This is a genomic window from Streptomyces sp. B15 (assembly GCF_018070605.1).
Taxonomy (GTDB): domain Bacteria; phylum Actinomycetota; class Actinomycetes; order Streptomycetales; family Streptomycetaceae; genus Streptomyces; species Streptomyces smyrnaeus.
Genome location: NZ_JAGPXJ010000021.1, coordinates 55,721 through 97,346, shown reverse-complemented (window position 1 = coordinate 97,346; position 41,626 = coordinate 55,721). Strand labels below are relative to the sequence as shown.

The window sequence follows — 41,626 nt, the reverse complement described above, 5'->3', positions numbered from 1 at the left end:
GGCCCAGGATGAGGCCCGCAGCCATTGGAGGCGGGCATCATCATTTGTAATCCTTCAAGAGCTTGCGGAACTCGGCGCCAGTCTTGGCGGCAGCCTCCTTCGGCGACTTGCCCCCGGCAAGGACCCCGTCGACGCCGACCCGAACAGGCTCGAAAAGGGAGTTGCCCTCGGCGATCCAGGGCCGCTGCACGGCCTTCTCCACGGCGGGCCGGAAGAACTTCACCATCTCGTTGCGCCGCACGGCATCCCTCTCGTACACGGACTTCCGCGTGGGCAGGAGCGACAGCTCCTTCGTCGTGCGGGCCTGCACCTCGGCGCTGCTCATGTACTTGGCGAACTCCTGCGCCGCGCGCATGTTCTTGCTGCCGGCGTACACGGACAGGTTCCAGCCGCCCTGCGGCGACCCCTGCGCCTTGCTGCCGGCCGGTACGGGGGCCACGCCCAGGTTGTCGGCGTCGGCGCCCTCGAACTCCTTGCCCTCGCGGGCGAGTGCGATGTCCCAGGGGCCGTCGATGATCATGGCGACCTTGCCTTCCTGGAACGCCTTGATGCCGTTCTCCTGGCCGTCGCTGGAGTCGGTGACGGCCGCCTTGGAGTCGACGAGGTCCTTCATGGCGGCCAGCGCCCGCACACCCGGTTTGTCGTCGACGGTGACCTTCTTGCGCTCGGCGTCGATCAGGTCGCCGCCCTCGCCGTAGAGGTAGGGCAGGAACCAGTAGGGGTCGTCGCCGCGCAGGTACAGCGCGGTGGCGCCGGTCTTGTCCTTGATCTTCTTGGCGTTCTTCTTCAGCTCTGCGAACGACGTGGGGACTTCCACTCCGGCCTTCTTCAGCAGCCGCTTGTTGTAGAAGAGGCCGAGGGTGTCGGTGACCTGTGGAACCGCGTAGGTCTTGCCCTTGAAGCGGGTGGAGCCGGCTGCTGTCTTGAGGTAGTCGGACTCGTTGTCGAGCGCCGGGGTGCCGTCCAGCGGGGCGAGGTAGCCGAGGTTGGCGAAGTCGGCGACCCAGGCGACCTCGGTGCGCATCACGTCGGGTGCTCCGGAGTTGCCGCCGGCCGCGTTCTTGAACTTCTGGTTGGCGTCTCCGAAGTTGACGTGCACGTACTTGACGTCCACCTTGGGGTGCTTCTTCTCGAAGTCCTCGGCGATCTTCTTGTAGGTGTCCTTCTCGCCGTCGTTCGAGGTGTCCCAGTAGGTGACAGTGCCTTCGATCTTGCCGTTGCCGTTGTCGGCACCGTCCGAACCGCCGCAAGCCGTTGCTGCAAGTGCCAGCCCCGCTACCAGCGCGGTGGCGCCTATGCCACGCCGCATGTCCGATCCCTCCGCAAGGTGAAAGGGCGCACGCATCGACATCTGCTGGCCTGTGGCGGCGCCCGGCTGCGGAGGAACGTAACAGCGGTGACATCCGGAGGAAAGACCTTGCCGCAAATTTCTGCAAGAATGCGAGGCGCACCGCTCGCGCACGTAACTCCTGGGCCGTGTCCGCGTTGTCACCCTTGACACTGGCTTGCCACCCTTCGCGACCCGTACCGGATCCCGCCCGATGGGGAAGACTTGTGACCCAGCACGCCACCACCCAGCACACCGTCGGCTCCGCCCCGGCGGTCAGCTCCGACCCGGCGGTCGACTGCGACCCCGCGCCCGCGTCCAGCCCACCGCAATCCTCCTTGGGCTGGTGGCGGGACGCCGTCATCTACCAGATCTACGTCCGCTCCTTCGCCGACAGCGACGGGGACGGCGTGGGTGATCTGCCGGGCGTGCGGCAGCGGTTGCCCTATCTGGCCGAGCTCGGCGTCGACGCCGTATGGCTGACGCCGTTCTACGCCTCCCCGCAGGCCGACGGCGGCTATGACGTGGCCGACTACCGGGCGGTCGACCCCCGCTTCGGCGAGCTGTCGGATGCCCGTGCGCTGGTGGACGAGGCGCATGCGCTCGGGCTCCGCGTCATCCTCGACATCGTTCCCAACCACACCTCCGACCAGCACCCCTGGTTCCGGCGCGCGCTGGCCGGCGACCCCGAGGCACGGGAGCGCTACTACTTCCGCGACGGCCGGGGCGAGCGCGGCCAACTGCCGCCCAACGACTGGGAGTCCGTCTTCGGCGGCCCGGCCTGGAGCCGGGTGCCCGGCTCCGAGGGGCAGTGGTATCTGCACCTGTTCGCGCCCCAGCAGCCTGATGTGAACTGGCAGCATCCGCGCGTCCACGAGGAGTTCGACTCGGTGCTGCGGTTCTGGCTGGACCTGCGGGTGGACGGCTTCCGCATCGATGTGGCGCACGGCATGGTCAAGGCCGAGGGGCTGCCCGACATCGGCTCGCGTGAACAGGCACGCATGGTCGGTGCGCAGCAGCTGCCGTTCTTCGACCAGGACGGTGTGCACGAGATCCACCGCTCCTGGCGCCGGCTGCTGGAGTCCTACGGTCCCGACCGGATCGGTGTCGCCGAGGCGTGGGCGCCGACCGCCGAGCGGCTGGCGCTGTATGTGCGCCCCGACGAGCTGCACCAGGCGTTCAACTTCCACTTCCTGCAGGCCGGATGGGACGTCGGTGAGCTGCGGAGGGTGATCGAGGAGTCGATGGCGGCCACCACCGGTGTCGGCGCACCGACCACCTGGGTGCTCTCCAACCACGACGTCGTACGCCACCGCACCCGGCTCGGCTCGCTGGCCCGGGCCCGCGCCGCCGCGCTGCTGATGCTCGCGCTGCCCGGCTCCGTCTACCTCTACCAGGGGGAGGAGCTGGGCCTGCCGGAGGTGACCGAACTGCCCGACGAGGCGCGCCAGGACCCGGCCTTCTGCCGTGTCGTGCCCGGCACGTCGGCCGAGGGCCAGGAGGGGCTGCGGGACGGCTGCCGGGTTCCGCTGCCCTGGGAGACGGAGGGGCCCTCCTACGGTTTCGGCCCGGCCGGAAGCTGGTTGCCGCAGCCGTCGGACTGGCGCGGGCTTTCCGTGCAGGCCCAGACCGGCGATCCGCTCTCCACCCTGGAGCTGTACCGCACCGCGCTGCGGCTGCGCCGGCTGCTGCCGGGGCTCGGCGACAGCGCGATGGAGTGGCTGGAGGCGCCCGACGGGGTGCTCGCGCTCTCCCGCCCCGGTCTGGTCTGCCTGCTCAACACCCGGGAGGAGGCGGTGTTCATGGATCCGCCCGGCGAGCTGCTGCTCTCCTCGGTGCCGGAGGAGTCCCGGGACTCGATGGAGGACGGGGCGCCCGCCGGGCAGCTTCGTATCCCGGCGAATTCCTGCACTTGGTGGGCAGCCTGATGCCGGGCCGGTAAGGTCCAGTCCTGTGACCGCGCGGCTGGCTGACATCGCAGCACAAGCGGGGGTCAGCGAAGCCACCGTCAGCCGGGTGCTCAACGGCAAGGCGGGAGTGGCGGCGACCACCCGCGAATCAGTGCTGGCCGCCCTCGATGTGCTCGGGTACGAGCGACCCGTCAAGCTGCGCCGCCGCAGCGAGGGCCTCGTAGGGCTGATCATCCCCGAGTTGGAGAATCCGATATTCCCGGCCTTCGCGCAGGTCATCGCGCAGGGCCTCACCCGGCAGGGCTACACCCCGGTCCTCGCCACCCAGACCCCCGGCGGCTCCACCGAGGACGAGCTGACGGAGATGCTGGTGGAGCGCGGCGTCGCCGGGATCATCTTCGTCTCGGGGCTGCACGCCGATACGACCGCCGACGTCGGGCGGTACGAACGCCTGCACGGCCAGGGGGTTCCCTTCGTCCTCGTCAACGGCTTCTCCGAGGGGGTGCGGGCGCCCTTCGTCTCCCCCGACGACCGTGCCGCCATGCGGCTGGCCGTCACCCATCTGGTCTCGCTCGGCCACGAGCGGATCGGGCTGGCCCTCGGGCCCGAGCGCTTCGTGCCGGTCCAGCGCAAGATCGAGGGCTTCACCGGGACCATGCGCGAGCACTTCCGCGGTGATCCGGCCGAGCTGATCCAGCACTCCCTCTACACCCTCGAAGGCGGCCAGGCGGCGGCGGCCGCGCTGCTGGCGAGGGGCTGCACCGCCGTGGTGTGCGCCAGCGACATGATGGCGCTCGGCGCGATCCGCGCGGCCCGGCAACGCGGGCTCGCCGTGCCGGACGACATCTCGGTCATCGGTTTCGACGACTCCCCCCTCATCGCCTTCACCGATCCGCCGCTGACCACCATCCGGCAGCCGGTCACCGCGATGGGGCAGGCGGCCGTACGGGCGCTGCTGGAGGAGATCGGCGGTACGCCGGCGCCGCACAGCGAGTTCGTCTTCCTCCCGGAGCTGGTGGTACGCGGATCCACCGCGTCCCGTAGGAGGAACCAGTAGGAGGAGCCCGTAGGAGAAGTAGTTCTCCGGGGTCCACCGAGGGTACGACGCCGGGTGTCCAAGACCCGACCGCAGGATGATCGGCCCGTGGCCCCCATCTGGCAGACTGTCGCTCTATGGGGGTACCGACGACGAGGACCGAAGACGACAGCCGGCAGGACACCGCCGAAGACCCTGCGGGCCACGCCACCGCCGACCCCGAAGAGGTCGCGGAGCGTGTCACCGCCGAGAGCGGCGAAGGCGCCGCGGGGCATACCGCCGCGGGCGGTGAGCCGCCAAAGGCGGCAGCCGACGCGCAGCGCGGCGTCCTGGCCCGGTGGCGCTCCCCCCGGCACCCCCGGCTGTGGTTCGAGATCGTCCTGATCGCGGTCAGTTACTGGACGTACTCCCTGATCCGCAACGCCGTTCCGGAGCAGCGCGCCGAGGCGCTGCGCAACGCCGACTGGATCTGGCGCGCCGAGCACACGCTCGGTATCGCCGTCGAGCACTCCATCAACCATGCCGTCGGCGGTGTGACGTGGTTGATCGTCTCGATGAACTACTACTACGCCACGCTGCACTTCGTCGTGACGATCGGGGTGCTGGTGTGGCTCTACCGCACCCATCCGGGGCGGTACGCCGCCACCCGGCTGGTGCTCTTCGCCACGACGGGTACGGCGCTGCTGGGCTACTACCTCTTCCCGCTCGCGCCGCCTCGGCTGATGGACGGCGGGAACTTCATCGACACCGTGCAGGTGCATCAGACCTGGGGGTCGATGGCGTCCGGGAACCTCGCCCAGATGTCCAACCAGTACGCGGCCATGCCCTCGATGCACATAGGGTGGTCCGTGTGGTGCGGGGTCACCATCGCGATGCTGGCCCGCCCGGTGTGGGTGAAGGTGCTGGGGGTGCTGTACCCGGTCACGACACTGACCGTCATCGTGAGCACCGCCAACCATTTCTGGCTGGACGCCGTGGGCGGGCTGCTCTGCCTCGGTCTGGGCTTCGCCCTGTCCTACGCCTGGTACGGCCGAGTCTCCTACCGTCTCCCCCGGTTGGCCACCGCCCCGGCGTGAGCGCCCAGGCGTGAGGGGCCGCCCCTGGAGCGGGCGGGCTCACTCGGCGTCGTAGAAGAGGCGGTCCACCACGGCGCGGGCCCGCCGGGTCACCCGACGGTAGTCGTCGAGCATTTCCCCGACGTGCCCCGGCTCGTACCCCAGGTACCGGCCCACCGCTGCGAGCTCCCTCGATTCGGAGGGGAAGGTGTCGCCGGGGCGCCCCCTCACGAGCATCGCGGCGTTGCGCACCCGGGAGGCCAGCACCCACGCCTCGTCGAGCACGTCCGCGTCGTCCTCGCCGATCAGGTCGGCCTGCCGCGCGGCGGCGAGCGCGGCCCGGGTCCGGGTGGTCCGCAGAGCGGGCAGTTCCGCGCCGTGCCGCAGCTGCATCAGCTGCACCGTCCACTCGACGTCGGTGAGCCCGCCGCGCCCCAGCTTGGCGTGGGTGGTCGGGTCCGCGCCGCGCGGGAGGCGTTCGCTCTCCATCCGGGCCTTGAGGCGGCGGATCTCGCGTTCGGCGTCGTCGGACAAGCCGCCGGTCGGGTACCGCAGCGGATCGATGAGTTCGATGTACCGCTCCCCCAGCCCCGCGTCCCCCGCGACGAACTCGGCGCGCAGCAGTGCCTGGCTCTCCCAGACCACCGACCAGCGGTCGTAGTAGGCGGCGTAGGAGGCCAGCGAGCGGGCGAGGGCGCCGGATTTGCCCTCGGGGCGCAGGTCGGCGTCGATGAGCAGCGGCGGGTCGGAGGTGGGGAGCTGGAGGAGTCGCCGCATCTCGGTGGCGACCGCGAACGCCGCCTTGCCGGCCTCGTGTTCGCTGACCCCCTCCCGCGGCTCGTGCACGAACAGCACGTCCGCGTCGGAGCCGTAGCCCATCTCGTGGCCGCCGAAGCGGCCGACGCCGATGACCGCGAACCGGGTGGGCAGTTCGTCGCCCCACTGCTGGCGGACGGCGGCGCGCAGGGCTCCGGCGAGGGTGGCGGCGTTGATGTCGGTGAGCGCGTCGCCGACCCGGTCGAGGGCTTCGCCGGGCTCTTGCTGGGCGATGTCCTCGGTGCCGTACGCGCCGATCAGGTCGCCGGCGGCGGTGCGGAACAGCTCCCGGCGGCGCACCCCGCGCGCTGCGGCGACGGCCGCCTCGGCGCCCTCGGCGCGGCCGACGGCGGCCAGGGTCTCCTGGGTGAGCGCGGTCCGTGAGCGGGGGCGCAGCCCGTGCTCGTCGCCGAGGAGGGCGACGGCTTCGGGGGCGCGCAACAGCAGATCGGGGGCGAACCGGCCGGCCGACAGGACGCGGGCGAGGTTCTCCGCCGCGGCGCCCTCGTCCCGTAGCAGTCGCAGATACCAGGGCGATTTGCCCAGCGCGTCGGAGACCTTGCGGAAGCCGAGGAGGCCCGCGTCCGGGTCGGCGGAGTCGGCGAACCAGCCCAGCAGTACCGGCAGCAGGGTGCGCTGGATGGCGGCCTTGCGGGTGACGCCGGAGGCCAGCGCCTCCAGGTGGCGCAGCGCGGAGGCGGGGTCGGCGTAGCCGAGCGCTTCCAGGCGCTGCCGGGCGGCCTGCGGCGAGAGGCGTTCGTGCCCGGCCTCCAGTTGGGCCACGGCGTCCAGCAGCGGCCGGTAGAACAGCTTCTCGTGCAGTCGCCGTACGGCCGAGGCGTGCCGCCGCCATGCCTTGTGCAGTTCGGTGACGGGCTCGCTGCGGTAGCCGAGCGAGCGGCCGAGGCGGCGCTGGTCGGCCTCGGCCTCCGGCATCAGATGAGTGCGGCGCAGCTGGTGCAGCTGGATGCGGTGCTCCATGGTGCGCAGGAAGCGGTAGGCGGCGTCCAGGGCCGCCGCGTCCTGCCGGCCCACGTAGCCGCCCGCGGCCAGCGCGTCGAGCGCTTCGAGCGTGGTGGGGCTGCGCAGCGAGGTGTCGCTGCGGCCGTGCACGAGCTGGAGCAGTTGTACGGCGAACTCGACGTCCCGCAGCCCGCCGGGGCCCAGTTTCAGCTCGCGGTCCAGCTGGGCCGCGGGGATGCTGGCGACCACGCGGCGGCGCATCTGCTGGACGTCGGTGACGAAGTTGTCCCGCTCGGCCGCCTGCCACACCAGCGGCGTCACGGCGTCCACGTACTCGTAGCCCAGCTGTGCGTCGCCCGCCATCGGGCGGGCCTTGAGCAGCGCCTGGAACTCCCATGTCTTGGCCCAGCGTTGGTAGTAGGCCAGATGGCTGCTGAGGGTGCGCACCAGCGGCCCGTTGCGGCCCTCGGGGCGCAGATTGGCGTCGACGGGCCAGATGGTGCCCTCGGCGGTGGTGTCGGAGCAGATCCGCATCATGCGGGCGGCGATCCGGGTGGCCGCCTTCAGTGCCTGTTCGGACTCGTTGCCGCTTTCGGTGCCGGGGCTGCCGGCGGCCGGTTCGGCGACGAAGATGACGTCCACGTCGGAGACGTAGTTGAGCTCGTGACCGCCCGCCTTGCCCATGGCGACGACGGCCAGCCGGCAGGCGGCGGCGTCCTCGGGCGCCTCGGTCTCGGCGATCGTCAGCGCCCGGCGCAGGGTGGCGGTCGCCAGGTCGGCGAGTTCGGCGGCGGTCTGCGCCACATCGCTGGTGCCGCACACGTCGCGGGCCGCGATGGACAGCAACGCCCTGCGGTAGGCGACCCGCAGCGCGTCGGGCCCGTCGACGTCCTGCAGCGCCGCCTCGAACTCGGCCACCCCGGGGTGGAGGTCGGCCGACTCGTAGGTGACCAGCGCCTCCCAGTCGTGCGGATGGCCGGCCAGGTGGTCGGCCAGCGCGTCGGAGGCGCCGAGCACGCCGAGCAGCCGGTCACGCAGCGGCTTGGCGCCCAGGAGGGTGTCGAGGAGGGGCTGGGCGTCCTTGTCGCGGGCCTCCTGCGCCTCGATGAGCCGGACGAGGCCGAAGAGGGCGAGGTCCGGGTCGGCGGTGGCGCCGAGCGCGTCGAGGAAGAGGGCGTCGTCGCGGACGGGCGCGAGTGAGGGGCTGTCGAGGAGCCGTGCGGCGGCTTCCGGGTCCGTGAAACCGTGCCGCAACAGTCGCCCGTACCGGGTGCCCCGCCGCCCTTCTGGTGCCACGCTCACTCCTCTTGTTCCATATCCCGGCCCCATCCGCCGGACTCCGTCCGAGGGCCCTCCTTGCCCGTTTTCCGCGGGGGACACCGCCACGCCCCGGAGGGGGTACAACGTAGCCCCTCCGGTGTCCGGGCAGCGGGTGCCGGCGGCCGGAGCCTTTCCGGGGAAACGGTGACAGGGTGGGACAGGGGCCTACAGCACCGGCAGGCTCTTACGCAACTCGAAGGCGGTGACCTCGCTGCGGTACTCCTCCCACTCCTGCTTCTTGTTGCGCAGGAAGAAGTCGAACACGTGCTCGCCCAGCGTCTGGGCGACCAGTTCGCTGCGTTCCATGAGACTGATCGCCTCCCCGAGGTTCTGCGGCAGCGGCTCGATCCCCATGGCGCGCCGCTCCGCGTCGGAGAGCGCCCACACGTCGTCGTCGGCCCCGGCCGGGAGTTCGTAGCCCTCCTCGATGCCCTTGAGGCCGGCGGCGAGCAGCACGGCGTAGGCGAGGTAGGGGTTGGCTCCGGAGTCGAGGGAGCGCATCTCGATGCGGGTGGAGCCGGTCTTGCCGGGCTTGTACATCGGCACGCGGACCAGCGCGGAGCGGTTGTTGTGGCCCCAGCAGATGTACGAGGGGGATTCGCCGCCCTCTCCGGCCGTGCGGTTGGCGCCGCCCCAGATGCGCTTGTAGGAGTTGACCCACTGGTTGGTGACGGCGGAGATCTCCCCGGCGTGGGTGAGCAGCCCGGCGATGAAGGAGCGGCCGACCTTGGAGAGCTGGTACTCGGCGCCGGACTCGTAGAAGGCGTTGCGGTCGCCCTCGAACAGGGAGAGGTGGGTGTGCATGCCGGAGCCGGGGTATTCGGAGAACGGCTTGGGCATGAAGGTGGCCTGGACGCCCTGTTCCAGTGCGACCTGCTTCATGACCAGGCGGAACGTCATGATGTTGTCGGCGGTGGACAGCGCGTCGGCGTAGCGCAGGTCGATCTCCTGCTGGCCGGGGGCCCCCTCGTGGTGGGAGAACTCCACGGAGATGCCCATGGACTCCAGCATGGTGATGGCCTGGCGGCGGAAGTCCATGCCGACGTTCTGCGGGGTGTGGTCGAAGTATCCGGAGGAGTCGGCCGGGACGGGGCGGGAGCCGTCCACCGGCTTGTCCTTGAGCAGGTAGAACTCGATCTCCGGGTGGGTGTAGAAGGTGAACCCGAGGTCGGAGGCCTTGGCCAGCGCGCGCTTGAGGACGTAGCGCGGGTCCGCGTAGGAGGGGGAGCCGTCCGGCATCAGGATGTCGCAGAACATGCGTGCGGTACCGGGGGCCTCGGCCCGCCACGGCAGTATCTGGAAGGTGCCGGGGTCGGGCTTGGCGATCATGTCGGACTCGTAGACGCGGGCGAAGCCCTCGATGGCCGAGCCGTCGAAGCCCATCCCTTCATCGAAGGCCTGTTCGAGCTCGGCGGGGGCGACCGCGACCGATTTCAGGAAGCCGAGGACATCGGTGAACCAGAGCCGGACGAACCGGATGTCGCGCTCCTCCAGCGTGCGGAGGACGAATTCCTGCTGCTTGTCCATGGGGCCTATCCTTGCAGGTCAGAGGGGTTCGCTCGGGTCCCCCGGCGCACGGGGCCATATCAGCATTCCACCACAGGGTTTCCGCTGGATTGCGCGGCCCGATCCGATCGTTTCACAGCGGGCGACAGCGAGCACCGCCTCACACCTGCGCGCACACCGTGTGACGCCAAGGTCACATATGGAGTCGTCCGCGGGCAAAGCCGCGGGGCCGGGTGCGGGCGGTGGAATTTCCGGGAACCCTCGCGCATTGAGAGGGGCGACAGGTAGTTCAATGGTCAACTACTTCGACCGAGCGCACCACCGAGGACGGCGAGCATCATGACGGCCACGGCCACCCCCATCCAGTTCGGGATCTTCACCGTCGGCGACGTGACACCCGACCCCACCACGGGACGTACGCCGACCGAGCACGAGCGGATCAAGGCGATGCTGACCATCGCCCTGAAGGCGGAGGAGGTGGGACTCGACGTCTTCGCCACCGGCGAGCACCACAACCCACCGTTCGTACCGTCCTCGCCGACGACCATGCTCGGCTACCTCGCGGCCCGGACCGAGCGGCTGATCCTCTCCACCTCCACCACCCTGATCACCACCAACGACCCGGTGAAGATCGCCGAGGACTTCGCGATGCTCCAGCACATCGCGGACGGCCGCGTCGATGTGATGATGGGCCGCGGCAACACCGGCCCGGTCTACCCCTGGTTCGGCCAGGACATCCGGCAGGGCATCCCGCTGGCGATCGAGAACTACGCGCTGCTGCGCAAGCTGTGGACCGAGGACGTCGTCGACTGGCAGGGCCGCTTCCGCACCCCCCTCCAGGGCTTCACCTCCACCCCCCGCCCGCTGGACGGCGTACCCCCGTTCGTCTGGCACGGGTCGATCCGCAGCCCGGAGATCGCCGAACAGGCCGCGTACTACGGCGACGGCTTCTTCGCCAACAACATCTTCTGGCCCAAGGACCACTTCAAGCAGCTGATCAATCTCTACCGCGACCGCTTCGAGCACTACGGTCACGGCACCCGCGAGCAGGCCCTCGTCGGCCTGGGCGGTCAGGTCTTCATGCGGCGCAGGTCCCAGGACGCGGTCGCGGAGTTCCGCCCCTACTTCGACAACGCCCCCGTCTACGGGCACGGACCCAGCCTGGAGGAGTTCACCGACCAGACCCCGCTGACCGTCGGCAGCCCCCAGGAAGTCATCGACAAGACGCTGACCTTCCGCGAGTCCTTCGGCGACTACCAGCGCCAGCTCTTCCTCATGGACCACGCCGGCCTGCCGCTCAAGACCGTGCTGGAGCAGCTGGACATGCTGGGCGAAGAGGTCGTACCGGTACTGCGCAAGGAAATGGCCGCCCGGCGCCCCGCCGGGACGGCCGACGCCCCCACCCACGCCGCACGGGTCGCACAACACGAGGGAGCCGCCGTATGACATCCGCCGACAGCACCCGTCCGGTGCGGCTGACCGTCGTCTCGGCCGGACTGAGCGAACCGTCGTCCACCCGGCTGCTGGCCGACCGGCTCGCCGAGGCGACACGGGTCGCGCTCCGCGAGGAGGGCGTCGAGGCCGAGGCCGGGGTCGTCGAACTCCGGGAAGTGGCCACCCAGATCGCCCACAACTTCGTCACCGGCTTCGCGGACGCGCGGCTGCGCGAGGCGATCGAGCAGGTGACGGGGGCGGACGGACTGATCGCCGTCACCCCGGTCTTCTCCGCCTCCTACAGCGGACTGTTCAAGTCGTTCTTCGACGTACTGGACAGGGACGCCCTGGCGGGCAAGCCCGTGCTGCTGGGCGCCACCGGTGGCACTCCGCGCCACTCGCTCGTCCTGGAGCACGCCATGCGGCCGCTGTTCGCCTACCTGCGCGCGGTGGCGGCACCGACCGCCGTCTACGCGGCCACCGACGACTGGGCCGCCCGGGATGACGACTTCTCCCGCCGGATCGCCCGCGCGGGCGGCGAGCTGGCCGGCCTGGTCGCCCCGCACGCCGCGGCGGGCACCTCCCCCACCGCGGAACCGGACGTGGTGCCCTTCGAGCAGCAACTCGCCGCGCTCCGCGTGGAGGAGTGACCGGGCGCCCTGTGCCCCGGCGCCACCAGCGCCGGGGCACCCGCGTCACCGCCCGGAGTGCGTCACCTCACCCCGCGTCACCTCCCCCGCTGACCTGGCGGATGCGCCCCGGCAGGTCGCGCTCCGCCGGACGCTACTCGGTGCGCAGCGCCGTGGCCGTACGCGCCCTGGCCGCCCAGCCGGCCGGGACCAGCGCGCCCAGCACCGCGATCACCAACCCGCCCAGCCCCAGCAGGAGCAGCTCAACGGGCGCGTACACATCGAGGACCGGCGACGGCAGACTGGTACCTACGGCGCGCCCCATCACCGGCATGACGAGGCTGTGCAGCGCGTACCCCGCCGGCACACCGATCAGCCCGCCGAGCACGCCGATGACGGTCACCGAGGCGAGCACAAGGCTCATGGTCTGCCGGGGCGAAAAGCCGATCGCCTTGCAGACGCCCAGGTCGTGGATGCGTTCCCGGGTGTCGAGGACGACGGAGTTGAGCACGCCGAGACCGGCCACGGACACCAGCATGGCGGTCAGCAGCACCGCCGTCGCGGACATGATGAGGACGACGCCTTCCTGCCCCGAGGGAGCGTCGGTCGTGGCGTCGCCGCCCAGCGGCTGGACGACCGCGGCGATCTTCTGGGCGTACTCGTCGGCGGAGAAGCCGGAGTCCACCGCGACGAGGAAGGTACTGGGCTCGGCCGACGCGAAGTCGGCCAGGTCCGCGTGGATCTCCAACTCGCTGCCCGAGGTGTCGAAGGACTCGCCCACGATGCGCAGGTTCGCGGTCTCCTTCTCGTAGGCCACCCGCACCGTGTCACCGATCTTGGTGCTGGTCCTTTCCAGGAAGCGCGTGGGCACCACGACCTGCCCTCTGCCGGTGAGCCAGTGCCCGGAGATCATCGCGTAGCTGCCGGAGCGCACATCGCCGTCGTAGAGGCCGGCCCGGACCGAGCCGGAGATCCCGGCCACGGCGACCTCGGCCCGAGTCTTGCCGTAGTACGACCTGGTGCCCGCCTGCGACTCGATGGCCGACCGCACCTTCGCCGGGTCGGCAGCCTCGAGTGCGGACGTGCTCGCCCCGCTGCCGCCTGCCGGGGACGGGCTTGCCACGCCGCCTCCCGCAGGAGGAGGCGGAGGGGGAGCGACGTTGTCCGGCTTGGTGGTCGTGACCGTGACCGCGGCCCGGCTCTCGGGGTCCTGCGAGGCGCCGATCTCGGTCAGGGACGAGGTCAGCCCCACCGCGAAGGTCGCAGCGGCCGTACCGGACGCCACCGCGAGCAGCATCGCGAGGGCACGGACCGGATGGGTGAACGGGGTGGCGAGACCGTAGGTCACCGGTCGCGGCAGTGGCAGCAGCCCGACCGCCCGGTGCGCCCACCGGCCGCGTCCCGTGCGCGGCGACCGGCCGACCGCGATGGCCTCGACGGTAGGCAGTCTTCCGGCCCGCAGTGCGGGGACCAGCGCGGCGAGCCCCACGATGACCAGCGCCGCGGCCGGCACCGCGACATCCACCCACCAGGCCACCGAAAGCGAGACGGTGCCGTACACCGCCTCGGTGTCCGAGAGCAGCGGCACCGCCAGGAGGTTGCCCAGGACGACCCCCAGGGCGATGCCGGCACCGGCCGGAATCAGCGCCTGGGCCACGTAGGCGCGTACGACCTCGCGTGGGGTGAAGCCGATGGCCTTGAGAATGCCGATTCTGCGCAGGCCGGTACCGACCGCCCCACTGACCACACTGCTGACGATGATCACCGACATCACGATGCCGAGTACGCCGAAAGCCGTCACGAACGGGACGGTCGCCGCCGCACCCTGCTCAGCGGCGCGCTTGGTGTCCAGCCAGGACTGGGTGCCCAGCAGCGCCCCGGACCCCACGGCGGCGGTGAGCTTCTTCCGGTCGGCGAGGATCTGCGCCTTCGTGCTCGCGGAGTCGAAGCGGTAGAGCATCTGGCTCGTGACCCGGCCGGCCTCCGACGCCAGCGCCTCGACCTGCGTGGGGGTCGTCCAGGCGTCTGCGGTCCTGCCGGCCGACACGGCGAAGCCGACGATCGTCAGGTCGGGGGCCTTCTTGGCGGCCGAAGCCTTCAAGGTGGCGCCGATTTCGACGGCGGGCCCCTCGAACGACGCGTCGAGCACGATCTCGCCCGGCTTCTGCGCCCACCGGCCGGACCTCAGATCCACCCGGTCCACGTCACCGTCCGGACCGGACCGCCCCACCAGGGTCAGCGTCGGCATTTCGAAGCCCGAGCGATCCACCGGGCGGAACGGCGTGGACGGGTACGGTCCCGCGCTCGCTGTGACGCCGGCCAGCTTCCCGGTCTCCGTCAGCCGAGCCGCACTCACCTTGGCCGGATCGAACTCGGCGGTGAGGTGCGCGCCCTGCTGCTTCTCGAAAGCGTGGTCGAAGGGCGCGGCCGCGGCGACCATCAGCGACCCGGCGACCACGGCCGAGGCCACGGCCATCATCGTGGCCACGGCGATCACCACGGTCTGCACCCGCCGCCGGCCCACCCCGGAACGTACGACCCTGCCCAGCGCGCCGGTACCGAACAGGCTCATCGGACGACCTGCGCACAGGAGTCGAGGGCGATGTGACCGTCGACCAGGTGGATCGTGCGGCTCGCGCATGCCTCCGCCAGCGACAGGTCGTGCGTCACCAGCACGATGGTCTGTCCGGCGCGGTGCAGATCCATCAGCAGATGACGGACGTCGTTCCCCGAGGCGGTGTCGAGCGCACCGGTGGGCTCGTCGGCGAGCAGCAGCGCGGGCCGGTTGACCAGGGCCCGGGCGACCGCGACCCGTTGGCGCTCCCCTCCCGAGAGCCGGCCCGGGTAGGCGCGGGCGTGCTTTTGAATGCCCAGCATCTCCATGAGCTCACCCGCGCGGGCTGCGGCCTTGCGCCGACCGGTCCCGGTCAGCTGGGCGGGCAGCTGGATGTTGTCGGCGACGGTGAGGTCGTCGAGAAGATTGAAGAACTGGAAGGCCATGCCGATGTGCTCGCGACGGAACATGGCAAGGGCGTGCTCGCTCAGCTGGTCGATCCTTCGCCCGGCCACGATCACGGCGCCGTCGGTCGGCTTGTCCAGGCCGGCGACGAGGTTCAGCAGCGTGGACTTGCCGCTGCCGGAAGGGCCCGTCACGGCAAGGGCCTCACCCTTGGCGACGCTGAGCGTCAGCGGTCCGAGCGCCGGTGCGCCGGCGCTGTCGAAGCGCTTCGCCGCACCCTCCAGTTCGATCACTTGTCGCATACGAGTTGTCCGTCCTTGCGGTCGCGAGAGGCATATGCCGATGCCGGTCCTGCGAACCTAGGAGTGCCGCGTGCGGGACGCGTCGGCCGCGGAACCGACATCAGGCCCTTCCCGCGGAGGATTCGGCCGCGGTGTCATCCCTGAGGAGTAGGCCCCTTGGGCAATGCCCCGGCCGGACAGGCGGACGCGGGCCGGGCCAGGAGCGCAGCACAATGCACGGGTGGAGACGGAAGTCCGGCGCAGCCGACAACAGCAGCTCATCGACGCGCTCCGCCCGGAGGCGAAGGCCACCCCGCTGTCCCGGCGAGCGGTGCGCGCCGATGTGGTGCTGGCGGTCGTACTGACCGTCATCGCCCTGGTCGTGGCGGTGCGCTACCCCGGCGACGGGCCGGTGCGCACCAACCCCCCTGCGGTGGACCTCGGGACCGGGGTCCCGGCCCCGCCCCCGCCGCCCGGCCCTGGCCAGGCGCCCGTGGCGGAAGAACCCTCCTCCGTGCCCTGGGCCCTGGTCGTCCTCTCGACGCTGCCGCTGGCAGCCCGGCGCCGGTACCCGCTGACCCTGTTCGTCGTGGTGCTGGGCGCGGCGCTGGCCATCGGCAGCTCCGCCTCCTGGATCACCGTCCTGGCCTGTGTCATCGGCGCCTACAGCGCCGTTGTGCACAGCCGTTACCGAATAGCGGCGATCGCGGTCCTGGTGGTCGCCGCCGCACTGTCCGGCTTCGCTTTCCGCAACGCGGAACCCGTGCTCCCCGGCTGGTCGAGTCCGGGATTCGTGCTCCTGGTGGCCGGGATGCTGGCCAGCCTCGTCCGCTTTCTGCAACTACGGCTGGCCTCCAGCCGGGACCGGGTGGCCCAACTGCAGGCCGCCCAGGAGGAGGCCACGCGCCGCGCCGTCGAGGAGGAGCGTGCCCGCATCGCCGCCGAACTGCACGACGTCGTGACCCACAATGTGAGCGTGATGGTGATCCAGGCGGGCGCGGCCCGCAAAGTGATCGACATGGCGCCCGAGCAGTCGAAGGAGGCGATGCTGGCCGTCGAGGCGGGCGGTCGGGCCGCCATGGCCGAACTCCGCCATGTGATGGGCCTGCTGGCCGCCCCGGACCACGAGGGGTCCGACGGCCTGGAGCCCCAACCCGGGCTCGCGCAGCTCGACGCGCTCGTCGCACGAGTACGCGCCGCAGGGACACCCGTGGGCGTCGTGGTGTCGCTGCCGGCGGACCCGCTGCCACCGGGGGTGGACCTCGCGGTGTATCGCGTCGTACAGGAGGCGCTGACCAACACGATCAAACATGCGCACGGCGCGCAGGCGTCCGTCGCCATCGGCTACACCGACGACTGTCTGGAGATCGAGGTCAGGGACACCGGCGGCGCCGGGGATTCCCCGCCGGTGCGCAGCAACGGCCGCGGCCATCTGGGGCTGCGCGAGCGGTTGGCCGTCTACGAGGGCGAACTGACGGCCGGACCGACGCCGACCGGCGGCTACCGGGTGACGGCCCGCATCCCACGGAGTGCGATATGACTGCGGACCGGCCGCCGCTGCGCGCCGTCATCGCCGACGATCAGGCCCTCGTACGCACCGGATTCACGATGATCCTGGCCGCGGACGGTATCGAAGTGACGGCCGAGGCCGCCGACGGGGCCGAGGCTGTCGCTGCGGTCCGCCGTACACGGCCCGACGTCGTCCTCATGGACATCCGGATGCCGGAGATGGACGGCATCGAGGCCACCAGGCGCATCATCGGCGACGCCGGCGCGGCCGGAACGCGGGTCGTCATCCTCACCACCTACGACCTCGACCACTACGTCTACGCCGCGCTCACCGCCGGTGCCAGCGGCTTCCTGCTCAAGGACGTCACCCCCGAACATCTGGTATCCGCCGTACGCCTGGTGCAGACCGGCGACGCTCTCCTCGCGCCCACGATCACTCGTCGGCTGATCGAGCGCTTCGCCCCTCACGACGAACCGCGGACCGTCGCCCCGCACCGCGATCTGTCCGGCCTGACCCCGCGCGAGCTCGAAGTGCTCCGCCTGCTCGCGACGGGCCTCAGCAACGCCGAACTCGCCTCCCGGCTGTTCCTCAGCCCGACCACGGTCAAGAGCCACGTCGGTCGCATCCTGTCGAAACTGGACCTGCGCGACCGCGTCCAGGCCGTCGTCTTCGCCTACGAAGCGGGGCTGGTGCGGCCGGGCCGCGCATGAGGGTTGCACGGCCCGGCGCCCACCGGCGGTGGGAATTGACCCACGGTCTGCCGAAGCAGGCCTCCTGGGCTCAGCGCTCCTGGCCCCGCGCGGGGAGCCAGACGCGCATGGCGGAGGGTGCGCGCTCCGCCCACTGGTGGTAGGGGACGAGTCCCAGCTGAACGGTCCGCGCCGCCTCCGGCGTCCTCGGGGCGGGTGCCGGTCCGTACGGCCGGCCAGGTGAAGCGCGGACGCGTGGGCAGGTGGAGCCCGGATCTCCTCGCCGGGCACGGGTTCACGGTCCACGACGACCCCTCCCGGCGCTGCGGGGTGGCGGTGGCCGCCCTCGTCGAGCACCGCGCCGTCGGCCCAGGCGGGGACGCGCAGGCGCAGTGCCATCGGGCCCTCGGGCGCCCGCAGTACGCGTACGGTCACCAGGCCGTCGTACGGGTAGGCGGTGTCGATCTCGACCTCGACGGTGCGCCCGTCCCCCAGTTCGGCGCTGATCCGTCCGCCGGCGTACTGCAGCACGGTCAGCTCCCGCTCCCCCGCGGTGGCGAGGTAGCTGTGCCAGGTGGCCAGGGCGCGGGCGACATTGGTGGGGCAGCACGACACGTCGAACCACGCGGTCGGAGCTCCCGTCGTGCGGCGGTGATGTGGACGTCATCCCTGCCGAACGCAACATGAGGTGGGACAGATGGGGCGTCATTGCTCCGCGCAACGCCTTTCACCGACGAGCCGGCCGCGGGTGGGGCGTGCCGCGCGCGACTCGTAGCACCGCACTCCGAAGAAATGAAGAGATTCTCCGTAAATAACCACTAAAGTGACATGCGGCCCTCGGAGCTGACGAGAATTGAGAAGGACTTATGGGGTTCGTGTTCAGCCGGATCGTCGGGCGCGGCGGCGCGGCCGCCGGGCTCGCGCTGGCACTGGTGACCGCCACAGGGTGGGAGGCCGGCGCCGCGCCCTCACGCGCCGATGTGCTGGCGCTCGTCAACGCCGAGCGGGCGCGGGCGGGCTGCCCCGTGGTGGCCGAGAACGCCGCGCTGCGGCGGGCCGCACAGCGGCACAGCACACGGATGGCACGGGCGCGCGTCCTCTCCCACACCCGGCCCGAGAACGCGGGCCCCGGACGACGCGTGACCCGGGAGGGTTACCGGTTCCGGCGCGTGGGAGAGAATCTCGCCCGGGGCCAGTGGCACGCCGCCGATGTGGTGCGGGCGTGGATGCGCAGCCCGAAGCACCGCGCCTCATTGACCAACTGCGCCTTCCGGGACGCCGGTGTGGGGGTGAGCCGCGCTCGCGGGGGCCCCTGGTGGACGCTGCTGCTCGCCACCAGGAGCAGATAGCACCGCCGGCGTAGGCGCACACGACCGCGGCCCGGTGTGTGGGGCACCGGGCCGCGGAAGGTGGGGGGTTGCTCGGGTGGTTCGTTCGTCACCCGGCGGCGTTCAGGCCGCTTCGACCAGGACCGTCACTCGACGACGTTCAGCAGCAGGTTGGGCGAGCCCTGGCCGGGGCTGCCGACGACATCCTTGGAGGCGCCGTCCGTCAGGGCCTTGGAGACGGCCTCCGGAGTGGCGTCCTTGTGGCCCGAGAGGTAGACCGCCGCGGCGCCCGCGACGTGCGGGGAGGCCATGGAGGTGCCGGAGATGGTGTCGGTGGCGTCGTCACCGGTGTTCCAGGCGCCGGTGATGTCGACGCCGGGCGCGTACAGGTCGAGCACGTCGCCGTAGTTGGAGAAGGTGGCCTGGGCGTCCTTGTTGTCGGTGGCGCCGACGGTGAGGGCTTCCTTCACCCGGGCCGGCGAGCTGTTCCCGGCGTCCGTCCCCTCGTTGCCCGCGGCCACCGCGAAGGTGACGCCCGCCTTGATGGAGTTCTGCACCGCCTTGTCCAGCGCCTCGTCGGCGCCGCCGCCCAGCGACATGTTGGCGACCGAGGGGGCCTTGGCGTTCTTGGTGACCCAGTCGATGCCCGCGACGACCTGCTCGGTGGTGCCCGAACCCTGGTCGTCCAGGACGCGGACGGCGACCACGTCGGCCTTCTTGGCGACGCCGTGCGCCTCACCCGCGACCGTGCTGGCGACGTGTGTGCCGTGGCCGTTGCCGTCCGAGGCGTCCTCGTCGCCGTCGACCGCGTCGAAGCCGCTCTTGGCGCGGTCGCCGAAGTCCTTGTGCGTGGTGCGGACACCGGTGTCGATGATGTACGCGGTGACGCCCTCACCCGCGCTGTCCGGGTAGGTGTACTTCTTGTCCAGCTTCAGCTCGGGGGTGTCGATGCGGTCCAGGCCCCAGGAGGGCGGGTCGGCCTGCTCACCGGTGATCGAGTGCTTCTGGTTCGCGTAGACCTTGTCGACCGCCGGGTCGGCGGCCAGTTCCTTGGCCTCGCTCGCGGACATCTTCGCCGAGTAGCCGTTGAGAGCCTTGGTGAAGGTCTTGCGCACCTTTCCGCCGTGGTCGGCGATGACCGACCGGCCCTTGGCGGAGGCCGACTTGGTGCTCACGGCCGACTTCTTCATCGTGACGATGTAGCTGCCCTTGACGGCCTTCGCGGAGCCCGCCCCGACGACGGTGCCCTGTGCGGGCGCCTCGGGAGTCGCGTTCGCGGGGAGCGCCGTGACGGTACCGATGGCCGCCGCGGCCACTGCCGCGGATATGCCGAGAGCAACTTTCTTACGCGTCACTGCCATGGCGAGGGTTCCTCCTCGTGTGGGGGGATGCGCATGTGGGGTGCGCGATCGGCACGCTAAGCGCACTGTCACGAGCAGGACAAGAGGGCGGCTGTGACGCGGGTAGACGGTCAATTGCCTTACGTGCTGCCATTCTTGGCAGTTCGGACGGGGACCTCCGGCGGTGCCTGCGGGAGCCAGCCGAGGCTCGCCGCGCGCATACCGAGCTGGAACCTCGTCGTCGCTCCGAGGCGCTCCATCAGCCCGTGCAGCCGCCGCTGGAAGGTGCGGTAGCTGATACCGAGCTGCCGGGCCATCACCTGGTCGGTCATACCGGTCATCAGCAGCGCCAGCAGCTTGGCCTCCTGCGGGCTCGGCCCGTCGGGCGCACCAGGGCGGCGGCCCGAGAGATAGTCCGAGATCGGCAGCGCTCTGCCCCACAGCACCTCGAAGAACTCGCACAGCACCTCCAGCAGCCCGGAGGGGTGTACGACGACACTGCTGGCCAGCTCGTTCGGTGCGGCGCGCAGCGGGATCAGCGCGATGCGGTCGTCCGCGATCAGCATCTTCGTCGGGGTGTCCGCCATCACCCGGGCGTCCTCGCCCAGTTCGGCCGCGGCGCCGATGTCCGTGTCGAACCGCTGGGAGGTGGTGAGCCCGTCCGTGTCGTAGATCACCCGGTACCGGATCCCCCGCCGCATCATCTGCGCCTGCACCGGCATCATGCCGGTCTTGGGGTCGAGGCGGTCCGGGTCGCTGTTGGCGTAGGGCGGCCGGTCGATGCCCCGTATCTCGGCGTGCGCGCTGCGCTGGAGTTGGTCGACCTGGCGGATGACCGCCGCCCGACCCGTGACGATCTCCACCAGTTCCAGGGGGTCGCGGCCCGCCGTGTGCGCCCGGAACCGGGCCGCCAGATGCTGGATGTGCCGGCGGGTGCGGTGGATCTCCTCCTCGCGGGCGAGCAGCAGCGACTCGAAGGCGATCTCCGGGGCCACCGGCAGATACCGCTCGGCGCCCCTGCCGCCCCGGTCCGCGGCGAAGCGGCCCACCAGATTGAGCTTCTCCAGGGAGGCGAGCGCGGCGCGGACGCGGGCGGCGCTCACCCCGGCGGCGGCCCGCAGCTCGCCCACGGTCACGGCACCGTCCACCAGCGCCTCGTAGACCTGCTGCTGGACGGGGTCGAGATCAAGAGCCTCCAACATGCTGCGCATCCTGTGCGCGGTGGCGAGTTCACGTCAATGACCGAACACCGCCAGCGGCCCGTCAAATACCCAAGAACCCTGCGGAATCCGGCCCCGGACACCGGTGCATACCCCCGGCGGGCATCCGGTTAGGCTGCAGCCATGCTGACCGGCGAGCGCGCACCCGACGCCCGCACCGTGTGGTGCGGGCGCGTACTGCTGCTCGCCGCGCTGCTGTTCGGGCTCGTCACCATGCACACGCTCGGACACGTCGCGCCCGAAGAGGGAATGCGGGAGACACCGGCCGTCGCCGAGCACCTCTCCGCCGCACCGGCACCGGATCCGGCACCAACTCCGGCACCGGACCCGGGTCCGGGTCCGGCCCATCATCAGGCGGTGCCGGAGCAGCAGCCGGCCCCGGAGCACGGCGACGGACATGGGACGGGAACCGACCCGCTCTCCCTCTGTCTGGCCGTCCTGGGCATCTGGACCGCCGCCGCGCTGCTGGGGGCGGTCGCGGCACTGGTGGCGCGCGGACGCGGCAGCGGTCCGCTGCGGCCGTACCGCTGCCGCGCAGTGCCCGCCCTGTGGCCACTGCCACCGCGAAGAACAGCGACGAGACTCGCCCAGTTGTCGATCCTGCGGATGTGAGGGGGCCTCACGCCCTCTTCAAGGGACGGCCCTTTGCACAAAGGGCGCGCCCTGATTCCCGGCTGCCGTCGGCAGTCCGTGATGTCCGTACTCGATCGACAACACGTGAGGCACCCATGCGTTCTCTTCCCACGCGCCGAGCCGTACTCGGTACCGGCGCGGCCCTCGTCGGCGGCGGCTACCTTGCCGCGTGCACCAGCGGCGGCAGCCGCGACGGCGGCGAGGGCAACCCCGACGGCTATGTCGAGCCGGACGGGCCCGAGGTACGCGCCGCCGAGGCCGAGCGCCCTCAGGGCCGTACCGAGGAGGTGCGGCTCACCGCGACCCGCACCCGGCTCGAACTGGGCCCCGGCACCACCGTGGCCACCTGGGCGTACGGCGACCGGGTGCCCGGCAGGACGGTCCGCGTCACCGCGGGTGGCACCCTGGCGCTCACCCTCGCCAACCACCTGTCCGCGGCGACCTCGCTGCACTGGCACGGACTCGCGCTCCGCAACGACATGGACGGGGTACCGGCGCTCACCCAGCGGGAGATCAAGCCGGGCGCGGACTTCACCTACCGTTTCGCGGTCCCCCACCCGGGCACGTACTGGTTCCATCCGCACTCCGGCGTCCAGCAGGACCGCGGGCTGTACGCCCCGCTGATCGTGGAGGACCCCCGGGAGCCGCTGCGGTACGACAAGGAGTGGGTGGTCGTCCTCGACGACTGGGTGGACGGGGTGGACGGCTCCACCCCGGACAGCGTGCTGGCCGAGCTGCGCCGCGGCATGGACCACGGCGGCTCGGACCACGGCGGCTCGGACAAGGACGGCGGAGACGAAGGCGGTGACGGAGGCAAGGACGGCGGCGGCCACGGCATGCACGGGATGGGCGGCCGGTCCGAGCCCACGCCCTCCGGTCCGTCCCGGATGATGATGGGCGCCACCAGCGAGGTGCTGGGCGGCGACGCGGGCGATGTGAAGTACCCGCACTACCTGGTCAACGGGCGCACCGCGGCCGACCCGGAGAGCTTCCGGGCCCGGCCGGGCGACCGCATCCGTATCCGGTTCATCAACGCGGGCGGCGACACCGCCTTCCGGGTCGCGCTCGGCGGCCACCGGATGACCGTCACCCACACCGACGGTTTCCCCGTGGAGCACACCACCACCGACGCGCTGCTGCTGGGCATGGGAGAGCGCTACGACGTGCTGGTCACCGCGGAGGACGGGGTCTTCCCGCTCACGGCGCTGGCCGAGGGCAAGAAGGCGACGGGCCGCGCGCTGCTGCGTACCGCCCCGGGCGACGCGCCCTCTCCCTCGGCCCGTCCGAAGGAGCTGGAGGGCACGCCGCTGACCGCCCGGAAGCTCAAGGCGGCGGACTCGGCCCGTCTCGCGGCGGGGAAACCGGACCGTACGGTCACGTTGCGGCTGACCGGCTCCATGGCGAAGTACGACTGGGGGCTCAACGGCAAGCAGTACGACCCGCGGCAGCGGCATCCCGTCACAGCGGGTGAGCGGGTACGGCTGCGGTTCGTGAACACGACGGACATGTGGCACCCGATGCATCTGCACGGCCACACCTTCGCCCTGCCGGACGGCGGCCCCCGCAAGGACACGGCGATCGTGCTGCCGGGGAAGACGTTGGAGGTGGACTTCGACGCCGACAACCCGGGGCTGTGGATGGTCCACTGCCACAACGTCTACCACGGTGAGGCGGGGATGATGACGGTACTCGGCTACCGTAAGTAGCCGACTGCGCGGGCGAGGCACCGGGGCAGGGAACTCCGACCGCCTCGCCCGCCCATAGCGTCAGCCCGACGATTACACTCGGCCCCGTGGCTCAACTACGTCTCGCGCTGAATCAGATCGACTCCACCGTCGGCGACCTGGAGGGCAACGCCGCCTCCGTCCTGCGGTGGACCCGGCACTCCGTCGAGCAGGGCGCCCATCTGGTCGCGTTCCCGGAGATGATGCTGACCGGCTACCCGGTCGAGGACCTGGCGCTGCGCCGGTCGTTCGTCGAGGCGAGCCGCACCGCCGTGCGGGACCTCGCGCGGCGGCTGGCCGACGAGGGGCTGGGCGAGGTGCCGGTCGTCGTCGGCTATCTCGACCGCTGCGCCCAGGCCCAGCCCCGCTACGGCCAGCCCGCCGGCGCCCCGCAGAACGCGGCGGCGGTGCTGCACCGCGGGGAGATCGTGCTGACCTTCGCCAAGCACCACCTGCCGAACTACGGCGTCTTCGACGAGTTCCGCTACTTCGTGCCGGGCGACACCATGCCCGTCGTCCGGGTACGCGGGGTCGATGTCGCGCTCGCCATCTGCGAGGACCTGTGGCAGGAGGGCGGCCGGGTCCCGGCGGCGCGCAGCGTGGGGGCCGGGCTGCTGCTGTCGATCAACGCCTCGCCCTACGAGCGGGACAAGGACGACACCCGGCTGGAGCTGGTGCGCAAGCGCGCGCAGGAGGCCGGGTGCACGACCGCCTATCTGGCTCAGATCGGCGGCCAGGACGAGCTGGTCTTCGACGGCGACTCGATCGTCGTCGACGCGGACGGGCGGGTACTGGCGCGCGCGCCCCAGTTCGAGGAGCGGTGCGTCGTCCTCGATCTGGAGCTGCCCGCGGCGGCGGCCACCCCGCCCTCGGGCACGGTGGACGACGGCCTGGGCGTGGAACACCGCGTCCTGAGCGCCGAGCCGCTGCCCGCCTACGCGCCGGCGGCCACCGGTGGCGAGGCGCCGCGCATGGCGGACGACGAGGAGATCTACACCGCGCTGGTCGTCGGGCTGCGCGCGTACGCGGTCAAGAACGGCTTCCGCTCGGTGCTGATCGGGCTGTCCGGCGGTATCGACTCGGCACTGACGGCCGCGATCGCCTGCGACGCGGTCGGCTCCGAGAACGTGTACGGCGTCTCGATGCCCTCGCGCTACTCCTCCGAGCACTCCAAGGAGGACGCGGCCGAGCTGGCCGAACGCACCGGGCTCAACTTCCGCACCGTGGAGATCGAGCCGATGTTCGCCGCGTACATGGGCTCACTGGGTCTGACCGGGCTCGCCGAGGAGAACCTCCAGGCCCGGCTGCGCGGCACGCTGCTGATGGCCCTCTCCAACCAGGAGGGCCACATCGTGCTGGCCCCGGGCAACAAGTCCGAGCTGGCGGTGGGCTACTCGACGCTCTACGGCGATGCGGTGGGGGCCTACGGCCCGATCAAGGACGTCTACAAGACGAACGTCTTCCGCCTCGCCACCTGGCGCAACGGCGCCGCCCAGGAGCGCGGCCACACCCCGCCCATCCCCGAGCGCTCCATCACCAAGCCGCCCAGCGCCGAGCTGGCCCCCGGCCAGGTGGACACCGACTCGCTGCCCGACTACGACGTCCTCGACCGCATCCTGAAGCGGTACGTGGACGGCGACCAGGGTGCGGCGGCCATCGTGGAGGCGGGCTTCGACGCGGAGACCGTGGTCCGGGTGCTGCGGATGACGGACCGCGCCGAGTACAAGCGCCGCCAGTACCCGCCGGGCACCAAGATCTCGCCCAAGGGTTTCGGCAAGGACCGCCGTCTGCCGATCACCAACCGGTGGCGGGAGGGCTGACGGGCCCACCCGGGTCTGCCCGCCGGGGGTGCCCGCACCCACCGCGCGCGAGCGGGCGGAAGGTCGGCCCCGGAAGCCGGTCCGGGGCCGGCACAGTCCACCTGGGCCTGCCCACCGCATACTGCGGGCAGTGCGGGCAGGCCCGAGCGGGCGCGGGCGTCGCACTGCGGCCCGGCAGCCGGCCGCTAGCGGCCCGAGTGGGCCTCCACCGGAACGTCGTGGGCGCGGGCCACCACGCGCGAGTCGCCACGGTCCAGCACGCCCGCCGTGACGGCGATGGCGAGCCCGACCAGCGCGAGGGCGGCACCGACCAGGGTGGGGGACGTCCACCCCCAGCCGGCGGCGATGACGACTCCGCCGAGCCATGCCCCGCCCGCGTTGGCGAGGTTGAACGCCGAGTGGTTGGAGGCCGAGGCGATGGTCGGCGCGTGCGAGGCGGCCCGCATCACCAGCATCTGGACCGGGGTGGTGATCAGGAAGCCGACAGCCCCCAGCAGTCCCACCAGCACCAGTGCCGCCCACTTCACGGGTGCCACGAAGTGGAAGGCGACCATCAGCGCTGCCATCAGACCCAGCGCCGCGTACAGGGTGCGCCGGGGGGCGCGGTCGGTCAGCGGCCCGGCGACCAGGGTGCCCAGCGTCATGCCGATGCCGAAGAGGGCGAGCACCCAGGTCACCGAGGTCTCGGCGAGCCCGGTGACCTGGGTCATCATCGAGGCGAGATAGCTGTAGACGGCGAAGACGCCGCCGAAGCCGAAGACGGCGGTCAGCAGCCCGAGGACGACCTGGCGGTTGCCCAGGGCACGCAGCTCGTGACGTACGCCGCCCTGGTGCTCCAGCGGCATCCGGGGCACGAGCAGCGCGAGGGCCGACATGGCGACCAGACCGATGAGCGTGACGACCACGAAGGTGGCGCGCCAGCCGAGCTGCTGGCCCAGCGCCGTGCCACCGGGGACGCCGACGATGTTGGCGACGGTCAGTCCCAGGAACATGGTGGCCACGGCACGCGCCGCCCGGCCCTCCCGGACGAGCCGGGCGGCGACCACGGCGCCGACGCCGAAGAACGCGCCGTGCGGCAGCCCCGCCAGCACCCGGCCGGCCAGCAGCGTGCCGAATCCGGGGGCAAGGGCGGAGGCGAGGTTGCCGAGGGTGAACAGCGCCATCAACAGCAGCAGCATCAGCTTGCGCGGGACGCGAGCCCCCACGGCGGTCAGCAGCGGGGCCCCGAGGACGACACCGAGGGCGTACGCGGAGACCAGGTACCCCGCGGTCGGAACGGACGTGCCCAGATCGTCGGCGACGTTCGGCAGCAGGCCCATCATCACGAACTCGGTGGTGCCGATACCGAAGGCGCCCACGGCGAGTGCGAGCAGAGCCAGTGGCATGCGAAGTGAACCTTTCGCGCGTAAGAAAGCGTGACGGAGTGCGTTGTCGAGCGCCCGGGAGCGGGCGCTCGGGGAAGGTGGTGGGCCGACGCGGCGCAGGAGCGGCGGCAGCGGCCGGACGGGGCGACACTGCCCCTATGTTTTGCTCTGCAACAAAGTCTCGCAGCCAGATGTTCCAGGGCGCAAAACGAGGCGTTACGGGCCGCCGAATCCCGGTCGTCCGGCTCAGTCCGCCAGGTCGATCTTCGCGGCGACCGGCAGATGGTCGCTGGCCGTCGCCGGGAGCGTCCAGGCGGAGACCGGGTCGGCGCCCTTGACCATGATCTGGTCGATCCGCGCCATGGGGAACGAGGCCGGCCAGCTGAAGCCGAAGCCGTCCCCCGCCGCACCCTGTGCGGAGCGCATCTGGGAGGTGATGGGCGCGAGCGCGCGGTCGTTCATGGTGCCGTTGAGGTCGCCGAGCAGGATGACGTTGTCCGCCGGGTCGCGGGCGATGGCCTCGCCGAGGGCCCGGGCACTGCCGTCCCGCTGTCCGGCGGTGAAACCGGAGCGGAACTGCACCCGTACCGAGGGCAGATGCGCGGCGTAGACGGCGACATCGCCCTCGGGCGTGCGCACCGTGGCGCGCATGGCGCGCGGCCAGCCCATCTTGATGTCGACGGCCCTCGTCTCGCTCATCGGGTACTTGCTCCAGATGCCGACCGTGCCGGTGAGCTTGTGATACCGGTGCGTCTTGTCGAGGGCCGCCCGGTAGGCGGCGGCCTTCGCCGGGGAGACCTCCTCCAGTGCGATCACCTCGGCACCTGATGCGACCAGCGCCTCGGCGGTCCCCCGGGGATCGGCATTGCCCGCGTTGACGTTGTGGGTGACAACGGTGAGGTCACCGGCGCCGCTGCCGGTCTTGTCGTTGAACGGACCGCCGAACAGGTTCACCCACATCAACGTCGGCAGCAGCAGCGCGACCAGCGCCGTGGCGGAGCGGCGCAGCACGGCGCCGACCAGCAGGACGACGATCAGCAGCCCGCCCCACGGCAGGAACGTCTCCCACAGCGAGCCGAGGTTGCCGACGGCGTTGGGGACCTCGGCGTGCAGGAAGAAGGCCAGCCCGAGCAGCAGGGCGGCCACCGCGAGGACCACCCCGCGCCGCCATTTCCCCGGCCCCGACCACCCGGGGAAACCGCCTCGGAAACGGTCGCCGGACCAGCGGGACCAAAAGCCCCGCCGCCCGTCGCCGCCGTCCTCGCGGTGCGTGGCCTCCGACGTGTACACGCGCGTCATCCGCCGTCCTCACTTGCCTGTGCTGGTGCCCGATGAACGATAGGCGATGCCGTTTTCCAGGCAGTTGAACCCTTCGCTGCAACTGCCGCTTTCGCCCTGAAGTCCGATGTGGAGTCCGAGAAGAGGACGAGAGGCGGCAGCGCACGGGTTCCAGCAGGTCGGGGCTGGATCGCGACTGTGACACAACCCGCACACGACAGCAGTCACCGGCCCGCCGCGCCGGACCGGTCCTGGGCGCCGTAGCCGGTCCCCTACCGGGCGGCGGAGGGGCGTGCCAGCATGGACAGCGGATCCGGAGACGCCGTAGGGGCGCTTCGAGACGACAACAGGAGTCAATGCCATGCCGCAGACGCTCTACGGGGGGACCCGTAATCGCCGTGTGACCGTGCGCGACCTCGCACTCGCCAAGGAGCGGGGCGAGAAGTGGCCCATGCTCACCGCCTACGACGCGATGACCGCCTCCGTCTTCGACGAGGCCGGTATCCCCGTCATGCTCGTCGGCGACTCGATGGGCAACTGCCACCTCGGCTACGAGACGACCGTGCCGGTCACCATGGACGAGGTGACCATGCTGACCGCCGCCGTGGTGCGGGGCACCAGCCGCGCCCTGATCGTCGCCGACCTGCCGTTCGGCTCGTACCAGGAAGGGGAGATCCAGGCGCTGCGCAGCGCCACCCGGCTCATCAAGGAAGCCGGCGCCCAGGCCGTCAAGCTCGAAGGCGGCGAGCGTTCCGCCGACCAGATCGGGCTGCTGGTGCGCTCCGGCATCCCGGTGATGGCGCACATCGGGCTGACCCCGCAGTCCGTCCACGCCATGGGCTACCGGGTGCAGGGCCGCGGCGAGGAGGCGGCACACCAGCTGATGCGCGACGCCAAGGCGGTCCAGGACGCGGGGGCCTTCGCCGTGGTGATGGAGATGGTCCCCGGACCGGTCGCCGCCGAGGTCACCCGGGCACTGCACGTGCCCACGGTCGGTATCGGCGCCGGAAGCGACTGCGACGCCCAGGTGCTGGTGTGGACCGACATGGCGGGCCTGACCCCCGGCAAGCTGCCGCGTTTCGTGAAGCAGTACGGCCAACTGCGTACGGCTCTGGGAGAGGCGGCGCGCGCCTTCGCCGAGGACGTCACCGCGGGCGCCTTCCCGGCACCGGAGCACTCCTTCGAGTAGCCCCGAGTACTCCTCGGGGTGAGTGACGCGACGGCCCACCGATCCAGCCCGGCTCGGCTGTCGGTGGGCTGTCGGTCGGCTGTCGGTCGTTTGTCAGTGGCGACTGTCATATTGGCGGCATGACGCGAGAGAAGACGACGAACGCGGTCGAGGTCCGCGGACTGGTCAAGCACTTCGGGGAGACGAAGGCCGTCGACGGCATCGACCTCGATGTGCGCGAGGGCACCGTGATGGGAGTGCTGGGCCCCAACGGCGCGGGCAAGACGACGCTCGTCCGGATGCTCTCCACGCTCCTGCAGCCCGACGGCGGCACGGCGAAGGTCGCCGGGTTCGACGTGGTGCGCCAGCCGCGCGAGCTCCGCCGCACGATCGGGCTGACCGGCCAGTACGCCTCGGTGGACGAGAAGCTGGCGGGCTGGGAGAACCTCTACATGATCGGGCGGCTGCTCGACCTGTCCCGCACCGACGCCCGCAAGCGCGCCGACGAACTGCTGGAGCGGTTCTCCCTCACCGAGGCGGCCCGGCGCCCCGTGATGAAGTACAGCGGCGGGATGCGCCGCAGGCTCGACCTGGCGGCCTCCATGATCGGGCGCCCGAAGGTGCTGTATCTGGACGAGCCCACCACGGGTCTCGACCCGCGCACCCGCAACGAGGTGTGGGACGAGGTCAAGAACATCGTGGCGGACGGCAACACCGTGCTGCTCACCACCCAGTACATGGAGGAGGCCGAGCAGCTCGCCGGCGAGCTGACCGTCATCGACCGCGGCCGGATCATCGCCGAGGGCCGGGTGCCCGAGCTGAAGGCGAAGGTCGGCGGTCGGACGCTGGAGATCCGCCCGGCCGACCCGGGGGAGCTGACCCGGATGGTCGGCGCCATCGCCCAGGCGGGGCTGGACGGAGTGGCCGGTGCCGCCGCCGACGAGGAGTCGGGCATCGTCAGCGTCCCCATCGTCAGTGACGAGCAGCTGACGGCCGTGGTCGCGCTGCTGGGGGAACGCGGCTTCGCGATCGCCGACATCGCCACCCACCTGCCCAGCCTGGACGAGGTGTTCCTGGCCCTCACCGGCCAGAAGGCCACCCACCAGGACGACGAGAACGAGCACGAGGAGGTCGCGGCGTGAGTACCGCCACCGTCAAAGCGCCCGGGTCCGAGAAGGCCCCGTCCGGCTCAGGGCCGGGGACGAGTCCCGCGCCCGGCAAGCCCGGCACGGCAGAGGGCCGCATCGGACTGCGGGCCAACCTGCGGCACATCGGCGCGCTCGTCCGCCGCAACGCCCTGCAGATCAAGCAGGACCCCGAGTCGATGATGGACGCACTGCTGATGCCCATCATCTTCACACTGCTGTTCGTCTACGTCTTCGGTGGCGCCATCGGAGGGGACGGCGGCAGCGGCAGCCGGGACCAGTACATCCAGTATCTGATCCCCGGCATGATGGGCATGATGGGCATGTCCATCGCGATGGCCGTCGGCACGGGCATCAACGAGGACTTCCGCAAGGGTGTGATGGACCGCTTCCGGGCCATGCCGATCGCCCGTTCCTCGGTGCTCATAGCCAAGTCTGTCGTCGAGATCGGCCGCATGCTGGTCGCCGTGACCGTGCTGCTGACGGTCGGCTTCCTGGTCGGCTTCGAGATCGACGGGCACTGGCTGGGCATGCTGGCCGCCATCGGGCTGACCGCGCTGTTCGGCGCCTCGCTGCTGTGGATCTTCATTCTGCTGGGGCTGACGATGAACACGGCGCAGGCCGTGCAGGGCGTCTCGTTCCTGGTGCTGATGCCGCTGCAGTTCGGCTCGTCGGTCTTCGTGCCGACCGGCACCATGCCCGGCTGGCTGAAGGCGTTCACGGACGTCAACCCGCTCACCCATCTCGCGGACGCCGCCCGCGGGCTGATGCTCGGTCAGGGCGAGGTGGCCAACCCGGTGATGTGGACGGTGATCTGGTCGGTCGGGCTGACGCTGCTGACCGCGCCGATCGCCATCGCGAAGTTCCGCAAGAAGACCTGACCCCGGTCAGGTGCCACACACCAGGGCGACGGCTTCCTCGACGGAGAGGCCGTTGCCCGAGGCGTGCGCACGCGCATACGCCTCCTCGGACAGCACTTCCCGCACAGCCGCCTCGGCGGCCTCCCGCGACTCGCGCTCGACGGGGTGCGGGAAGTGCCCTTCCGGCAGCTTCGACAATCCGTCGTAGGCGCCCACCAGCCGTCCGGCCTCCATACCGCGCCCGAGCATGGCCAGGGCCCGTGCCGCGGTCAGCAGCTGGCTGAGCGTCAGGTGCGGGGCGACGGCCTCCGCCATCACATCGCGGGTCTTGAGGATGGATCCCCGGAGCTTGGCCAGCGCCTCCTCGGGCCGGTCGTCGGCGACATGGGTCCAGGCCGCGATGCCCGCGATCATCCCCGCGAACAGCTGCGGCACCCGGGCGGCGAAATCCTCCTCCAGCGGTGCCAGCAGCTCCCTCGCCCGCCGGGGCTGTCCCTGCCGGGTGAGATGGACGGCGTACTGCACGGCGGCGAAGTTGGGGCCGTCCCCTCCGATGTGGTCGGCTTCCTCCATCGCCTCCCGCATCAACCACTCGCCCTCGGCCGCGAGTTCGGGGCTGTCGAGCTCCACCAGCACCGAGCCGAGCCGCGACTTGAGCTGGGGCACCTGGCTGTGGGCGCCGAGCTGCTCGGCGCGTGCGATGGCCAGCCGGCAGTCCTCGGCGGCGCGGGCGAACTCCCCGCGCGCCGTGAGCGCCTCGGCGCGGCTCGACAGCGCCTCCGCCTCCCCCCAGGCGTCCCCGATCCTGCGGAAGATCTCCAGGCTCTCCGCTGCGTCCGCCTCCGACTGCTCCCAGGTGGCGGGATGGTCGCTGGTCAGCTTGGACTGCAGCTGCAGGGCGAAGGCCAGCTCCCATTCGAGGCCCAGCTCGCGACAGCCGGCCACGAAAGCGCCGGACAGCTCGGCGAGCTTCCCGTAGTCGCCGGTCATCATCCACGCGAAGAACCACATACAGCCGGGGATCCGGCACACCTGCGGCATCCCCGGGGTGTAGGCCCGGGTGATGTTGCGCAGTTCGGCCTGCCGTTCGGGGCTCTCCAGCTTGTCGACGCCCTCCTCGGCGTCGGTCAGCACCATCAGCCGCACCCCGCGCCGGGCCTCCCACAGCTGCTCCTCGCTCATCGGCGGCGGAGTGGCGGTGCACGGCTCGTACAGCGGCGGCGCCGGGCGCAGCGGCGAGGCGAAGGGGTCGGGGCCGAGGTCGAGGGCGGCCTCGCTCCAGTGGCGCGAGTCGGCGCGGTGGCCGCGCAGCTGCCAGAACCAGGTCATCGACAGGATCAGGCACAGCGCCTCGTGCTCGTCGCGCGCGGCGATGGCCCGGCGCAGCGCGGTACGGATGTTGTCGTGCTCGCGCTCCAGCCGGTCCAGCCACTCCACCTGCTGGGGCCCGCGCAGCAGCGGGTCGGCGGTGCGGGCCAGTTCGCGGTAGACGATCAGATGGCGGCGCTCGGCGTGCTCCCGCTCGCCGGGCACCGCGTCCAGCTTCTCGGCGGCGTATTCGGCGACGGTCTCCAGCAGCCGGTAGCGCATACCCGCCGCGCCCTCCCCGGGCACGGCCACCACCAGCGACTTGTCGACAAGGGAACTCAGCAGCGCGGCAGCGTCCCCGGCGTCCCCGTCCGGCCCCTCGACGAGATCGGCGCACACCTCCTCCGCCTGCTCCAGCTCGCAGCCGCCCGTGAAGACCGCCAGCCGCCGCAACACGGCACGCTCCGCCTCATCCAGCAGCTCCCAGGACCAGTCGACCACCGCGCGCAGCGTCTGCTGGCGGGGCAGCACCGTACGGTTGCCGCTGGTCAGCAGCCGGAACCGGTGGTCGAGACGGCGGGCGAGCTGGCCGGGGGTGAGGGAGCGCAGCCGGGCCGCCGCCAACTCGATCGCCAGCGGCAGCCCGTCGAGCCGACGGCAGATCTCCGCACAGGCCTCCGGATCGTCCTCGACGCGGAACCCGGGACGTGCCGAGGCGCCCCGTTCGGCGAGCAGCCGGAGCGCCACCGGGTCGGGCAGCGGCTCGACGGGGCGTACGAACTCGCCCGGTACGCCGAGGGGTTCGCGGCTGGTCGTCAGGACGGTGACGCCGGGGCACTCCACCAGCAGCGTCTCCACCACCCGCGCCGCCGCGTCCAGGAGGTGTTCGCAGTTGTCCAGCACCAGCAGCATCCGGCGGGCCGCGCAGCGCTCGGCGAGCTGGGCGAGCGGGTCGCCGACGGTGGGGTCGGTCGCCGCCCGCAGCCCCTCGGCGGTGGTGCCGGACAGCACCGTCTCACGGCCGCCGAGCGCGGTGAGCACGGCCTCGGCCGTCGCACCCTGATCGTGCGGGTCGCGCACGGCGGCGAGTTCGGTCACCCACACGCCGTCCGCCCACTCCTCGCTCCGCCCGGTGTGCGCCCGGGCGGCCGCCTCCAGCGACAGCCGCGTCTTGCCCGCTCCGCCGGGCCCGGTGAGCGTCACCAGCCGCGCCGAACCGAGCTCCTGGCACAGCGCCTCGATCTCCCCCTCGCGCCCCACGAACGAGGTCAGCCGGGCGCGGAGATTGCCCACGGCCCGCCGGGGCGCGGTCCGCTGCGCGGAGGGGCCGGCGGGTACGGCGGACTCGGCGGGTACGGCCGGCGCAGCGGACTCGGCGGGTGCAGCGGGTTCGGCGGGTTCGGCGGCCAGCAGTTCGGCGTGCAGGGCGCGCAGTTCGGCGCCGACCCCGGCGCCGAGCCGGTCGGCGAGGCGGGTTCTGACCGTCTCGTACGCGGCCAGCGCCTCGGCGGTGCGGCCCGCGTCGCGCAGGGCACGCAGCAGCAGCGCCTGGAGCGGCTCGTGCAGCGGGTGTTCGGCGGCCAGCTGACGCACCGTGGGCAGTACGGCATCCGCCCGGCCCAGCGCGAGTGCCGCCTCGGCCCGGTGGCGGCGCGCGGCCAGTGCGCGGTCGGCGGCGCGGACCCCCGCGGCCCCTCCCCCGTCGGGCAGGTCGGCCAGCGCGGGGCCGCGCCACAGCGCGAGGGCGTCGTCGAGCAGGTCGGCGGCCTTGGCGGGGTCGCCGCCCGCGAGGGCGTCCGCGCCCTCGGAGGCCAGCCGCTCGAAGCGGTACAGGTCGATGTCGTCGCGCGCGGTCACCAGTCGGTAGCCGCCCTCGACGGAGTCGACCGCCTCCCGCCCCAGCGATCTCCGCAGCCGCCCGACGAGCGCCTGGAGCGCCGCCGTCTCGTCGGCGGGCGGGTCCTCGTGCTCCGACCAGACGGCGGCCACGAGCTCGCCGGTGTGCACGGCGCGGCCTCCCGCGAGGGCGAACGCGGTCAGCAGGGCGCGCAGCCTCGCTCCGCCGATCGGCACGGTGGTGCCGTCCTCACGGAGGGCCTGCGTGGTGCCCAGAACGCGGTAGAGGTAACGCACCCCCACATACTGCCACCGGCCCGGGACCGTTCGGTCCCGGGCCGGTGACGGCTCCCGCCTGCCGGGCGCGGTTGCCCGGGCCCGGCAGGCGGTCGTTCTTCCTGAGGTGCCCAGGGCCGGAAGCCTGAAGAGCAGGTAGTCCCGCACAGCGGCGGGCTGCCGATCACAGCCGGACAAGTGCTGGCGCTGCCTCAGCGCAGCAGCGACCGGGGAGGCCCCCGCCCGTTGTCGGGCGGCCGAGTACGGAGATCAGGCGCGGCGGCACTCCTTGCCACGGACCCACTTGGGGGTGTTGGCGTAACCGGAGCTGCCGTGGTGGTTCCAGCAGACGACCTTGTGGTGCCCCCAGCGGGTCTGGATGGTGAACTTGCCACGGATGGTGCCATGACGCGGCGCGTTGATGGCCTTGCACCCGTGGCTGCCGACTGCGGCGTGCTGGTGGTGGCTACGGTCCCACTCCAGCTTGTTGCAGACGTAGCCGCGCTTGTGGTGGTGGCCGCCGCCCGGGCCGTCACCGGCGACCGCCGCCACCGGGGCCATGCCCACCATGGCGGTCGCCATCGCTGCCACCACCGTCAGGGCCCGTGCGCGGCGGGTTGTTGCCGACTTCCTCATGCTGCTGTCCTTTCGCTTTCCCTGTCTGTTCCGCCCCGATCGGCGGGACTTCGGGGGATGTGCAATCGCACACGAGCAGCACAGCAGGCGCATCGGCTCCGGGCACAGATGATTGAGGCAAGGTCACCCGTTGGGCGAGCTCACACCACCCTGTCGGTGGCATTCGCAGCGTTACGGGAGGGACCGGCGCCCGCGGCCTCGCGCAGGGCGCGCAGCGTCGCCCTGACCGCCGGACGGCGCAGGAGGCAGTCGCGGGTGACGGCGAACAGGCGGCGGGTGGGTACCGGTTCCAGCGCACGCAGCACCACCCCGTCGGGCAGCGGACCCCGCCCCAGCCTGGGCAGCAGGGCGATGCCCAGGCCCGCCGCCACGAGGGCGGTCTGGGTCTGGAACTCGGCGACGTAGTAGGCGACGTCCGGCTCCTGGCCCGCGGTGCGCAGCGTGGTGTGCAGCCAGTCGTGACAGACCGTGCCGGGCGGCTGGCACACCCAGCGCCGACCGGCCAGATCCGCCGTCTCCAGCGTGTCGAGGGCGGCGAGCGGGTGTCCGGCGGGCACCAGCACCTCGCAGTGGTCCTCGCCCAGCGGAACGCTGCACACCCCCTCGGGTGCGGGCATCGGGGCGATGTCCCAGTCGTGGGCCAGGGCCAGGTCGATCTCCCCCCTGGCCACCAGGCCCACCGACAGATGCGGGTCGACCTCCGACATCCGAAGGTCCAGTTGCGGGTGGTCGGCGGCGAGTTGGGCCAGCACGCGGGGCATCAGACCGCGGGCGCCGCTGGGGAAGGCGGCGAGCCGCAGCCGGCCGGCCGGGCGGCCCTTGCGCTCCTCCAGCGCGACCTCGGCCTGCTCGGCGAGGCTGAGCATCTCCTGCGCCGTACGGACGAGCATCAGCGCGTCGTCCGTGAGGGCGATACCGCGCCCCTGCCGCTGGAGCAGGGTGGTGCCGGTCTCCCGCTCCAGCTTGGCGATCTGCTGGGAGACGGCGGAGGGGGTGTAGCCGAGCGCTTGCGCGGCGCCGCCCACCGAGCCGTGCAGCTGGACAGCGTGCAGGGCACGCAGCCTGGACAGGTCGAGCATGCTGTGCGGACCTCCCCGCCCGGCGGGCGCTCTCGGTATCGACTCTTCAGTATTGCTGAATCCATCATGCACGAATCCGTGCTGGTGCTGAACAGTGCGACCGGCGACGATCAGCGGTATGCGTATGCGCCCTGTCCACTTCGCCCTCGCCGTGCTCGTCGCCGCCGTCTGGGGCGTCAACTTCGTCGTCATCGAGGTCGGGTTGCGGCACTTCCCGCCGCTGCTCTTCTCCGCGCTGCGCTTCCTCGTCGCGGCCCTTCCCGCCGTCTTCCTCGTCCGCCGCCCCCGTGTGGCGCTGCGCTGGATCGTGGCGGTCGGACTGGCGCTGGGCGTGGCGAAGTTCGGGCTGTTGTTCATCGGTATGCGGGAGGGGATGCCGGCCGGGCTCTCCTCGCTCGTCCTGCAGGTGCAGGCGGTCTTCACCGCCGTCTTCGCCGCCGCCACGCTGGGCGAACGGCTCGGAAGGGTGCGGCTGACCGGTATGGCGGTGGCACTGGCCGGAATAGCGGTTGCCGCCGTCGGCCAGGGCGCCTCCGGGCCGCTGGGCGCGTTCCTCCTCGTCGTCGCCGCCGCCGCTGCCTGGGGCGTCTCCAATGTGCTGACCCGCAAGGCCGCGCCGCCCGACGCGCTGTCGTGGATGGTGTGGGTCAGCCTGGTTCCGCCGCTGCCGCTGATCGTGCTCTCCTTGCTGTTCGAGGGGCCGGCCGCCGACCTGGCCGCGCTCCGCTCCCTCGACCTGAGCGGACTGGGCGCCGTCTGCTTCGTCGCCTGGGTCGCCACCTTGTTCGGCTTCGGCGCCTGGGGCTTTCTGCTGCGGCGCTACGACGCCTCCGCCGTGGCGCCCTTCTCGCTGCTGGTTCCGGTCTTCGGCATGACCTCGGCCGCGCTGCTGCTCGACGAGGGCATCACCGCACCGGACGCCCTCGCCGCCGCGCTGCTGATCGGGGGCGTCACGCTGGTCTCCCTGGCCCGAGGGCGCGGCACCGCGACGGAACCGGCGGCCGACGCGGCGGCGGAGCCCACCGGAGCGGTACAGCGGGCCGGGACCGGCTCGCGGGCCGCCGGGACCGGCTCGCAGACCGCCCGGGCCGGCTCGCGGGGCTGACGACGGCGGATGCCGCTGCGGGTCCGGCGGCAAGGTACCGGATCCGCCGGCCCCCTGCGGACCAACGTCCCACAGCGTGCGCCGGGTTCGCCGGGCGCGGCGTGCTGCCGGTACGGTCTGACCCCATGACCAGCGCAGCCACCCACCCGGACCACCACCGGATCAGCCCGGTCTTCCTCGGACTCGTCGCGATCATGGCGGTGTCCGGCTGGGCCGTGTGGGCGGGCTGGGCCGAGGTGACGGGCGTCGCCGTGTTCTTCTTCGTCGTCTCCGGCTGGATCGTCTCGCTGTGCCTGCACGAGTACGCGCACGCGCGGTCCGCACTCGGCGCCGGGGACGTGTCGGTGGGCGCGAAGGGGTATCTGACGCTGAACCCCCTGCACTACACCCACGCGATGCTCAGCATCGTGCTGCCCGTCCTCTTCGTCGTCCTCGGCGGCATCGGACTGCCGGGCGGGGCCGTCTACATCGAACGCGGCCGGATCAGCGGCCGCTGGAAGCACAGCGTGATCTCGGCGGCGGGACCGCTGACGAACGCGCTGTTCGCGGCCGTGCTCACGGCGCCGTTCTGGCTCGACGCGATGGGGGACGTGCCCGTCGCCTTCCGCTGCGCACTCGCCTTCCTCGCGCTGCTCCAGGTGACGGCCGCGCTGCTGAACCTGCTGCCCGTGCCGGGGCTCGACGGGTTCGGGATCATCGAGCCCTGGCTGTCGCCACGCGCCCGGCAGCAGGCGGAGCCCTTCGCTCCGCTCGGGCTGCTGATCGTCTTCGGCTGTCTATGGATTCCGCAGGTCAACGAGGTCTTCTGGGACTTCGTCGACGCCCTGCTGCGCGGCATGAACGTCTCCGAAGCCGAGACCTATCTCGGTCTCGAATACTTCCGCTTCTGGGAGGGCGAACCCCAGAACGTGCTGGTGCCGTAGGCGGCACATGCGGGTGCCGTAGGCGGCACATGCGGGTGCCGTAGGCGGAAGGCCGCCAGGCGCCGGACTGGTCCTAGTCGGCGGCCCGGGCCGTACGGCGGTGGTAGTACCAGGCCATGTTCGAGGTCAGGCCCGCCAGCAGGACCCAGACGACGCCCAGCCAGCTGCCCTTCGCGAAGGACACCACGGCCGCCACGACGGCCAGGACACAGATGACGGTCGCGTAGAGGGCGAGGCCCTTGGGGACGCGGCGGGTGGCTGACATGGCTCGGTCTCCAACGAGAGGGGCGGTGCACGGTGCACGGGTGTGCACCCGCCATTGTCCCTCACGCCTGGCGGCGAGCCGCATCGCGGGCCTCGTCCCGGGCCTCGCGGCGCCCGAACAAGATGTCGACGACGGCCACCACCAACGCGCCCGCGACGAAGCACACCGCGGTGAGCAGCCCGTAGTCCAGCGCGGTCGCCCAGTCGTGGCTGCTGGCCAGCCAGGCGAAGAAGACGGCCCCCACGGCGGCGATCCCCGCGGCGGAACCGATCCGCTGGCCGGTCTGGATCACGCCCCCGGCGGCGCCACCCTGCGCGACGGGCACCGAGCGCAGCGCGAGAGTCTGGTTGGGGGAGATGACCAGCCCGGAGCCGAGTCCGGCGCAGAGCATCGGCCCGATCAGCACCCAGCCCACACTGCTGTTCTGCACCTCGTGCACCGTCAGCGCCGCCCCGGCGAGACCGATCAGGACGAGCACCAGGCCGAGAGCGATCAGCGGGCGGCCCACACGGGTGATGAACCGGCCGCCGACAGCAGCGGAGACCGCCGAGCCGATGGCGAAGGGCGTCAGCGTCAGTCCGGCCTGCAGGGCGCTGTAGCGCATCCCGTTCTGCAGGAAGAGGGTGAAGATGAAGAAGATCGTGGTGAACCCGGCGAAGTACACCAGCCCCAGCAGCGCCCCCAGCGAGTACGAGCGGTCCTGGAAGAGGCGCAGGTTGACCAGGGGCTCCTTGCCGCGCCGCAGATAGACCCGCTCCCACCACACGAAGGAGCAGAGCAGCAGCACGCCCAGCGGCTCCAGCAGCCACTTGCCCTGCCCGTGCCACTGGCGTTCCTCCACCAGCGGCAGCATCACCGCGATCACACCCGCCCCCAGCAGCAGTACACCGAGCGGGTCCAGGCTGTGGCGGTGCTCGGTGTCGCGCTCCGCGCAGGCGCGGGGCACCAGGCGCAGGGCCAGGAGGAAGGCGATGATGCCGATGGGCAGATTGACGAAGAACACCCAGCGCCACCCCTCGGCGGCGCCGAAGACCTGGATGAGCAGCCCGCCCAGCAGCGGACCGATCGCGGTCGACAGGCCGATGGTGGAGCCGAGCATCCCGAAGGCCTTGCCGCGCTCGGCGCCGCGGAACAGCTGCTGGATCATGCCGGAGATCTGCGGCATCAGCAGCCCGCCGCCCACGCCCTGCAGCAGCCGGGCCCCCACCAGCCACCCGGCGCCCTGTGCGAAACCGCAGGCCATGGAGGCGACGGTGAACAGGATCAGCCCGGCGAAGAAGGCGGTACGCCTGCCCAGCGCATCCCCGATCCGGCCGGAAGGCACCAGCACGAGACCGAAGGTGAGGGCGTAACCGGAGACCACCCAGGAGAGCGCCGACTCCGAGGCGCCCAGCCCCTTCTCGATGGCGGGCAGTGCCACGTTCACGATCGAGACGTCCAGCAGGGACATGAAGCCGACGAGCAGACACACCGACAGCGCCTTCCAGCGCCGTGGATCCGGTGTGTAGTCCTGCTCGTCCGTGGTCGCCCCGGCCCGCCCGGCAGCGGGTGCGGGCTGCTGTGCCATCCGTGCCTCCTGGCGGGCGCGCCCGTGACCGGTCACCGCTCCACCCCATGATGGGCAGGGTGTGCGCGGCCCGCATGTCCGAAGGCTGGGTGCCCGGAGCAACGGCCGGCTACACGGCGCCGGAACTCTTCAGATTTGCGCCCGGACGCCCGATGCGCGGCAGCCCAAAGCGCTCTCGGGCGCTAACGCCGGGCCTGGTCCGCGAGCCGGGCGGCCAGATCCGTGACCTGGCCGCGTGTGAGCCGGGTGTCGCGGTCGCCGATGCTGACGACGAGGGCGACATCGCCCTCGCCACTTACCGGCAGCCGGACAGCGGCGACGTTCCCGCTGGGGGTGAGCAGCGGCTCACCGCGCTTCGTTTGCTGCGCCCGGTCCGCGTAGCTGAGCAGATCGTCCATGGGGAGCCGGGCGTCGTGCTGGATCTGGGGAAGCAGCACATTGACGGCATGGCCCTTGCGGACACCGACCGTGAACAGGTGGAGCCGCTCCTTGCCGAGGCGGTAGCCGCAGTCGACCAGCGCACCGTCCGACCGGGCCAGCGGCGAGTCCGCGCCGTCGGGCAGCTCGCCCCCGACGGAGCCGGGCGTGACGGCGCCCTTCGCCCCGGCCGCGTGCGCCGCCTCGGCCACGTCGTAGCGCACGGGACAGTCGGGGCCCGGCTTCGCAGCCATCCGCTCGACGGCGGCGACGCGCAGCGGCGCGGACGTGTGCCGCTTCCCCCTACCGTTCGCGCCGCCCCCGCGCTCCTCACCGCTCCCGCTGTCGTCCCCGCCCCGCTGCGAGCAACTGGCGAGCACCGCAGCGACCACGACGGCGACCGTCCAGCCGCCCCCGGGGATCTTCCGCTCCCCCACCGTCCCTACCTGCCGTTCGATGTTCCTCAGATGTCGGTGAGGCGGACGCCCGCGTGCGCCTTGTAACGCCGGTTGACGGAGATGAGGTTGGCGACCAGCGACTCCACCTGGTGCGCGTTGCGCAGCCGCCCGGCGAAGACGCCGCGCATCCCGGGGATGCGGGCTGCCAGCGCCTGCACGATCTCGCAGTCGGCGCGCACCTCGCCCAGCACCATCACATCCGTCTCGATCTCCTCGACCTCAGGGTCGGAGAGCAGCACGGCGGACAGGTGATGGAAGGCGGCCGTCACCCGCGACCCGGGCAGCAGCGCAGCGGCCTGCTCGGCTGCGCTGCCCTCCTCCGGGACCAGTGCATAGGCGCCCTTCTTGTCGAAGCCGAGCGGGTTGACGCAGTCCACGACGAGCTTCCCGGCCAGCTCCTCGCGCAGCGCCTCGATCGTCTTGGCGTGCCCCTCCCACGGG

At 71.7% G+C, this 41,626-nt stretch carries 33 protein-coding genes and 1 pseudogene (1 of these 34 only partly in view); 16 read left to right on the top strand and 18 right to left on the bottom strand.

The window, feature by feature from the left end:
* Positions 1 to 40 precede the first annotated feature (40 nt).
* Positions 41 to 1,309: an extracellular solute-binding protein gene (locus KBY19_RS12875; protein ID WP_210965793.1), complete on the bottom strand. Its 1,269-nt coding sequence runs from the start codon at positions 1,307 to 1,309 to the stop codon at positions 41 to 43.
* Between the two features lie 356 nt (positions 1,310 to 1,665).
* Between KBY19_RS12875 and KBY19_RS12870 the strand changes: the two genes are divergently transcribed.
* The 3 genes from KBY19_RS12870 (at position 1,666) to KBY19_RS12860 (ending at position 5,349) form a co-directional block, all read left to right on the top strand.
* Positions 1,666 to 3,255, top strand: coding sequence for a glycoside hydrolase family 13 protein (locus KBY19_RS12870; RefSeq protein WP_247690922.1), 1,590 nt, complete (start codon positions 1,666 to 1,668; stop codon positions 3,253 to 3,255).
* A 25-nt stretch (positions 3,256 to 3,280) separates the two neighbouring features.
* Positions 3,281 to 4,294 (top strand): LacI family DNA-binding transcriptional regulator, encoded by a 1,014-nt coding sequence (locus tag KBY19_RS12865; protein ID WP_210955443.1) that lies wholly within the window; start codon positions 3,281 to 3,283, stop codon positions 4,292 to 4,294.
* A 116-nt stretch (positions 4,295 to 4,410) separates the two neighbouring features.
* The gene (locus KBY19_RS12860) at positions 4,411 to 5,349 is read left to right on the top strand and encodes a phosphatase PAP2 family protein (protein WP_247690914.1); all 939 of its coding nucleotides are present in this window, start codon (positions 4,411 to 4,413) and stop codon (positions 5,347 to 5,349) included.
* 39 nt (positions 5,350 to 5,388) lie between these two features.
* Here the strand turns inward: KBY19_RS12860 and KBY19_RS12855 are convergent, their stop codons facing one another.
* Together KBY19_RS12855 and glnA are read right to left on the bottom strand one after the other, a co-directional pair.
* Positions 5,389 to 8,436, bottom strand: coding sequence for a bifunctional [glutamine synthetase] adenylyltransferase/[glutamine synthetase]-adenylyl-L-tyrosine phosphorylase (locus tag KBY19_RS12855; protein ID WP_210965791.1), 3,048 nt, complete (start codon positions 8,434 to 8,436; stop codon positions 5,389 to 5,391).
* Between the two features lie 156 nt (positions 8,437 to 8,592).
* Positions 8,593 to 9,954 (bottom strand): type I glutamate--ammonia ligase, encoded by a 1,362-nt coding sequence (gene glnA / locus KBY19_RS12850; protein WP_099880188.1) that lies wholly within the window; start codon positions 9,952 to 9,954, stop codon positions 8,593 to 8,595.
* A 339-nt stretch (positions 9,955 to 10,293) separates the two neighbouring features.
* Between glnA and KBY19_RS12845 the strand changes: the two genes are divergently transcribed.
* Together KBY19_RS12845 and KBY19_RS12840 are read left to right on the top strand one after the other, a co-directional pair.
* Positions 10,294 to 11,379 (top strand): LLM class flavin-dependent oxidoreductase, encoded by a 1,086-nt coding sequence (locus KBY19_RS12845; protein ID WP_185019370.1) that lies wholly within the window; start codon positions 10,294 to 10,296, stop codon positions 11,377 to 11,379.
* A complete protein-coding gene (locus KBY19_RS12840) occupies positions 11,376 to 12,017 on the top strand; it encodes an FMN reductase (protein WP_210965790.1) in 642 nt (213 codons plus the stop codon). Before KBY19_RS12845 ends, KBY19_RS12840 begins: the two co-directional genes overlap by 4 nt.
* A gap of 133 nt (positions 12,018 to 12,150) precedes the next feature.
* On the opposite strand, the gene KBY19_RS12835 is transcribed toward KBY19_RS12840, so the two are convergent.
* Entirely contained in the window at positions 12,151 to 14,568 is a 2,418-nt protein-coding gene (locus KBY19_RS12835; protein WP_210965789.1) for an ABC transporter permease, read from the bottom strand.
* On the bottom strand, positions 14,565 to 15,257 hold the full coding sequence (locus KBY19_RS12830) for an ABC transporter ATP-binding protein (RefSeq protein ID WP_210965788.1): 693 nt from the start codon (positions 15,255 to 15,257) through the stop codon (positions 14,565 to 14,567). Before KBY19_RS12830 ends, KBY19_RS12835 begins: the two co-directional genes overlap by 4 nt.
* Before the next feature lie 220 nt (positions 15,258 to 15,477).
* Here KBY19_RS12830 and KBY19_RS37500 point away from each other — a divergent pair, with 220 nt between their 5' ends.
* Entirely contained in the window at positions 15,478 to 16,776 is a 1,299-nt protein-coding gene (locus tag KBY19_RS37500; protein ID WP_099880197.1) for a sensor histidine kinase, read from the top strand.
* Positions 16,773 to 17,456: a response regulator transcription factor gene (locus KBY19_RS12820; protein ID WP_185016712.1), complete on the top strand. Its 684-nt coding sequence runs from the start codon at positions 16,773 to 16,775 to the stop codon at positions 17,454 to 17,456. Before KBY19_RS37500 ends, KBY19_RS12820 begins: the two co-directional genes overlap by 4 nt.
* A gap of 70 nt (positions 17,457 to 17,526) precedes the next feature.
* Here the strand turns inward: KBY19_RS12820 and KBY19_RS37775 are convergent, their stop codons facing one another.
* Together KBY19_RS37775 and KBY19_RS37770 are read right to left on the bottom strand one after the other, a co-directional pair.
* A complete protein-coding gene (locus KBY19_RS37775; protein ID WP_359088130.1) occupies positions 17,527 to 17,613 on the bottom strand; it encodes a hypothetical protein in 87 nt (28 codons plus the stop codon).
* Positions 17,614 to 17,828: 215 nt separating this feature from the next.
* Positions 17,829 to 17,966: pseudogene (locus KBY19_RS37770) on the bottom strand (hypothetical protein); the annotation flags it as partial.
* A gap of 335 nt (positions 17,967 to 18,301) precedes the next feature.
* Here KBY19_RS37770 and KBY19_RS12810 point away from each other — a divergent pair.
* Complete coding sequence (locus tag KBY19_RS12810) at positions 18,302 to 18,784, top strand: CAP domain-containing protein (protein ID WP_099880202.1); 483 nt, start codon at positions 18,302 to 18,304, stop codon at positions 18,782 to 18,784.
* A gap of 125 nt (positions 18,785 to 18,909) precedes the next feature.
* On the opposite strand, the gene KBY19_RS12805 is transcribed toward KBY19_RS12810, so the two are convergent.
* Positions 18,910 to 20,124: a S8 family peptidase gene (locus KBY19_RS12805; RefSeq protein ID WP_099880205.1), complete on the bottom strand. Its 1,215-nt coding sequence runs from the start codon at positions 20,122 to 20,124 to the stop codon at positions 18,910 to 18,912.
* A 119-nt stretch (positions 20,125 to 20,243) separates the two neighbouring features.
* The gene (locus tag KBY19_RS12800; protein WP_099880207.1) at positions 20,244 to 21,305 is read right to left on the bottom strand and encodes a LuxR C-terminal-related transcriptional regulator; all 1,062 of its coding nucleotides are present in this window, start codon (positions 21,303 to 21,305) and stop codon (positions 20,244 to 20,246) included.
* 141 nt (positions 21,306 to 21,446) lie between these two features.
* On the opposite strand from KBY19_RS12800, the gene KBY19_RS12795 reads away from it, so the two are divergent.
* The 3 genes from KBY19_RS12795 to KBY19_RS12785 all read left to right on the top strand — a co-directional run bounded on the left by KBY19_RS12795 (position 21,447) and on the right by KBY19_RS12785 (position 25,500).
* Positions 21,447 to 21,935 carry a hypothetical protein gene (locus tag KBY19_RS12795; RefSeq protein WP_210965787.1) on the top strand — a complete coding sequence of 163 codons (489 nt, stop codon included), beginning with the start codon at positions 21,447 to 21,449 and terminating at the stop codon, positions 21,933 to 21,935.
* 116 nt (positions 21,936 to 22,051) lie between these two features.
* Positions 22,052 to 23,662, top strand: coding sequence for a multicopper oxidase family protein (locus KBY19_RS12790; RefSeq protein WP_210965786.1), 1,611 nt, complete (start codon positions 22,052 to 22,054; stop codon positions 23,660 to 23,662).
* Positions 23,663 to 23,748: 86 nt separating this feature from the next.
* On the top strand, positions 23,749 to 25,500 hold the full coding sequence (locus tag KBY19_RS12785; RefSeq protein WP_210965785.1) for an NAD+ synthase: 1,752 nt from the start codon (positions 23,749 to 23,751) through the stop codon (positions 25,498 to 25,500).
* A gap of 185 nt (positions 25,501 to 25,685) precedes the next feature.
* Here the strand turns inward: KBY19_RS12785 and KBY19_RS12780 are convergent, their stop codons facing one another.
* Together KBY19_RS12780 and KBY19_RS12775 are read right to left on the bottom strand one after the other, a co-directional pair.
* Entirely contained in the window at positions 25,686 to 26,885 is a 1,200-nt protein-coding gene (locus KBY19_RS12780) for an MFS transporter (RefSeq protein ID WP_099880216.1), read from the bottom strand.
* Positions 26,886 to 27,110: 225 nt separating this feature from the next.
* Complete coding sequence (locus KBY19_RS12775; RefSeq protein ID WP_210965784.1) at positions 27,111 to 28,163, bottom strand: endonuclease/exonuclease/phosphatase family protein; 1,053 nt, start codon at positions 28,161 to 28,163, stop codon at positions 27,111 to 27,113.
* Between the two features lie 340 nt (positions 28,164 to 28,503).
* Here KBY19_RS12775 and panB point away from each other — a divergent pair, with 340 nt between their 5' ends.
* The 3 genes from panB to KBY19_RS12760 all read left to right on the top strand — a co-directional run bounded on the left by panB (position 28,504) and on the right by KBY19_RS12760 (position 31,336).
* Positions 28,504 to 29,331: a 3-methyl-2-oxobutanoate hydroxymethyltransferase gene (panB, locus tag KBY19_RS12770; protein WP_099880221.1), complete on the top strand. Its 828-nt coding sequence runs from the start codon at positions 28,504 to 28,506 to the stop codon at positions 29,329 to 29,331.
* A 119-nt stretch (positions 29,332 to 29,450) separates the two neighbouring features.
* The gene (locus KBY19_RS12765; RefSeq protein ID WP_210965783.1) at positions 29,451 to 30,452 is read left to right on the top strand and encodes an ATP-binding cassette domain-containing protein; all 1,002 of its coding nucleotides are present in this window, start codon (positions 29,451 to 29,453) and stop codon (positions 30,450 to 30,452) included.
* The gene (locus KBY19_RS12760) at positions 30,449 to 31,336 is read left to right on the top strand and encodes an ABC transporter permease (protein ID WP_099880225.1); all 888 of its coding nucleotides are present in this window, start codon (positions 30,449 to 30,451) and stop codon (positions 31,334 to 31,336) included. Before KBY19_RS12765 ends, KBY19_RS12760 begins: the two co-directional genes overlap by 4 nt.
* 6 nt (positions 31,337 to 31,342) lie before the next feature.
* On the opposite strand, the gene KBY19_RS12755 is transcribed toward KBY19_RS12760, so the two are convergent.
* From KBY19_RS12755 to KBY19_RS12745, 3 genes are all read right to left on the bottom strand, one after another.
* Complete coding sequence (locus tag KBY19_RS12755; protein ID WP_210965782.1) at positions 31,343 to 34,762, bottom strand: BTAD domain-containing putative transcriptional regulator; 3,420 nt, start codon at positions 34,760 to 34,762, stop codon at positions 31,343 to 31,345.
* Between the two features lie 243 nt (positions 34,763 to 35,005).
* Positions 35,006 to 35,371, bottom strand: coding sequence for a hypothetical protein (locus KBY19_RS12750; protein ID WP_221505958.1), 366 nt, complete (start codon positions 35,369 to 35,371; stop codon positions 35,006 to 35,008).
* 140 nt (positions 35,372 to 35,511) lie between these two features.
* Positions 35,512 to 36,450, bottom strand: a complete 939-nt coding sequence (locus KBY19_RS12745; RefSeq protein WP_099880231.1) for a LysR family transcriptional regulator — start codon at positions 36,448 to 36,450, stop codon at positions 35,512 to 35,514.
* Between the two features lie 124 nt (positions 36,451 to 36,574).
* Between KBY19_RS12745 and KBY19_RS12740 the strand changes: the two genes are divergently transcribed.
* Together KBY19_RS12740 and KBY19_RS12735 are read left to right on the top strand one after the other, a co-directional pair.
* Positions 36,575 to 37,555, top strand: coding sequence for an EamA family transporter (locus KBY19_RS12740; RefSeq protein ID WP_099886454.1), 981 nt, complete (start codon positions 36,575 to 36,577; stop codon positions 37,553 to 37,555).
* Positions 37,556 to 37,680: 125 nt separating this feature from the next.
* Positions 37,681 to 38,478 carry a site-2 protease family protein gene (locus tag KBY19_RS12735; RefSeq protein WP_099880233.1) on the top strand — a complete coding sequence of 266 codons (798 nt, stop codon included), beginning with the start codon at positions 37,681 to 37,683 and terminating at the stop codon, positions 38,476 to 38,478.
* Positions 38,479 to 38,551: 73 nt separating this feature from the next.
* On the opposite strand, the gene KBY19_RS12730 is transcribed toward KBY19_RS12735, so the two are convergent.
* The 4 genes from KBY19_RS12730 to npdG all read right to left on the bottom strand — a co-directional run.
* Positions 38,552 to 38,743, bottom strand: coding sequence for a hypothetical protein (locus tag KBY19_RS12730; RefSeq protein WP_099880235.1), 192 nt, complete (start codon positions 38,741 to 38,743; stop codon positions 38,552 to 38,554).
* 61 nt (positions 38,744 to 38,804) lie between these two features.
* On the bottom strand, positions 38,805 to 40,310 hold the full coding sequence (locus KBY19_RS12725; protein ID WP_185016719.1) for an MFS transporter: 1,506 nt from the start codon (positions 40,308 to 40,310) through the stop codon (positions 38,805 to 38,807).
* A 182-nt stretch (positions 40,311 to 40,492) separates the two neighbouring features.
* On the bottom strand, positions 40,493 to 41,164 hold the full coding sequence (locus KBY19_RS12720; protein ID WP_099880238.1) for a hypothetical protein: 672 nt from the start codon (positions 41,162 to 41,164) through the stop codon (positions 40,493 to 40,495).
* Between the two features lie 26 nt (positions 41,165 to 41,190).
* Positions 41,191 to 41,626 carry the 3' portion of an NADPH-dependent F420 reductase gene (npdG, locus tag KBY19_RS12715; RefSeq protein ID WP_099880241.1) on the bottom strand. 278 nt of this gene lie beyond the right edge of the window, so only the last 436 of its 714 coding nucleotides appear in the window; the start codon falls outside the window, past its right edge; its stop codon occupies positions 41,191 to 41,193.

Coding starts and splice junctions, on each gene's coding strand:
- KBY19_RS12875 (WP_210965793.1), bottom strand. CDS start 1,309: ATGCGGCGTGGCATAGGCGCCACCGCGCTGGTAGCGGGGCTGGCACTT.
- KBY19_RS12860 (WP_247690914.1), top strand. CDS start 4,411: ATGGGGGTACCGACGACGAGGACCGAAGACGACAGCCGGCAGGACACC.
- KBY19_RS12855 (WP_210965791.1), bottom strand. CDS start 8,436: ATGGGGCCGGGATATGGAACAAGAGGAGTGAGCGTGGCACCAGAAGGG.
- glnA (WP_099880188.1), bottom strand. CDS start 9,954: ATGGACAAGCAGCAGGAATTCGTCCTCCGCACGCTGGAGGAGCGCGAC.
- KBY19_RS12840 (WP_210965790.1), top strand. CDS start 11,376: ATGACATCCGCCGACAGCACCCGTCCGGTGCGGCTGACCGTCGTCTCG.
- KBY19_RS12835 (WP_210965789.1), bottom strand. CDS start 14,568: ATGAGCCTGTTCGGTACCGGCGCGCTGGGCAGGGTCGTACGTTCCGGG.
- KBY19_RS12830 (WP_210965788.1), bottom strand. CDS start 15,257: ATGCGACAAGTGATCGAACTGGAGGGTGCGGCGAAGCGCTTCGACAGC.
- KBY19_RS12820 (WP_185016712.1), top strand. CDS start 16,773: ATGACTGCGGACCGGCCGCCGCTGCGCGCCGTCATCGCCGACGATCAG.
- KBY19_RS12810 (WP_099880202.1), top strand. CDS start 18,302: ATGGGGTTCGTGTTCAGCCGGATCGTCGGGCGCGGCGGCGCGGCCGCC.
- KBY19_RS12805 (WP_099880205.1), bottom strand. CDS start 20,124: ATGGCAGTGACGCGTAAGAAAGTTGCTCTCGGCATATCCGCGGCAGTG.
- KBY19_RS12800 (WP_099880207.1), bottom strand. CDS start 21,305: ATGTTGGAGGCTCTTGATCTCGACCCCGTCCAGCAGCAGGTCTACGAG.
- KBY19_RS12795 (WP_210965787.1), top strand. CDS start 21,447: ATGCTGACCGGCGAGCGCGCACCCGACGCCCGCACCGTGTGGTGCGGG.
- KBY19_RS12790 (WP_210965786.1), top strand. CDS start 22,052: ATGCGTTCTCTTCCCACGCGCCGAGCCGTACTCGGTACCGGCGCGGCC.
- KBY19_RS12780 (WP_099880216.1), bottom strand. CDS start 26,885: ATGCCACTGGCTCTGCTCGCACTCGCCGTGGGCGCCTTCGGTATCGGC.
- KBY19_RS12775 (WP_210965784.1), bottom strand. CDS start 28,163: ATGACGCGCGTGTACACGTCGGAGGCCACGCACCGCGAGGACGGCGGC.
- panB (WP_099880221.1), top strand. CDS start 28,504: ATGCCGCAGACGCTCTACGGGGGGACCCGTAATCGCCGTGTGACCGTG.
- KBY19_RS12765 (WP_210965783.1), top strand. CDS start 29,451: ATGACGCGAGAGAAGACGACGAACGCGGTCGAGGTCCGCGGACTGGTC.
- KBY19_RS12750 (WP_221505958.1), bottom strand. CDS start 35,371: ATGAGGAAGTCGGCAACAACCCGCCGCGCACGGGCCCTGACGGTGGTG.
- KBY19_RS12745 (WP_099880231.1), bottom strand. CDS start 36,450: ATGCTCGACCTGTCCAGGCTGCGTGCCCTGCACGCTGTCCAGCTGCAC.
- KBY19_RS12740 (WP_099886454.1), top strand. CDS start 36,575: ATGCGCCCTGTCCACTTCGCCCTCGCCGTGCTCGTCGCCGCCGTCTGG.
- KBY19_RS12735 (WP_099880233.1), top strand. CDS start 37,681: ATGACCAGCGCAGCCACCCACCCGGACCACCACCGGATCAGCCCGGTC.
- KBY19_RS12730 (WP_099880235.1), bottom strand. CDS start 38,743: ATGTCAGCCACCCGCCGCGTCCCCAAGGGCCTCGCCCTCTACGCGACC.
- KBY19_RS12725 (WP_185016719.1), bottom strand. CDS start 40,310: ATGGCACAGCAGCCCGCACCCGCTGCCGGGCGGGCCGGGGCGACCACG.